The sequence below is a fragment of the Emticicia sp. 17c genome (genome assembly GCF_037153985.1).
GTDB lineage: Bacteria > Bacteroidota > Bacteroidia > Cytophagales > Spirosomataceae > Emticicia.
Genome location: NZ_JBBAYI010000010.1, coordinates 173,015 through 230,685, shown reverse-complemented (window position 1 = coordinate 230,685; position 57,671 = coordinate 173,015). Strand labels below are relative to the sequence as shown.

Annotated in this window: 52 protein-coding genes (2 of these 52 running past the window's edge); 18 read left to right on the top strand and 34 right to left on the bottom strand. The window is 39.1% G+C overall.

All coding sequences use genetic code 11. From position 1 onward, the window contains the following. Positions 1 to 193: the 5' portion of a peptide deformylase gene (locus WAA15_RS18950; protein WP_337044397.1), read on the bottom strand. Its footprint begins 299 nt before the window's first position; only the first 193 of its 492 coding nucleotides appear in the window; it begins with the start codon at positions 191 to 193; its stop codon lies off the left edge, out of view. Between the two features lie 148 nt (positions 194 to 341). Here WAA15_RS18950 and WAA15_RS18945 point away from each other — a divergent pair, with 148 nt between their 5' ends. Further along, positions 342 to 1,574, top strand: a complete 1,233-nt coding sequence (locus WAA15_RS18945; RefSeq protein WP_337044396.1) for an OmpA family protein — start codon at positions 342 to 344, stop codon at positions 1,572 to 1,574. Between the two features lie 25 nt (positions 1,575 to 1,599). On the opposite strand, the gene WAA15_RS18940 is transcribed toward WAA15_RS18945, so the two are convergent. Further along, positions 1,600 to 3,117 carry an NAD(P)H-hydrate dehydratase gene (locus tag WAA15_RS18940; protein ID WP_337044395.1) on the bottom strand — a complete coding sequence of 506 codons (1,518 nt, stop codon included), beginning with the start codon at positions 3,115 to 3,117 and terminating at the stop codon, positions 1,600 to 1,602. Between the two features lie 170 nt (positions 3,118 to 3,287). On the opposite strand from WAA15_RS18940, the gene WAA15_RS18935 reads away from it, so the two are divergent. From WAA15_RS18935 to WAA15_RS18905, 7 genes are all read left to right on the top strand, one after another. Beyond that, positions 3,288 to 4,337, top strand: a complete 1,050-nt coding sequence (locus WAA15_RS18935) for a VOC family protein (RefSeq protein WP_337044394.1) — start codon at positions 3,288 to 3,290, stop codon at positions 4,335 to 4,337. Positions 4,338 to 4,582: 245 nt separating this feature from the next. Next, positions 4,583 to 4,936, top strand: coding sequence for a 50S ribosomal protein L19 (gene rplS / locus WAA15_RS18930; protein WP_337044393.1), 354 nt, complete (start codon positions 4,583 to 4,585; stop codon positions 4,934 to 4,936). Between the two features lie 212 nt (positions 4,937 to 5,148). Next, positions 5,149 to 5,925: a diaminopimelate epimerase gene (gene dapF, locus WAA15_RS18925; protein WP_337044392.1), complete on the top strand. Its 777-nt coding sequence runs from the start codon at positions 5,149 to 5,151 to the stop codon at positions 5,923 to 5,925. Positions 5,926 to 6,018: 93 nt separating this feature from the next. After that, entirely contained in the window at positions 6,019 to 6,930 is a 912-nt protein-coding gene (locus tag WAA15_RS18920) for a DUF2167 domain-containing protein (protein ID WP_337044391.1), read from the top strand. 119 nt (positions 6,931 to 7,049) lie between these two features. Further along, complete coding sequence (locus WAA15_RS18915) at positions 7,050 to 8,597, top strand: putative maltokinase (protein WP_337044390.1); 1,548 nt, start codon at positions 7,050 to 7,052, stop codon at positions 8,595 to 8,597. A 2-nt stretch (positions 8,598 to 8,599) separates the two neighbouring features. Continuing rightward, positions 8,600 to 9,040 carry a DinB family protein gene (locus tag WAA15_RS18910; protein ID WP_337044389.1) on the top strand — a complete coding sequence of 147 codons (441 nt, stop codon included), beginning with the start codon at positions 8,600 to 8,602 and terminating at the stop codon, positions 9,038 to 9,040. Between the two features lie 10 nt (positions 9,041 to 9,050). Next, a complete protein-coding gene (locus tag WAA15_RS18905; protein WP_337044388.1) occupies positions 9,051 to 9,998 on the top strand; it encodes a threonine ammonia-lyase in 948 nt (315 codons plus the stop codon). A 10-nt stretch (positions 9,999 to 10,008) separates the two neighbouring features. Here WAA15_RS18905 and ade read toward each other — a convergent pair whose 3' ends face one another. Continuing rightward, positions 10,009 to 11,652: an adenine deaminase gene (ade, locus tag WAA15_RS18900; protein ID WP_337044387.1), complete on the bottom strand. Its 1,644-nt coding sequence runs from the start codon at positions 11,650 to 11,652 to the stop codon at positions 10,009 to 10,011. A gap of 189 nt (positions 11,653 to 11,841) precedes the next feature. Between ade and WAA15_RS18895 the strand changes: the two genes are divergently transcribed. After that, positions 11,842 to 12,189 carry a hypothetical protein gene (locus tag WAA15_RS18895; RefSeq protein WP_337044386.1) on the top strand — a complete coding sequence of 116 codons (348 nt, stop codon included), beginning with the start codon at positions 11,842 to 11,844 and terminating at the stop codon, positions 12,187 to 12,189. An 89-nt stretch (positions 12,190 to 12,278) separates the two neighbouring features. On the opposite strand, the gene WAA15_RS18890 is transcribed toward WAA15_RS18895, so the two are convergent. The 22 genes from WAA15_RS18890 to WAA15_RS18785 form a co-directional block, all read right to left on the bottom strand. Further along, a complete protein-coding gene (locus WAA15_RS18890; protein WP_337044385.1) occupies positions 12,279 to 12,824 on the bottom strand; it encodes an NADH-quinone oxidoreductase subunit J family protein in 546 nt (181 codons plus the stop codon). Positions 12,825 to 12,859: 35 nt separating this feature from the next. After that, the gene (locus WAA15_RS18885) at positions 12,860 to 13,411 is read right to left on the bottom strand and encodes a NuoI/complex I 23 kDa subunit family protein (RefSeq protein ID WP_337044420.1); all 552 of its coding nucleotides are present in this window, start codon (positions 13,409 to 13,411) and stop codon (positions 12,860 to 12,862) included. Between the two features lie 58 nt (positions 13,412 to 13,469). Continuing rightward, complete coding sequence (gene nuoH, locus WAA15_RS18880) at positions 13,470 to 14,645, bottom strand: NADH-quinone oxidoreductase subunit NuoH (protein WP_337044384.1); 1,176 nt, start codon at positions 14,643 to 14,645, stop codon at positions 13,470 to 13,472. A 10-nt stretch (positions 14,646 to 14,655) separates the two neighbouring features. Further along, positions 14,656 to 15,750: a 2Fe-2S iron-sulfur cluster-binding protein gene (locus WAA15_RS18875; protein WP_337044383.1), complete on the bottom strand. Its 1,095-nt coding sequence runs from the start codon at positions 15,748 to 15,750 to the stop codon at positions 14,656 to 14,658. 53 nt (positions 15,751 to 15,803) lie between these two features. Then, on the bottom strand, positions 15,804 to 17,135 hold the full coding sequence (nuoF, locus tag WAA15_RS18870) for an NADH-quinone oxidoreductase subunit NuoF (RefSeq protein WP_337044382.1): 1,332 nt from the start codon (positions 17,133 to 17,135) through the stop codon (positions 15,804 to 15,806). Between the two features lie 77 nt (positions 17,136 to 17,212). Beyond that, positions 17,213 to 17,710, bottom strand: a complete 498-nt coding sequence (gene nuoE, locus WAA15_RS18865) for an NADH-quinone oxidoreductase subunit NuoE (RefSeq protein WP_337044381.1) — start codon at positions 17,708 to 17,710, stop codon at positions 17,213 to 17,215. Positions 17,711 to 17,726: 16 nt separating this feature from the next. Then, positions 17,727 to 18,965, bottom strand: a complete 1,239-nt coding sequence (gene nuoD / locus WAA15_RS18860; protein WP_337044380.1) for an NADH dehydrogenase (quinone) subunit D — start codon at positions 18,963 to 18,965, stop codon at positions 17,727 to 17,729. Positions 18,966 to 19,019: 54 nt separating this feature from the next. After that, positions 19,020 to 19,520, bottom strand: a complete 501-nt coding sequence (locus WAA15_RS18855; RefSeq protein WP_337044379.1) for an NADH-quinone oxidoreductase subunit C — start codon at positions 19,518 to 19,520, stop codon at positions 19,020 to 19,022. 142 nt (positions 19,521 to 19,662) lie between these two features. Then, positions 19,663 to 20,205 carry an NADH-quinone oxidoreductase subunit B gene (locus tag WAA15_RS18850; protein WP_337044378.1) on the bottom strand — a complete coding sequence of 181 codons (543 nt, stop codon included), beginning with the start codon at positions 20,203 to 20,205 and terminating at the stop codon, positions 19,663 to 19,665. A 69-nt stretch (positions 20,206 to 20,274) separates the two neighbouring features. Then, entirely contained in the window at positions 20,275 to 20,652 is a 378-nt protein-coding gene (locus tag WAA15_RS18845) for an NADH-quinone oxidoreductase subunit A (RefSeq protein WP_337044419.1), read from the bottom strand. A 171-nt stretch (positions 20,653 to 20,823) separates the two neighbouring features. Further along, a complete protein-coding gene (locus WAA15_RS18840; RefSeq protein WP_337044377.1) occupies positions 20,824 to 23,769 on the bottom strand; it encodes a T9SS type A sorting domain-containing protein in 2,946 nt (981 codons plus the stop codon). 116 nt (positions 23,770 to 23,885) lie between these two features. Continuing rightward, positions 23,886 to 26,597 (bottom strand): T9SS type A sorting domain-containing protein, encoded by a 2,712-nt coding sequence (locus WAA15_RS18835; protein ID WP_337044376.1) that lies wholly within the window; start codon positions 26,595 to 26,597, stop codon positions 23,886 to 23,888. A 193-nt stretch (positions 26,598 to 26,790) separates the two neighbouring features. Then, positions 26,791 to 27,774, bottom strand: coding sequence for a GTPase ObgE (gene obgE, locus WAA15_RS18830; protein WP_337044375.1), 984 nt, complete (start codon positions 27,772 to 27,774; stop codon positions 26,791 to 26,793). 93 nt (positions 27,775 to 27,867) lie between these two features. Continuing rightward, positions 27,868 to 28,443 carry an adenylate kinase gene (locus WAA15_RS18825; protein WP_337044374.1) on the bottom strand — a complete coding sequence of 192 codons (576 nt, stop codon included), beginning with the start codon at positions 28,441 to 28,443 and terminating at the stop codon, positions 27,868 to 27,870. Positions 28,444 to 28,615: 172 nt separating this feature from the next. Further along, positions 28,616 to 30,340: a tetratricopeptide repeat protein gene (locus tag WAA15_RS18820; RefSeq protein ID WP_337044373.1), complete on the bottom strand. Its 1,725-nt coding sequence runs from the start codon at positions 30,338 to 30,340 to the stop codon at positions 28,616 to 28,618. Between the two features lie 225 nt (positions 30,341 to 30,565). Continuing rightward, entirely contained in the window at positions 30,566 to 31,465 is a 900-nt protein-coding gene (locus WAA15_RS18815; RefSeq protein WP_337044372.1) for a PstS family phosphate ABC transporter substrate-binding protein, read from the bottom strand. Between the two features lie 151 nt (positions 31,466 to 31,616). Then, the gene (locus WAA15_RS18810; RefSeq protein ID WP_337044371.1) at positions 31,617 to 31,859 is read right to left on the bottom strand and encodes a hypothetical protein; all 243 of its coding nucleotides are present in this window, start codon (positions 31,857 to 31,859) and stop codon (positions 31,617 to 31,619) included. A gap of 2 nt (positions 31,860 to 31,861) precedes the next feature. Then, entirely contained in the window at positions 31,862 to 32,689 is an 828-nt protein-coding gene (locus WAA15_RS18805) for an energy transducer TonB (protein WP_337044370.1), read from the bottom strand. A 29-nt stretch (positions 32,690 to 32,718) separates the two neighbouring features. Next, positions 32,719 to 33,270 (bottom strand): ExbD/TolR family protein, encoded by a 552-nt coding sequence (locus WAA15_RS18800; RefSeq protein ID WP_337044369.1) that lies wholly within the window; start codon positions 33,268 to 33,270, stop codon positions 32,719 to 32,721. Positions 33,271 to 33,305: 35 nt separating this feature from the next. Further along, a complete protein-coding gene (locus tag WAA15_RS18795) occupies positions 33,306 to 33,905 on the bottom strand; it encodes an ExbD/TolR family protein (protein ID WP_337044368.1) in 600 nt (199 codons plus the stop codon). Positions 33,906 to 33,966: 61 nt separating this feature from the next. Beyond that, positions 33,967 to 34,794: a MotA/TolQ/ExbB proton channel family protein gene (locus WAA15_RS18790; protein ID WP_337044367.1), complete on the bottom strand. Its 828-nt coding sequence runs from the start codon at positions 34,792 to 34,794 to the stop codon at positions 33,967 to 33,969. A 371-nt stretch (positions 34,795 to 35,165) separates the two neighbouring features. Then, positions 35,166 to 36,779: a M28 family peptidase gene (locus WAA15_RS18785; RefSeq protein WP_337044366.1), complete on the bottom strand. Its 1,614-nt coding sequence runs from the start codon at positions 36,777 to 36,779 to the stop codon at positions 35,166 to 35,168. A gap of 109 nt (positions 36,780 to 36,888) precedes the next feature. Here WAA15_RS18785 and recQ point away from each other — a divergent pair, with 109 nt between their 5' ends. Continuing rightward, positions 36,889 to 39,027: a DNA helicase RecQ gene (recQ, locus tag WAA15_RS18780; protein WP_337044365.1), complete on the top strand. Its 2,139-nt coding sequence runs from the start codon at positions 36,889 to 36,891 to the stop codon at positions 39,025 to 39,027. 102 nt (positions 39,028 to 39,129) lie between these two features. On the opposite strand, the gene WAA15_RS18775 is transcribed toward recQ, so the two are convergent. Continuing rightward, positions 39,130 to 40,959, bottom strand: coding sequence for an ABC transporter ATP-binding protein (locus WAA15_RS18775; RefSeq protein WP_337044364.1), 1,830 nt, complete (start codon positions 40,957 to 40,959; stop codon positions 39,130 to 39,132). Positions 40,960 to 41,296: 337 nt separating this feature from the next. On the opposite strand from WAA15_RS18775, the gene WAA15_RS18770 reads away from it, so the two are divergent. From WAA15_RS18770 to WAA15_RS18760, 3 genes are all read left to right on the top strand, one after another. Continuing rightward, the gene (locus WAA15_RS18770) at positions 41,297 to 41,788 is read left to right on the top strand and encodes a YybH family protein (RefSeq protein ID WP_337044363.1); all 492 of its coding nucleotides are present in this window, start codon (positions 41,297 to 41,299) and stop codon (positions 41,786 to 41,788) included. A 7-nt stretch (positions 41,789 to 41,795) separates the two neighbouring features. Further along, complete coding sequence (locus WAA15_RS18765; RefSeq protein ID WP_337044362.1) at positions 41,796 to 43,106, top strand: cation:dicarboxylate symporter family transporter; 1,311 nt, start codon at positions 41,796 to 41,798, stop codon at positions 43,104 to 43,106. 111 nt (positions 43,107 to 43,217) lie between these two features. Beyond that, a complete protein-coding gene (locus tag WAA15_RS18760) occupies positions 43,218 to 45,494 on the top strand; it encodes an NADP-dependent malic enzyme (protein WP_337044361.1) in 2,277 nt (758 codons plus the stop codon). A 91-nt stretch (positions 45,495 to 45,585) separates the two neighbouring features. Here the strand turns inward: WAA15_RS18760 and WAA15_RS18755 are convergent, their stop codons facing one another. From WAA15_RS18755 to WAA15_RS18735, 5 genes are all read right to left on the bottom strand, one after another. Further along, positions 45,586 to 46,449 carry a hypothetical protein gene (locus WAA15_RS18755; protein ID WP_337044360.1) on the bottom strand — a complete coding sequence of 288 codons (864 nt, stop codon included), beginning with the start codon at positions 46,447 to 46,449 and terminating at the stop codon, positions 45,586 to 45,588. Between the two features lie 33 nt (positions 46,450 to 46,482). After that, a complete protein-coding gene (gene bshB1, locus WAA15_RS18750; protein WP_337044359.1) occupies positions 46,483 to 47,202 on the bottom strand; it encodes a bacillithiol biosynthesis deacetylase BshB1 in 720 nt (239 codons plus the stop codon). Between the two features lie 96 nt (positions 47,203 to 47,298). Beyond that, the gene (locus WAA15_RS18745; protein WP_337044358.1) at positions 47,299 to 48,411 is read right to left on the bottom strand and encodes a peptidoglycan DD-metalloendopeptidase family protein; all 1,113 of its coding nucleotides are present in this window, start codon (positions 48,409 to 48,411) and stop codon (positions 47,299 to 47,301) included. Positions 48,412 to 48,506: 95 nt separating this feature from the next. Then, the gene (gene trxB, locus WAA15_RS18740; protein WP_337044357.1) at positions 48,507 to 49,448 is read right to left on the bottom strand and encodes a thioredoxin-disulfide reductase; all 942 of its coding nucleotides are present in this window, start codon (positions 49,446 to 49,448) and stop codon (positions 48,507 to 48,509) included. Between the two features lie 134 nt (positions 49,449 to 49,582). Then, positions 49,583 to 51,460, bottom strand: coding sequence for an OmpA family protein (locus WAA15_RS18735; protein ID WP_337044356.1), 1,878 nt, complete (start codon positions 51,458 to 51,460; stop codon positions 49,583 to 49,585). A gap of 94 nt (positions 51,461 to 51,554) precedes the next feature. Here WAA15_RS18735 and hemJ point away from each other — a divergent pair, with 94 nt between their 5' ends. Continuing rightward, positions 51,555 to 52,097, top strand: a complete 543-nt coding sequence (gene hemJ, locus WAA15_RS18730) for a protoporphyrinogen oxidase HemJ (protein WP_337044355.1) — start codon at positions 51,555 to 51,557, stop codon at positions 52,095 to 52,097. 51 nt (positions 52,098 to 52,148) lie between these two features. Here the strand turns inward: hemJ and WAA15_RS18725 are convergent, their stop codons facing one another. Next, positions 52,149 to 52,751 (bottom strand): porin family protein, encoded by a 603-nt coding sequence (locus WAA15_RS18725; RefSeq protein WP_337044354.1) that lies wholly within the window; start codon positions 52,749 to 52,751, stop codon positions 52,149 to 52,151. Positions 52,752 to 53,014: 263 nt separating this feature from the next. On the opposite strand from WAA15_RS18725, the gene WAA15_RS18720 reads away from it, so the two are divergent. From WAA15_RS18720 to WAA15_RS18705, 4 genes are all read left to right on the top strand, one after another. Then, the gene (locus WAA15_RS18720) at positions 53,015 to 53,308 is read left to right on the top strand and encodes a hypothetical protein (RefSeq protein WP_337044353.1); all 294 of its coding nucleotides are present in this window, start codon (positions 53,015 to 53,017) and stop codon (positions 53,306 to 53,308) included. A gap of 51 nt (positions 53,309 to 53,359) precedes the next feature. Beyond that, the gene (locus WAA15_RS18715; RefSeq protein ID WP_337044352.1) at positions 53,360 to 55,237 is read left to right on the top strand and encodes an ABC-F family ATP-binding cassette domain-containing protein; all 1,878 of its coding nucleotides are present in this window, start codon (positions 53,360 to 53,362) and stop codon (positions 55,235 to 55,237) included. A gap of 71 nt (positions 55,238 to 55,308) precedes the next feature. Beyond that, a complete protein-coding gene (locus tag WAA15_RS18710) occupies positions 55,309 to 55,764 on the top strand; it encodes a VOC family protein (RefSeq protein WP_337044351.1) in 456 nt (151 codons plus the stop codon). 53 nt (positions 55,765 to 55,817) lie between these two features. Beyond that, entirely contained in the window at positions 55,818 to 56,471 is a 654-nt protein-coding gene (locus WAA15_RS18705; RefSeq protein WP_337044350.1) for a DedA family protein, read from the top strand. Between the two features lie 30 nt (positions 56,472 to 56,501). On the opposite strand, the gene WAA15_RS18700 is transcribed toward WAA15_RS18705, so the two are convergent. Beyond that, on the bottom strand, positions 56,502 to 56,837 hold the full coding sequence (locus WAA15_RS18700; protein WP_337044349.1) for a LytR/AlgR family response regulator transcription factor: 336 nt from the start codon (positions 56,835 to 56,837) through the stop codon (positions 56,502 to 56,504). Positions 56,838 to 57,092: 255 nt separating this feature from the next. Further along, positions 57,093 to 57,671, bottom strand: partial view of an arylsulfatase gene (locus WAA15_RS18695; protein ID WP_337044348.1) — the final stretch only. Its footprint extends 894 nt past the window's final position; only the last 579 of its 1,473 coding nucleotides appear in the window; its start codon lies off the right edge, out of view; the stop codon is at positions 57,093 to 57,095.

Below are 57,671 nucleotides of genomic sequence, written 5' to 3'. Positions count from 1 at the left end.
GGCGTTTCATGATACCCAGTTGTGGGGCAGCAATGCCTCTGCCAAACTTATATTTCGCCCTGATTTCCTGCATGACGTTATGCAGGTCGGCTACCCACTCTTTCACCAAAGGTAATTCATCCTGAGTCACTGGCGCACAAACTTCATAAAGGCGAGGGTCGCCCAATAAAACTAAATCTTCTAGGTGTTTCATACCGGAAATTAAACAAAAAGTCGCATTTTTGTCTTAATATTTATCTTTAAGAAGCTAATCTGACAATTTTTAACAAATATTAACGAACAAAGTTAAACTAATGCCCAAACATTTTTCGTTTAACCGAATGCAATAAATTTTTATGCTAATGAAAAGAATATATCTGCTAATTTTTCTCTTTTGCTCGACACTAAGCTATGGCCAGATGGTTACTCAAATGCCTGAAATTGATGACCAAAGTAGTTACGAAGTAGATATAACCAAAGTAGTTATTAACGATGAATACACAATAATTTACTTCAGTTATCAGTACAGTAATCGTAACAACCAGAACTTTAATCTTCCATTCCCTTTGCCGCGCCGCCAGCAACAGCAATCTTCGGCAACTATTTCGATTAACCCGAAAAGCTACCTGAATGGGAATGGTAAACGATTTAAATATATCAGAGCCACTGGTATTCCTGAGTTGCCAGACGCTAAACCTGTGGTAGCTGGTGAGGTGTATAAATTTACAGTTTATTATGAAAAACTTGACCCGGGCGTTGAATTATTTAACCTTATTGAAGGTAAAAACACACCCGAACAGACACTGCATTTCTGGAATTTTTATGGCGTACATGTGCGTAATCCGCTCAAACCAATAGTTGCTGACCTTAAATTAACCATCAAGGGAAAAATACTAGATGCCAAAACCCAGAAACCTATTACAGGAAAAGTTGTGTACCAGTTTGACAAAAACACAAAAAAAACAGGTTCAGTGTTAGTTAACCAGTCAGGCGATTATACCTTTACCCTAAGCCCTGATGCTTACACCCTGACGGCCTCGGCACAAGGCTATGAGCCAGCGCAAGCCAGCCTTGATTTGTCTAAAATTAAACGAAGCCAGCAATTTACTCAAAACCTGTACCTGTCTCCTGTTACACCAAAGCCCGAACCTAAACCTGTAACAAAAGTTGACAAAGAGCCAGAAAGCCCTAAAACTGATGCTGAAATAGCTACGCTGCCTAAGGAGGAAGTAGCACCAGTAAAAGTTGAGGAAAATAAATTCAGGTTGGATAAAGTATATTTTAACATTGGTGAGTCGGGACTGTTGCCTGCCTCTTACGTACAGCTTGATGGGCTACTGAATATGCTAAAAGAAAGCCCTAAAATGAATATTATGATTGAAGGGCATACCGATAACATTGGCGACCCTACACAAAATAAACGCCTTTCGCTTGAAAGGGCCTTTAACGTTCGGGAATACCTGATAGGCAAAGGAATAACAGGCAGTAGAATACAGATAAAAGGGTATGGCGATACTAAACCTATTGCCAGCAACGACACCGAAGAAGGCCGAAAACAAAACAGACGTGTAGAATTTATTATCTTGAATCCTTGATAACAGGGGCTATGTGCCCCTGTTACTAAAATCTTATATTTTCAATAATATCGGTAGCTATCATACTTACCATACCTCTGGTTTGGGCTGTTCGGTCGCCAGCTAGGCCATGCTCATAAACTCCCAAAATAGCTGCTTCACTGGCCGGATAACCTTGTGCCAATAAAGCCAGAATAATCCCTGTCAGAACATCGCCACTACCACCTTTTGCCATACCAGCGTTTCCTGTCGAATTAAAATGAATAGTGCCGTCAGGCAAGGCTACGGCAGTAAAAGCCCCTTTCAAACATACAACACATTTATATTTAATGGCAAAAACCGACAAAATTTGTAGCTTCTCATAATCATTATCCCATTTTTTACCAATCAGCCTTTCAAACTCTTTGGGGTGTGGGGTCAGAACAGAATTTTCAGGAATCAAATTTAATAGTTTTTCATTGCTTGCTATTATATTCAACGCATCGGCATCTATTACCAAAGGAGCTTTAGTATGTTTTAACAGTTGTTCTACCAACCGAATCGTTTCGGGTTTATTACCTATACCACACCCTATGCCAATAGCCTGATAGAGTGTAAGGTCTGGTAGTGTTTTCAGGTAAGTTTCATCTTCGGTAGGTAAGCACATCGCCTCAGGGATAGCCGTTTGCAGCACGGCATAGCCACATTTAGGGGCTGCTATGGTTATTTTACCTACCCCCGACCGCAAACAGGCACGTGTAGCCATAACAGCGGCCCCAATCATGCCATAACTACCTGCCATCATAAGCGCATGGCCAAAATTTCCCTTATGAGCAAATCTGTTGCGAGGTTTTATTAATTTTTGTGCCGTAGGGCTATCAGTATACACAAAATCGGTTTCAGTCTGATTAATAAACTCTTCGTTAAGCCCGATGTTTACTACTTTCCATTCACCTACATATTCGGCATTTTGTGGTAAAACAAAAGCCAGTTTTGGTAACTGAAAACTTACTGTATAAGTAGCCTTAACAATGGTATCCTCTTTCTTATTTGGCGAATCAGCAAACAAACCCGTAGGAATATCAACCGCTATTATTTCGGCCTTACTTTTATTGAGTTCTTCAACCGTTGCCTGAATCAACCCATTGATTGGTCTTGAAAGCCCAGCTCCAAGAATAGCATCAATAACTAAAAAATCTTGTTTAAACGCAGGTATTCCCTTTTCATCTGTTACATACTTTACAGGCACGAGGTTTTGAAGCCTGTGTTCATTGATACGAAAATTATCTGAGCTTTTCTGTGCATAATCAATAACAAAAACCTCAACCTCATAGCCCACTTTATCAAGCATTCGAGCAATTGCCAGCCCATCACCTCCATTATCACCCAAGCCACACAAAACTACAACCTTCTTCGACCCTACCGGAAAACGTTGACTAATATCGTTAACAAAAGCACGGGCAGCCCTTTCCATAAGGTCAATTGAAGCAATAGGTTCATGGGCAATAGTATACGCATCTGCTGCTTTTATCTGCGACACAAAATCTCCTTTTTGTGTCTGCTTTCTTGTTAATAAAATTTTCATCAATTTTGTATAATCATTTACATGGCTTTATTTCAAAGCAAAATTAAATTTAGTTTTTTTATTTAATAGTTTTGTCAACTACCTTTACAATTGGTGGTGTATGAAAGCACAACAATTGCCAATAACTAAAACCAGTAGTAACCTTTTTTAATCTAATTCATACAGAATCTATGTCAGAATTTATTAGCGGTATTCAACAAGTCGGGATTGGTGTCAGAGATGCAGGCAAGGCCTGGAGTTGGTATAATCGAATATTAGGACTTAACGTTCCATTATTTGATGATGTAGCCGAAGCAAAATTAATGACCCCTCATACAAATGGTATCATCAGACAAAGACGTGCTATTCTGGCTCTGAATATGGCCGGAGGTGGCGGAGCCGAAATCTGGCAATCAAAAAATCCTGAGCCTATTGCTGCTGATTTCACCCCTGAATTAGGCGACTATGGTATTTTTTCGATCAAGATAAAATGCCTTGATATAGAGAAATTTGCCGCAAAACATCAACTTAAAATAGAAACTTCGCCTGAAAACAAATCACATTGCTGGTTACAAGACCCATACGGGAATCAGATACAGATTATAAAGGATAATTCGTGGTTCAGACCAAGCGATAGCCTCACAGGTGGAATTGCAGGCGTAATAATTGGTGTGAGTGATATTGACAAAGCACTGAAGTTATATAAAAATACACTTGGCATTAGTGAGGTTGTTTATGACAAAACAGGTAATTTTCCTGATTTCGCAACCCTCGGTAAAGAAAACACGTCTTTCAGACGAGTTCTGCTCCGCAAAGCCATGAACAACACAGGGGCATTTAGCCGTTTATTAGGAAATGTTGAGATAGAACTGGTACAGGAAATTAACCCTGCTTCTAAGCCAAGAAAAATATTTGCAGGCCGTAGCTGGGGAGACTTAGGCTATATTCATTTATGTTTTGATACCTTAAACATGGATGGCCTTAAAGAACTTTGTGCAAAAAATGGTTTCCCATTTACTGTTGATAGCAGTGATACCTTTGATATGGGTGAAGCTGGTGGGCGTTTTACCTATCTGGAAGACCCAGACGGCACTCTGATAGAATTTGTTGAAACACACAGAGTACCTATTGTCAAAAAAATTGGCTGGTATCTGAACCTGAAAAAGAGAAAAACCCAAAAACCATTGCCCGACTGGATGGTAGCAACAATGGGTTGGGGTAAAGTAAAAGAGAAAGAATAAACAGCAACGAATAAGATTCATTGAAATTGAAAAAAAATATATTTTTTTTCAATTAAAGTTTTTAAGCAAGCCATTTTTTTTTATATATTAGCACCAACAAAGACAACAAATGAAAAATCTGTTCGTTTTTTGGTTTTTACACTAGAATATGTTAATTTTGCACTCCGATTAGGCGAATGCTGGATTTGTACGGTTCAGCCGCTTCACTAAGCGAGAAAATTTATAATCTAGTAAATAAAAAGACAATGGATTTGATTAAATTGGTTGAGTCAGAGTTTGCTCCCAAGAGAGAAAAACACCCAGATTTTAAAGCTGGTGATACAGTAGATGTTCACGTTAAAATCTCGGAAGGTAATAAAGAACGTATTCAGGTTTATACTGGTACTGTTATTCAGCGTCGTAATGCTGGTACAAATGGCGAGAGTTTTACCGTTCGTAAAATCTCAAATGGTGTAGGTGTAGAAAGAATTTTCCCTATCTTATCACCAAGTATTGAGAAAATTGAAGTAGTTCGCCGCGGAAAAGTACGTCGTGCAAGATTATTCTACTTACGCGGAAAACAAGGTAAAGCTGCTCGTATCAAAGAATTAAAGAAATAATGTACATCTAAAATAAAAATTTTGAATCTTAGATTTAACTTTTTTGTTTTATAGATGTCTAAAGATAAAAGTAATAGCTTTTTCATAATTTTGTATGGGAAAAGGTCGCTTCTTTGAAGCGGCTTTTTTTGTATCTGAACAGTTCAGAATATTACTTCCCAACCGAATTTTGTTATACAGTAAATTGTTACCCAGTAAATTGTTAATAAACCATGAATACAGAAAATTATACAGGCACTTTTTATAAATATCAGGGTACAGGTAATGACTTCGTTATGATTGATAATCGTAACGGTCAGTTTCCTGTAAACCAGCCATTTATTGAACACCTATGCGACCGCCGCTTTGGTATCGGGGCCGACGGCCTTATTCTACTCCAGAATGACCCTGATTACGACTTCCGTATGGTTTATTTCAATGCCGACGGCCGCGAAGGAAGTATGTGTGGCAACGGTGGGCGTTGTACGGTACGTTTTGCAGAAGACCTCGGTATTTTCAGCCATAGCACAACTTTTATTGCCGTAGACGGCGAACATAAAGCTACCGCTAGCACCGAGGTAATTTCACTAAAAATGGGAGAAGTACATAGTATTGAACGTCATGAAACCTACGACTTTATGAATACTGGTTCGCCGCATTATGTACAATACGTTACAGACATCAAAAATTTCGACGTATATAATGAAGGGAAACATATAAGATATGCCGAAGAATGGGTTAAACGTGGTGGCACCAACGTAAACTTCGTTGAAGTAATAGATGCTGAAACTATTTATGTAAGAACCTATGAAAGAGGTGTTGAAGACGAAACCTACTCATGTGGCACAGGGGTAACAGCTTGTGCGCTATCGGCTAGTTTAAGGCTTAATATGCAAAGCCCTATAAAAGTAATTACCAAAGGTGGCAACCTGCAAGTATCTTTTAATGAGGATTTTACAGAAGTTTACCTTGTTGGTCCGGCGAATAAAGTTTTTACTGGCAATCTCTGATTTTTTTGCACTAAATAAGGCTCATATTTTGGTTAATTTTCAGAAATTGATTTACTTACATATTCTTACTAACATTAATAAATCACTTTTTGCATGACCAAATTATTTACCCTTCTTGCTGTACTATTATTAGTACAACCTACTGCTATTTTTGCCCAAAAAGACAAAGAAAGTGAAATCAAGCTCGATTCCAGCTTTATTAAAATCTTAACTATTTTAAAAGACCTCAAATACGAACCCGAAGGAAAAGTTATTCCGCTGGGTGAGATGGGGCAAATTAAAGTTCCGAAAGGTTTTAAGTTTCTTAACGCTAAACAAAGTAAACAAGTGCTTGAAGATATCTGGGGAAACCCACCTTCAAACGAAACACTTGGTATGCTATTTGAAACTAACGGTTCTCCTGTTGATTCTGTCAATAGCTGGGCTTTTGTTATTCAGTATGACGGCATTGGCTATGTAAAAGATGAAGATGCCGATGACGTTGATTACCAAGAACTCATGACTGACATGAAAAAAGAAACCAGCGAAACAAATGCAGAAAGAAGCCGGCTTGGGTATCCTACTGTTGACTTGGTTGGCTGGGCTTCTACCCCATTTTATGACAAAGACCGTAAAACTTTACACTGGGCTAAAAACCTGAAATTTTCAGGCGAAGAAACAAATACGCTTAATTATGATGTTCGGGTATTGGGCCGTAAAGGGTTATTCTCTTTAAATGCTGTTGGCAGCATAGACAACCTGCCACACATTAAATCGAAAATTAATGATGTAATTGCCTCAGTAGAATTTTCACAAGGGAACCGTTATCAGGATTTTGACTCTAACATCGATGAAATCGCCGCCGTGGGTATCGGAGGGCTGGTAGCTGGCAAAGTACTGGCAAAAGTTGGTTTCTTTGCGTTAATAGCTAAGTTCTGGAAACTAATTGTTGGTGGGCTAATTGTTGCAGGTGGGGCAATCAGAAAATTATTTACTGGTAGAAACGAAGACACTGAAACTACGTAAACCCTCGCCGCTTTAACGGTATAAAATAAAAAACGAAGATAACATTGATGTAAACAGTTAACATCTATTATCTTCGTTTTTTATTTCAAAGAACTTGACTATAAAATTTTGTTGATAAAATGACCGAATTTGTATTAACTATCGAGTGGAAAGGATTTGAAAAAGATAAGTATGTACATACTGTTCTGGAAGATAACATTCTGCCACCATATATTGCACAATGCAGGTGGTTTGCCGGCAAAGCCCGTAAAATCAAGCAATTAAAAGTGCGGCATGTAGTACATTTTGAGGCGTTTATTTTCATGGTTTTTGAGGCACGATACGAGGAAGGAGATAGCGAATTTTATCTTCTTCCTCTTTCATTTATTGAAGAAGGCACTCAGGAGATTCCACAAAAAGGGATTTTGAGCAAAGCTACCATGGATGACAAAATGGGGTATCTGGTTGATGCTATCTATGATGTACTCTTTAGAGATGCGCTCTTTGCTGCAATCTATCATCAGAAACAGATTAGCCAGTATAACCAAGATTCCCTCGCTTTCGCTAAAGGAAAGGCATTGGTCGAAGAGTCGGACAGTATTTCCTCTATCTTACCTGCCATAGATTCTTCAAATTCAGCGATGATTTTTGGAGGTAAATATTTTCTGAAACTGTACCGGAAACTTTTTTCAGAGGTAAACCCCGAAGTAGAGATGGTTGAGTTTATTACTCAATATTCTGAGTTTCGGAATATACCGCTTTTCGCCGGAAGTGTCACATGGAATCGTAAAGATGAAGCCGCTACCACCTTCTGTGTCATGATGCAGGTGGTAGAGAATATTAAAGATGACTGGAGTATGACGGGCGACTACCTAAACGATTTTCTGGAAGCATTCGTGGAAGGTAATTTTCAGATTAAAGAATCTGTTTTTGATAAAGTTTCTCTTCTGGCTCATCGCACGGCACAAATGCACTTGGCTTTATTTGCCTTACGGGGTGCCGACAATTTTAATGCTGAACCTTTCGACCGTCAGTATAGAAGGTATCTGCATGAAAAATTTGAAAATCTGCTCGACCGCCGCTATAATCTTTTAACCGATAATTATCTGAAACTTGATGAACAGGCACAGACATTAGCTTGGGTATTTATGGAATCAAAAGATTTGATACTTGATTTCATCGACCAGATATTAACACGCCCTTTGTTTTCTTACCGCACTAGGATTCACGGAGATTATCATTTAGGGCAGATTCTGGCAACAGCCAACGACCTTGTAATTATCGATTTTGAAGGAGAACCCGAAAGCAGTATCGCCGAACGTAAAATCAAGCATTCGCCGCTCAAAGATGTGGCCGGCATGATTCGTTCATATCATTATGCAGTTTCTGCCAAGCTGTTCAATTCGGCTGAAACCAGCAAGAAAGATGCCGCTATTTTACAGCGGGCTGCCGACAGATGGTACAAACTTATTAAAGATACTTATCTGGAAGAATATCTTTCTATGTTCGGGTCGCCGCATCCTCTTTTTAAAGACCTAAACGAAGTAAACTATCTTTTACTATTCCATTTGCTCGAAAAAGCTATCTATGAATTAGGCTATGAAGTTAATTATCGCCCAACATGGGTTAAAATTCCGCTTAAAGGAATTGTGGAAGTAATTAATGAAATAGAAAAATTAAGAAGATAATTATGCAAACATATTTTCAGAAACTTTTTGAACATGAACACTGGGCAAATGTACAGGTAACTGAGGCTTTCCTGAAAGCAACCAACCCACCCATTAGAGCCTACGAAATTCTTTCGCACATGGTGGCTGCACAGCAAACATGGATAAGCAGAATCAATGGGGTTTTGCCTGCTGTAAAAGTATGGGAAACATTTGACAGAGATCTATTGATAAGCTTATTTCATATTAATTTTCATGCTATTGAGCAAATTCTGGCAAACAATGACCTAGAAAGGGCAGTAAGTTATCAGAATTCCAGAGGCGAAACGTTTACCAATACTGTCAACGAAATACTAACTCAATTACTCTTACATGCTTCTTATCATCGTGGGCAAATTGTTTTACTTTTAAAAGGGCATCTGGAAATCCTCCCTACTACCGATTATATTTTTTATATAAGATAACCGCATTATCATGAATCATATTCCTTCATTAACTGATATTTTAGCTACGCACGAAAAAATTAAACCCTACATTATACATACCCCTGTACTTAGTTCTGAAAAAATTAATGAGCTTGCAGGGTGTGAAGTTTTTTTTAAATGCGAAAATCTTCAGAAAATAGGTGCTTTTAAGGCACGTGGTGGCATGAATGCTGTTTTATCGTTAAGCCCAGAAGAGCAGCAAAAGGGAATCACTACACATTCATCAGGAAATCATGCTCAGGCTATTGCATTGGCAGCGAAAGCGGTTCATACAAAAGCCTACATTGTTATGCCTCGCAATGCACCAGAAATAAAGAAAAGTGGGGTAAAGTACCTGAATGGAGAAATCATTGAATGTGAACCTACGCTCGAAGCTCGTGAAACAACTGTTCAGCAGGTAATTGACCGAACAGGGGCAACTTTTATACACCCGTTCAATAATTATGACGTTATTGCAGGGCAGGCAACTGCTGCCGTAGAACTTATTAATGAAGTAAATACCCTTCAGGTAATTATGGCACCTGTTGGTGGTGGTGGCTTATTAAGCGGAACAGCTTTAGCTACACATTATTTACTACCTGATGCCGAAGTAATAGCCGGAGAACCAGAAGGTGCAGCCGATGCCATATTGTCGTTCAAAAGCGGAAAAATAGAAAAAGCTCCTTATATCAAGACTATTGCAGATGGTTTATTGACAAATCTGGGTGATAAAACTTTTGAAATAATAAGAGCTTATGTAAAAGATATTATCACCGTCAGTGAAGAAGAAATTGTTGCAGCCATGAAATTAGTATGGGAACAATTAAAAATTGTTATCGAGCCTTCTTCTGCGGTGCCTTTTGCCGCACTTTTGAAGCAAAAAGAACGCTTTGCAGGTAAGCAGGTTGGCATTATCTTGACAGGTGGCAACGTCGATTTAGGAAGTTTGCCTTTTTAAAGCCCCAAACTTAGTTTTCTTGTAACAAGTTGGTAAAAGTAAAGGTGTTTCCATCGAATAAGCCCAAATCGCTTAGTTTTAACGATGGAATCACCAATAATGCCATAAATGAAAGACTCATGAAGGGTGAGGTAAGGCTACTTTTTAACTGCTGCTTAGCAAAAGTATCAATCATTGTATAACTTTCGGCAATTTTATAACCATCTTCATTACTCATTAAGCCTGCCACAGGTAAAGGCAATACTCCTTTTTTGCTGTTACTAACAGCCGATACCCCTCCTTTCTCACGAATAATTAAGTTGATAGCTTCACAGATTGACTCGTCGTCTACTCCAACGGCAATTATATTATGAGAGTCATGTGCTACCGACGATGCAATTGCCCCTTCTTTCAAGCCAAAACTATGAATAAAAGCCACGGCTGGTCTGGCATTTGAGTAACGGTTTACTACTACCAATTTTAAAATGTCTTTCTCTGTATTGCTTACTATATTGCCATTTACAAGTAAGGGTTCTATAAAAAACTCTTTAGTAATTAGTTGACCATCAATGGCTTCTATGACTTTTAGCTGGCTGCTTGTAGCTGGAGCCTTAATTTCAATCTGATTAGGCTCAATGGGTGAACAGACAAAATTATTTACTACTTTGCTTTGAATGTTCTCAATCAATGATAAACCCTTTTCAGCTACTTTCTCGCCATTGATGTATGTCTCAAGTATAGTAAAATCATCAAGATTATCGACCCTGATAAAATCAGCCCAATCTCCTTCACGCAATAATCCTATATTCATTCTGTAATGCAGCACAGGATTAATTGTTGCCATACGCAATACTTTAAACTTATCAATACCTTTGGCGATGGCTCGTTTGATTAACTGATTTATATGCCCTTCTACCAGATTATCAGGGTGTTTGTCGTCAGAACAAAACATCATATCTGAATAATAAGTATTAGCTAGCGGAATTAGTTCTTCAAAGTTTTTGGCGGCACTACCTTCTCTAATCAGGATTTTCATGCCCATTTTTAGCTTTTCGAGTGCTTCTCCTTTTGTAAAACATTCGTGGTCCGTTTCTATACCTGCATCAATATATTTTTTAGCAGACGCACCTCTTAAACCTGGTGCGTGGCCATCAATAGGCTTATTAAATGCTTTGGCTAAAACCAATTTCTGCATCACTATCGGGTCTTCGTTTAACACCCCCGGGAAATTCATCATTTCAGCCAAATACCCCACTTCTTTATAAGTAAACAAATGTGCAATATCTTCGGCCGTAACAGTTGCGCCAGCAGTTTCAAAAGTTGTAGCAGGTACACACGAGGGAGCCCCGAAACAATATTTAAAAGGCACTTTCTGTCCATCTTCAATCATATACTTTACCCCTTCAACCCCTAATACATTAGCTATTTCATGCGGGTCAGAAACAGTTCCTACTGTGCCATGTACTACTGCCAGCCGTGCAAACTGGGCCGGAGTTAGCATTGAACTTTCGATATGGATGTGTGCATCAACCAAACCCGGAAGTATATAGCTTTCGCCAACACGTTCTTCTCCAATATATTTTATCTGTTGGATTCTATTATTTTCTACCGTTATTTCTCCAAATTCTATAATTCCATCAAAAACATTAACAATATTGGCGGTATGGGTTGTCATTTTTTTAAACACGCATTTTAGGGTAATCAGACATTTAAAAAATGAATATAAAACACTTTTTAATAAAAGGCTAATATTCAGGAAAAATATAATTTAAAGGTAAAAAATAAGTATTGAATCTGATACTTTTCAATAGATTTTACGTTTAAAGAGATAAATAGCACAATTGCTGAAAAAACAAACAAAAATATGGATGAACTAGAACAAAAATTTGATAAAAAACGTCAGTTCGACTTAATAGCTAGCTTAGCTATTGATGCCTTAGGTATGGCAACTTACATTTTGCCCGCATTAGGTGAAACTTTTGACATTGTGCTGGCTCCTGTAATTTCGGCATTAATATATGCTGTACACCGAACCACCTTCGGTGCTGCCTTTGGTTTTCTTGAAGAGATTATTCCTTTTACAGATATTATTCCGACGGCTACCATCTTGTGGGTGTATCGGTATGTTTTCAAAAAGAAAGAAACCTTACAGGCTTTTATGGAGAAATTTAACAAGAAAAATAAGAAAACGATTATAATTCCTGCAAAATAAAGGTTTCAATAATCTGATAGGCACTAATACAAAAAATCCTTTCCTGACTACGGAAAGGATTTTTTTATATAAAATATTCTGTTTCAAAATTAGAAGTGTCTTTCTCCTGACTCACGTTTACCTAACATTACGGCTCCGGCCATTGCCACAAGAAACAAAACTGAAACTAGCTCAAATGGCAACAAGTATTCGCCGTATAAGGATTTACCCAACACCTCAACCATACCACTTTGCGAGTTATAGTTTAAGGTATTTATAGGTTCGCGTTCGGCTCTGCGCAAGAAAATAATCAGGATACCTCCCAGAATTACGGCCGTAACAACTGCTGCAAAAATGGTCTGGTCTTTCTTAGCTTCTTCTGCTTCTTGCCTTAAATTAAGAAACATGATAACAAACAAGAATAAAACCATGATAGCCCCTGCATAAACAATAATATTAACGGCTGCCAAAAACTGCGCATTTAATAAAATATAGTGGGCTGATAACGAAAAGAAAGTCACTATCAGGTAAATAACGCTATGAACAGGGTTACGAGACATAACCGTTCCTAAAGCTCCGAAAAGCGTCAGAACCGAGAGAATCGCAAAGGTGTACCAAATTGGCGGCAGGTGTAATAAATTTTTAAGATTTTCCATATTAAAAATGTCTCAAAAGCGGTAATACTGATGAGTTAAGAATTTTTCCAAAGTTTCATTGCATCTTCTTTCGTCCATGCGTCGCGGTGATAACGTTGATTCGGGTCTTCAACCAGTTTATCTTTACCATAAATTACGTCTTCGCGTTCAGTGAACACAGGCACGAATTTATCATGGCGCAGATAAATAGCTTGTTTCGGGCAGGCTTCTTCACAAAGGCCGCAGAAAATACAACGAAGCATATTTATTTCATAAACTGCCGCATATTTTTCTTCGCGATAAAGATGTTCTTCGCCTTTTTGTCTTTCTTGTGCCACCATCGAGATAGCCTCAGCCGGACAAGCTACTGCACACAATCCACAAGCGGTGCAACGTTCGCGTCCTTCTTCATCTCTTTTTAAAATATGGTGTCCTCGAAAAACAGGCCCTAAATATCTTTTTTGTTCAGGATACTGAATCGTTGGCTTCTTTGAAAAAAAGTGTCGGATAGTAATCCCTAACCCTGCTGCTAAAGAAGGGAGATAGCTTCGCTCGAATAAACTAAGCTCACTTTTATCTGTTTTTTTTGCTCTATTAGTTAATTGCATAATTTTATTTTTCAAAACAGGTTTCGGACTCTGTGAATCTTGATACCTCGCATGAGTGTTAAGCACCCAGAATTGCTGCCTTTTTACGCGGACGCATAGCCCAGAATATAGCAATAATCAGAATCATAACTGCCAACCCAACCCAGATTCCTATTAGTTTATATCCTGAAAGCATGGCAACTGCTGTAACAATCAGGTTTCCTATTGAAAGTGGAATTAGGCCTTTCCAGCCAAGATTCATTAATTGGTCATAACGGAAACGTGGAACTGTCCAACGAACCCACATAAAGAAAAATATTCCAAACAGGATTTTTGTAAACATGGCACCAATACCTACAAAGGTAGCAATATTATGGCCTACTACATTACCAAATGTACCTACTAATTGTGTTTGTACCCAATCCATACCCGGATAGTTATAACCACCAAAGAACAAACAGGCTGTTACGGCCGATGAAGCAAACATATTGATGTACTCGGCGAACAGGTAAAAGCCCAGTTTCATTGAGCTATATTCTGTATGATACCCTCCTACTAGCTCGGTTTCACACTCTGGTAAATCGAAAGGTGTACGGTTACATTCTGCAAATGCACATACGATGAAAATCAAACAACCTAACGGCTGATAGAAAATATTCCAGTTAAAGCCATGCTGTTGCTCAACTATGGTGCGTAACGATAATGAACCCGCCATCATTAAAATAGCAATGATTGACATACCCATGGCTAACTCGTAGCTGATATTTTGTGATGCTGCACGAATAGCTCCTAACAGCGAGAATTTATTGTTAGACGCCCAACCACCTATCATTACACCATATACGCCCAGAGAAACAACTCCGAAAACATATAGAATACCAATATTTATTTCAATAGCTTGTACGTTTACGCTTTTTCCGCCAATCAAGAATGATTCGCCGAATGGAACTACTGCGCTTGACATCAATGCTGTAAACATTGAAAGCGAAGGCCCTAAGATAAACAACCATTTATCGGCTTGTGCCGGTATAAACTCTTCTTTAAAAAACATTTTGCCGGCATCGGCCAATGGTTGTAATAAACCACCCCAACCTGCACGGTTCGGACCACTTCTGTCCTGAATATAACCTGCTACTTTACGCTCTGCCCAAGTTGAATAAGCGGCAATACCGAGCGTAATGGCAAAAATCACTAAAATGATAAGGGCTTTCCATAGAAACATTGTTTCATTTACCCATTGCATGAAGTCATTCATATCTAATCAATTACTTGTGCCCAAAATATTTTTCGTCTTTGGCCATTAAAGCCTTATAATCGTCTGATTGTTTTATTTCGCTCATTTCATGTAGATACGGGCGGTCATCATCAATCTTTTTGTATTGTGACTCAGCCAGTTTCAAGGCAAAATCAGGTTTTTTAACCAGATTAGCTCCATATTTATTCGCTGAAATAACCGACGCACGTGATACCTTCGTTGGTCCTTCTATTGTCCAGTCGCTTGTTTTCTTTCTCTCAAAACGGCAGGTATTACAGATAAATTCTTTTACTTCGCCCCATTCGTTTTTACGGGCAGTTACTCGAATCACTTCATCTCCTCTGTACCAAAGCTGTACTTTGCCACTACATTTTTCGCAGTCACAATGTGCATCTACTGGTTTTGAGAACCAAACTCGGTTTTTGAAACGATATGTTTTATCAGTTAAAGCTCCTACGGGGCAAACATCTATTACGTTTCCTGAGAAATCATTATCAATGGCTTTTCCGATATAAGTAGAAATTTCGGCGTGGTCGCCACGATTCATCACACCATGTACACGTTTATCTGTAATCTGGTCGGCGGTATATACGCAGCGGTAACACAAGATACAGCGTGTCATGTGTAACTGAATATAAGGGCCTAAATCTTCTTTTTCGAAGGTACGGCGGTCTTCTTCATATCGGGTTGTACCTACACCGTGTTCGTAAGAGAAATCCTGTAAATGACACTCTCCTGCTTGGTCGCAGATTGGGCAATCAAGCGGGTGGTTTATTAATAGGAATTCAACTACTGATTTTCTTGCATCAACAACCTGAGCATTGGTATAGTTTTCAACCACCATACCGTCCTGAATAGGTGTGATACACGAAGCCACAAGTTTAGGCATTGGGCGTGGGTCTTTTGCTGAACCTGCCGTTACTTTTACTAAACAGGCACGGCATTTACCTCCCGACCCTTTCAGTGGTTCGTAGTAACACATAGCCGGAGGGGCAACTTCCGGGCCTATTTTACGCGCAGCCTGAAGAATGGTTGTTCCGGGTGGCACTTCCACTTCAACGCCGTCTATTGTTACTTTAAATAATTGAGGGGCTGTATTTTCCATAAAATCAAATTTCTTAATTCAATATCACACAACTTATGCTAAATAAATTGTTTTTATACCAATACGCTGTTCATATAAACGGCACCGGGTTTGGTAGCTTCTGCCGGATGTGTTACATGCCACTCGAACTCATCACGGAAATGGCGGATAGCCGAAGCCACAGGCCATGCTGCTGCATCGCCAAGCGGGCAAATGGTATTTCCTTCGATTTTCTTAGAGATGTCTACCAATAAATCAATATCGTGCATTGAGCCTTTGCCATGTTCCAGACGGTTAAGTACTTTTTGCATCCAGCCAGTTCCTTCACGACAAGGAGAACATTGTCCGCACGATTCATGCTCATAGAAACGGGCAAAATTCCATGTATTACGCACAATACAAGCCGTTTCGTCAAAAACGATGAATCCGCCAGAACCTAACATGGTTCCGGTAGCGAATCCTCCATCTGACAATGACTCGTAGCTCATGAGGCGGTCATCGCCGTTGGCAGTTTTAAGGAATAATTGCCCAGGTACGATAGGTACAGAAGACCCACCCGCTACTACGGCTTTCAGATGATGACCTTTACGAACGCCCCCACAGTACTGGTCTGAGTTCAGGAATTCGTCACAAGTTAAGCCTAATATGATTTCATAGACACCCGGGTTATTAATATGCCCCGAAGCCGAAATCAATTTAGTACCTGTACTTTTACCCACACCAACTGCAGCGTAGGCTTCACCTCCATTATTGATAATCCACGAAGTAGTGGCTATTGATTCTACGTTATTTACTACGGTTGGGCATTGATAAAGACCTTTTACCGCTGGGAAAGGAGGTTTGTTTCTTGGGTTACCTCTTTTACCTTCGAGTGATTCCAACAGGGCTGTTTCTTCTCCACAAATGTAAGCTCCACCACCCGGATGCACCACTAGCTCTAAATCGAAACCACTTCCTAATATGTTTTTGCCTAAAAATCCGGCTGCTTTAGCTTCTTCTATGGCTTTTTCAAGAATACGAATCACGTACATTAATTCGCCTCTTACATAAATAAAAGACTTATTGGCTCCTAAAGCATAGCTTGAAATAATCATCCCTTCTATTAACAGATGAGGGATGCTTTTCATCAGATAATGGTCTTTAAAAGTACCTGGTTCTGATTCGTCGGCATTACAAACCAGATAACGCGGAACACCCTCTGGTTTAGCCAGAAACGACCACTTCATACCCATAGGGAAACCTGCACCTCCACGACCGCGAACACCTGATTTTTTCACTTCTTCTACCACTTCGTCAGGAGTCATTTTTTTCAATGCTTTCTCAACGGCTGTATACCCACCTTTTTTGCGGTAAACCTCAAAAGTGTCGATACCCGGGGTATTAATATGTTCGGTTAATATTTTCATGATTCTATCTTGGCAAATCAAAAACTCTATTATAGAATTTAAACTTACTCTAAATGAAAATTAAAGTAGTAATGTTTTTATTTTGATAATTCTTCAATTATCTCATCAACTTTTTCGTTGGTCAGGTTCATGTAGTATTTCTCACGAATCTGGAAACAAGGTCCCCAACCGCAAGCCGCCAGACACTCAACCTCTTTCAATGTAAATAAGCCATCCGAAGTGGTTTGTCCCTTTTTAACACCTAGCTTCTTGGTCAGGTGTGCATATACCTCTTCACCACCCATAAGTACGCAAGGGCCAGTGCGGCAATATTCAATTACGTGTTTACCAACTGGTTCCAGATGGAACATTGTGTAAAAAGTGGCTACTTCATAAACTTCCACAGGCGTGATGTCAAGCAATGAAGCTACGTAATCCATTACGTCTTGGCTCATCCATGCAAATTGCTCCTGCGCCAAGTGCATGATTGGCATAAGGGCCGATTTTTGTTTACCTGCCGGATAACGGGCTATCATTTCCTGAGCTTTAGCCAAACGTTCAGGAGTAAAAGCTATTTTATTATTGGTTTCGGTCATTTTCTGTAATCAAATTTTATGCATCTAATTCACCTGCAATTACATTCAAACTACTCATAATTGCGATGGCATCTGAAATGGAAGTGCCTTTGCACATTTCAGGATAAGCCTGATAATAAATAAAACAAGGGCGGCGGAAGTGCAAACGGTATGGTGCTCTGCCACCGTCGCTTACCAGATAAAATCCTAGCTCACCATTTCCACCTTCAACAGCATGATATACTTCTCCTACCGGCGCATCAATTTCACCCATCACTATTTTAAAATGATAGATAAGGGCTTCCATACTGCGGTATACTTCTTGTTTTGGAGGCAGATAATAATGTGCTTCGTTGGCGTAATAAGGCCCCTCTGGCAGATTCTCCAATGCTTGTTTGATAATCTTGATACTTTCCCACATTTCCTGATTTCTTACCATGAAACGGTCGTAAGTATCTCCGTTATGCCCTACTGGAATATCAAAGTCAAAATCCTGATAAGATGAATACGGCTCCATTACTCTCACATCGTAGTCAACACCTGCCGCACGAAGGTTTGGTCCTGTAAAGCCATATTCCAAAGCTCTTTCGCCTGTAATTGGCCCTACGTTCACAACCCTGTCAATAAATATTCTATTTCTGTTAAATAGTTTTTCAAATTCGGTCAATGATTTTGGCAAATCATGATAAATCAATTGTTTGATTTTCTTGATAGCCGTTGGCGACAAATCACGTTCCATACCACCCACACGGCCCATATTTGTTGTCAGACGCGCCCCGCACATTTCTTCATAGATTTCATAAATCTTTTCACGCTCCTGAAACAAATACAGGAAGCCCGAATAGGCTCCGGTATCAACACCTAAAATCGAGTTACAAATAAGGTGGTCGGCTATACGTGCCAACTCCATCATAATTACTCTGATATACTGCGCACGCTTGGGTACTTCAACCCCCAACAGTTTTTCTACTGTCATGTGCCAGCCCATATTATTAATAGGCGACGAACAGTAGTTCATACGGTCGGTAAGGGTGGTTATCTGATAGAATGGGCGGCGTTCAGCAATTTTTTCAAAAGCACGATGAATATATCCAACGGTTTGTTCTCCTGAAACAATCTTTTCGCCATCCATTTGCAACACGTTCTGAAAGATACCATGTGTTGCGGGGTGTGTAGGCCCCAGATTCAGTGTAGTATATTCTGTATCTTCAACAATAGGCCTATTAAGTGCCAGTGCATCGGATGTGTTTTTAGGGATAATGAGTTCTTCTGCCATTGCTGTTGAATTATCAATTAATAGCGGTTGCCTATTAATTGTTAAGTATTAATATTATCTTCCGAAGAGCGCGTCAATTTTATCTTGACGGGTAGCATCTTCTAATGGATATTCTTTTCTCATTGGGAAATAATCCATCTCCTCGATATTTAAAATACGTTTTAAATTCGGGTGACCATCAAAGATTATTCCGAAGAAATCATAGGTTTCTCTCTCTAACCAGTTTGCAGTAGCATACAAAGTAGTTGCCGTAGGAATATGTATATCATCGGCCGGGATATAAACTTTGATACGAATACGCACATTGTTTTCAAGGCTATGCAGATGATACACTACACCAAATTCTTCACCTTTGTTATCGGGGAAATGAATACCGCATATATCTGTCAGAAAACGAAAACGGAATGTTTCGTGTTTGTTGAGGTAAACCAGCAGATTGATTATGTTCTGGCGATTGGTAGTAAATGTAAGTAGCCCATAAGGTTCTTCAAAGTTTTTCACATTTTCACCAAAATGAGCCAATAAATCTTCTGCTATTTGTTGATTACTTATCATGTAAATCTATTTAGTAATGGGTTTAAGCCTTGATTCAATCTTGCGTTAATTGGGTATCGACTAACAATGACTTTATAAAAACAGCGTGCTGAATTTAGCAAAAATCATTCTGGCTAAACCAAAGCCTGAAACTCTTGATTCTCTACTGAATATTGTATGATTCTAACAAGGCCTGATATTCACCTGAATTTCTACGGCGAAGCGATTCATTTTTTGCTAACTGCTGAATCTGCATCAAACCGTCCAGAATTTGTTCAGGGCGAGGCGGGCAACCCGGTACATATACATCAACAGGTATTATTCTGTCGATTCCCTGTAATACTGAATAAGTATCAAATATTCCACCACTCGAAGCGCAAGCCCCAACGGCCATCACCCAGCGAGGCTCAGCCATTTGTAAGTAAACTTGTTTTACCACAGGCCCCATTTTTTTGGCAATAGTACCCATTACCATCAGTAGGTCTGCCTGGCGTGGCGAAAAGCTCGGTCTTTCTGAACCGAAACGAGAAATATCGTAGTGAGAACCCATAGTAGCCATAAACTCAATTCCACAACAAGAAGTGGCAAAAGGTAATGGCCAGAGAGAATTACTACGGGCAATTCCAATAACTTTATCAAGTGAAGTAGCGAAGAAACCCGCTCCTTCTAGTCCTTCGGGTGCTTCCACCATTTTTATCGAACTCATAATTGTATCTGTTCTTGTTTAGCAGCTTAATGCTTGTAAAGCCTAAGTGAACAACGGAGTAATCTTAATTTATTCTTTTTCCCAAGTTAATACACCTTTTCTAATGATGTAGTAAAAACCTGCCATTAACAATCCTACAAAGAGTATCATCTCAACGAAGCCAAACCAACCTAATTTCATGAAATTTACGGCCCACGGATACATAAAGATTATCTCTACATCAAAAAGCACAAATAATATGGCTATCAGGAAATATTTGATTGAAATAGGTGTGCGGGCATCTCCTTTTACCTCAATTCCACATTCAAAAGGGTCATCTTTCTTGGCACTTTTTCTTTTAGGACCAATTGAGTGCGTAACAACCATAGTAAAGACAATAAACCCAATGGCGGCGATTAACTGCACCAAGATAGGGAGAAAATCTGAAGGCAAGTATTCTTTCATAATAACTGTAATAGTAATTTTTTGAATCAGCAATATAGGTTTTTGATTTGTTAATTGCCTATATTAATAACCATTAAATTCTTTATTTGGTTGTAAATAAATTACGTTCCAAAATTACTACTGTAAACTTTAGAAACAAAATAAAAAAGGGTTGAAAATATTCAACCCTTGCTACTATTTGATAAAAATTGTTTTCGTTGCTTTAAAATCTCCGCTTATGAGTTGAATAATATAGACTCCGTTCTCTAAAGCCCGCAAATCTAGCTCTCGTTTTTCTTTTAGTTCTGCTATGGTACCTGAAAAAACCTTACTTCCTGATATGTTATATACCGTTATTTGCGCACCCGGATTATCGGCCAGAGTTTCGATAGTGAAAATCCCTGTCGGGTTCGGATTCGGATACACCCTTAACCCATTATCATTATCGGGTATCAGGAAATTAAGCATTGATGAAAACGGTGAGTAGCATATTAATACTCCATTATTGGTCTGCTCATACTTTAATGCAGCTCTTACCTGATAATTACCCGAACGTTGTATCTTCAGAATAGGCGTGGTAGTGGGTAGTTCGGTTCCGTCTAATTGCCAGTTAAAATATTGCCCTTGCAGTGTTTCGGCCGGAATAGCTTGTAACTGATAGGCTCCATCAATATTTAAAGTAGGCTGTGGTGGTGTATCTTTCATGAATACCTGAAATGAAACGGGGTCAGACTTACAGTTTTTTTCATCTCTGATAATGAGCGAATATACTCCGGGTTGGTCTACTGTAATATCTTTTGAACTTGAACCGGTACTCCAAGCATAGTTAACGGCATTGCTACCACTAAGGGTAATATTACTACCCTCACAAATGGTATTGATATTATTAAGTGTACTGATTGATACCGATGGTGGAGGAATATAATTTAAAGTAACTGAGTCGGGCAGAGACTCACAACTGTTAGTGTCTTTTACGCGTAAGGTATACAACCCGGGGGTTCCGGTTCTTATTGCCTTTGTAAGCGCACCTGTATTCCACAAATAAGTGAAGTCTTCGTTTGACGCTGCCTCTAAATCTACAAAGTTACCTTCGCAGAACTGTTCAAGCCCTTTAGCTGTAATTTTTATGGTTGGCAAAGGGTTTACCTTTACTCCTATTGATACAGGTACTGAAAAACATCCGAACCCATCCATTACTCTTAATGAATATTCACCGTTTTCTTTGATATTTATGAATTTACTGGTTGAGCCATTGCTCCATAAATATCCATTAAAATCATTAGCAGATGAAAGATTTACACTTTTGCCTAAACAAAATTCCGTTGGGCCATCAGTAGTAATATTGGTAAATGGTCTATCGCGGAAAGTTACATTTATAAAACTCTGTGATTCGCAGCCGTTCCGGTCGCGTACTTTAAGGCTATAAGTACCCGGCGTTTTCACAATAATATTTTGTAATGTGCTATTATTACTCCAAAGATAACTGACGTTATCGAAATTATCTGTTACCAGATAAACACTATCGTCAGGGCAAATGGGTAATGCTTTCGTTGTAACAATATTGTTTCGTGGCAAAGGATTTACATTTACATTAACTGCCCCAGAAACTGACGGGCATCCGTTCAGGGTGTAGTTGGTAACTACATAACTGCCACTATTTCTTACCACTATGGTTTGGCCCCGCTCACCATTATTCCAGATATTTCCTCCTGCCAGACTCGAAGATAAAACTACATTGCCTCCGTCACAAAAAACAGTTGGGCCACTAATATTAATATTAGGCTGCACAATTGGGTTATTGGGCGAAATAGGAACAGGCTGAGAGAAAAATGTATTCCCTACGTCGTCCTGTGTTTTAACTGTATAACTACCACTATTAACTGTGATAGCAGTTGCTGTGCTTCCGTTACTCCAGTTGTAACGACTATAACCTCCATTTACATTAATTGTAAACCTGTTATTTGTACTAGCCGGATTACACGATAAACTGACATTTACTAAGGCCCTTGCCTGTAAAGGCTGAGAAGCATTGAAAAAACCATCTGTGAGTGCGGCGTTCCAGTATTCGGCTGCACTATTAAGTCCTTCATTATGAAAGTGTACACCATCGGCTCTGAAATTAGAGCCAGCTATTTCGTCGGTATTAGGCCCCGGAAATACATTTGGCACATTACCTATGGTAATATTCTGGCCATCAATTACATTCTGGTGTGTTATTGGATTTCTCGACGACCTTGCCACTACCCATGCCAAATCTCCTTTTTTGGAGTCATTCCTGCTTTTATCAATAACAGTTTTAAGGTTATTGAAGTACTGGTTAGGAGAGGTCTGGTCGTCGCTTTCGCCTTGTTGCCACAATATAGCTCTAACACCCGTACGGGTAACATATTGTTGCAGTGCAGCTTTTAGCCCTCTGTATGGCATTCCTTGCACGGCTATAAATGAAGGTAATTCGGCTCTTAAATCGACCCCTTCGGCCGAACGTTGCCATGCACTTGAGCCGATTCCGCCCAGTGCAGCCCCATAAAACAAAACAGGCACGTTAAATCTCTGCACAAGTTTATCGGCCAGCCTTGACCAAAACCATGGTACATAATTATAGGGAGCCATTCTGGAGAAATTATTCATGTGCGAAAACTGGAATGGCAAAGCGTTTTCGTTCAAAGCTGCTTCATAATAATCAATTGTCGACACTCTGTCGTCACTGGCCCCTATCGCTCCACCCGAATAACTTGGGTCACCTTGCGCATTCGATTGCCCCGCTACAATAAAAACCTCCCCTACTCCTACCCTTTCCAGAATAGTAGAGGTTACTACATTTCCATTAAGAATACCTCTTAATTCGATATTATACCACCCGCCGTTTAGTTGTAGAAATCCGTTGAAAATACCCGTAGTCAAAAAATCCTGAATGGTTGTCCAGCCCACCTCATTGCCCTGTCCGGGGGCAACTGGTACTGCTCTTGCATCAATACGGTCAAGTTGTTGAAAATAACTTCCCGTGATATTTATTGTGGCCTGATTCTGATTATTCCGCTGAAAAACGATTCTTGGGACTGGAAAGGTAATCTGAATTTGTGAATAGCAATCAAAAAAAATAATACTCAATAGAATTACCGACCATTTCTTTACAAACATCATTACTAGGATTAGATTTATTGCATGGAGAGACAAATGTACAAATGCCCTTATTTATTATCAACAGCCCAATATTGATTATGTTATAAAAATTTTATTTAATGGCGAAAATGTTATTTTTATTCAACAAAAACTCGTTTTAGTACACTAAAATCTTTATTTTTAATGCTAACAATGTATAAGCCCATTGCGAGGTTTGAAAGGTTGAGTGTCTTTCTGGCATCAAATTTGTCAACCGTGAAGTTTCTTATTACAAAACCACGTGGGTCATAGAATTTTATTTCTACGTTTTCGAGGTCTTCAAGGGTTTCGATACTCACTTTATCGTCAGAAACCGGATTAGGAAAAATAACAGCACCACCATTTGATGGGTCGATGGTATATTTATAAGGATTGGAAAGACTGGAATAGCATCTGAGTGTGCTGCCATCTTTTAGTGTATATAAAATAGACCCTTTTACGGCATACATACCTGCTTGGCGGCCTTTAATTGATTTTTCTTGGGCAGGCAATAATACGCCATCTTTTACCCACTCAAATTTTGTATCAAAAATACCCGCCGTTAGTGCTTCAAGTGTATAGGTGCCTGATTGCAAAACCTCGATACTTTGCGGATTGTCTTTAACATCGACGCTGACTTCGTCAGAAGGTGGTGAAACACAACCGTTTTCGTCAATGATTTTTACAGAAAAAACCCCAGAGCTTTTTACCGATAATTGCTGTATGGTTTGTGTGTTATTCCAGCGATATCCAACGCTGTTTGTAGCTGTCAGGGCTACGCTATCTCCTCTGCAAAAGGTAGTTAGCCCGCTTGCTGTAATACTAGGTTTAGCAGGAATAGGATTTACTTTTACAGAAATCATATTTGAAACCCGCTCGCAACCAAACTGGTTTTTTGCAGTTACAAAGAAATCTCCACTTTTGTCTATCCTTAATTTAGAAAGATTTTCTCCGGTATTCCATGCAATATCATTTAAAACGCTTGAAGTCAGGTTCACGACCGTATCAGCACAAAAAACAGTTGGGCCATCTGCAACAATTGTAGGCTGCTCGGGCATTGGATTTACCGTTATTGCTATTTTATCTGAGATATTTTCACAACCAAATTCATTTTTAACTTTCAGAAAGTATTCTCCTGACTGGCTTACTGATATACTTGGGCTACTTTGCCCGTTATTCCATAAGTTTCCGGCATTAGCAACCGACCGTAGGGTGACCTGCTTATCGGCACAGAATGTCGTAGGACCTTCGGGTATAATTCTGGCTTCGGGAGTAGGATATACAGTTATATTAACACCGTTAGAGGTATTGGTACACCCAAGAAAATTGAATTTATTGATATAATAGGTACCCGGCTGAGAAACTACAATTGAGGAGGTATATTCACCTGTACTCCAGATGATTTCCTCATCGAGCGATGAGCGTAGCGTTACGCTTCCTCCCTGACAAAAACTTGTTGTGCCTTCGGCTATGAGAAAAGGCTTAGCCGGAATAACATTGTCTCCGTAATTAACACCTGCGGTATAATATACATTTCCGAGATAATCGATTGCTTTACCTCTGAAAAATCCTGATTTAAGGCTTACGCTAGAGCTATTGTTGATATTACCGAAACCGTTTGTCCAAGCATATTCTTTGAAGCCGTCTGGCATAAATAGTGTTAAAGGATTATTTGTATCGTCGGGGTTGCAAGTCATCTGAAAATACAATGGAGACGAGGACGGAATGGGATTCGACCGTAAAAAGAAATCGTTATTGAGTTTATCGTTCCATGCTTCGGCTAACTGAACAAGGCTAAAGCTATCGAAATGCACGCCATCAGACCGATACGTGATACCATCGGTTTCGGGGCCATCAAATACATTCGGATAGCTTTGAATTACTGCTTTTTGAGCTTCAATAATGGTTTGAGAAGTACCTCTCCGTGTTCGTGAAGCCTTACTAACCACCCAGCTTACATCTCGGCCACTATCGTTTCGGCTGCGCTGAATAACATACTGTAAAGCATCTTTATATACTTCAAAACTGGTTCCTTTGTCGTTGTCAGTCTCACCCTGATGCCACAAGATAGCCCTTACTCCAAACATATTGCTATAATAGTGCATCGATTTGCGGATATTCTCAAAAGGATATCCGGGCTTGGCATAGTTACCCGAGTAAAAATCTCTTCCAGGCTCACCGTCAGCACTTTTGCGCCATTCTTCAATGCCTAATGCCTCGAAGGCAGCATTAAAAAACATTATGGGTACATCGAGTTTTGCCGCAAGCAAATCGCCCAATTTACCCCAACACCATGAACCATTACCTAAAGGAGCTATTTTAATATTTTCGTCGAGATGAGATATTACCGGAAACGGAACATCGGTAATTTGCCCGAATGAGTAGAAATTAGTAATGACATTTACTCTGTCGTCGGCAGCAGGTGGGTTTCCTCTACCTTCGTATCCTTGTGCATTTGATTGCCCTGCAATTAAAAAGACCTCGCCTATACCTACTTTTTCTAAAAACACTGATGCAACAACTCCGCCATCTCTGATTGCCCTTACTTCTAGCTTATACCAACCGCCGATAGCATAAATGCTGCCTGAGAAACTTCCGAAGTTAGGATTAAACGAAATAGGTATCCAATCGACCTGAAAACCACCTTTTACAGGCACCAGACGGGCATCTATTCTGTCGACTCTGGTCTGAAAGGTACCAGCAATAGGTATTATTCCGCCTCCAGAGTTATTTCTCTGAAATACAGAACGGTTTACCGGAAAGGTAATCAATAATTGTGCAAAGCTGCTTGTTTGTACCAAGAGCAATAACCCCACAAGTATTTTCCCCATGGTTTTAGATAAAAAGTAAAGGTTCACTCAATTAAATATTATTATCGTTGTGGAATAAAATATTCAAAACCAGCCATTAATTTATTGTTGCAATAAATTAACAGAATAGCACAGCCATGATACTTGTGGTATCATACCCAAGGCACACCAATCTCTTTAGTATTTCTAAATTAAGGGTTATTGCAAGTTTTTTTTACAAATTATTCCAGATTACATCTTTTAGTTCTTCAATGCCTTGGTTTGTCAAGGCTGAAAAAAACACAGCAGGTAATTCTTCTGGAATTTTCTTCTTAATTTTTGTGAGTTGCTTCTCGTCAATCAAATCACATTTCGAAATACCTAAAATTCGTTTTTTGTCCAGTAATTCAGGGTTGTACTGTTTTAATTCTTTGAGTAGGGTTTTGTACTCTTTTAATGGATTTTCACTATCGGCCGAAACCAGAAACAGCAGTATTGAGTTTCGTTCGATATGCCTAAGAAAACGCAGGCCGAGGCCTTTTCCGTGAGCAGCACCTTCAATAATACCGGGGATATCGGCCATTACAAAAGACTTAAAATCACGATAAGCCACGACACCTAAATTAGGCGTAAGAGTTGTAAAAGGGTAGTCGGCTATTTCGGGCTTTGCAGCAGAAACCACCGATAATAAAGTTGATTTACCAGCATTAGGGAAGCCTACAAGGCCCACGTCAGCTAGAATTTTAAGTTCCAGAATAATCCAGGCTTCCTGACCTTCTTCGCCTGGCTGAGCATACTCTGGTGCTTGATTAGTGGAATTTCTGAAATGGAAATTTCCTAAACCTCCTCTTCCACCGGGTAATAAAATTATTTTTTGACCATCTTCTGTTACCTCTCCAATTATTTCACCGGTTTCAGCATCTCTAGCTACTGTTCCGAGAGGTACTTCAATTATCTGGTCTTTTCCTTGCGGTCCTGTTCTTCTGCCTCCTTCACCTGCGGTTCCGTGGTCGGCTTTTATATGCTTTTGGTATTTTAAATGCAGGAGTGTCCAGTGTTGGGCATTTCCTTTTAAAACAATATGCCCACCGCGGCCACCATCGCCACCGTCAGGGCCACCATTAGGAACGTGTTTTTCTCTCCGAAAATGTTTTGACCCAGCCCCACCATTGCCTGAGCGGCAATTTATTTTCACATAGTCTATAAAATTACTTGTCATAACTTACACGGTCAATTTAAATCTCAAAGAGTTTCATAAATATTAATGATTCTATTTTATTATAACCATTATAAAATAGAATCAGTTCTGAAACTATGCTTGTGCTGCATCAATAGCTTCACAAATCGTGCCGAATATTTCTTCTATATTACCAATACCATTAACTTTTACAACTTTTCCTTGTTCTTGGTAAAATGGCAATACATGGATAGTTTTGGTAAAATATTCGTCGATACGTTTCAATAGTTTTTCTTCGTCATCATCGGCTCTGCCGCTTATTTTTTTACGTTCGGCAATACGATTTTTAATTTCTGCCTCTGTAACATCTAGCTGCAAAACCAGATTTATTTTCTCTCCTTTTCCTTCCAGAAATTTATCAAGTGCTTCGGCTTGCGGAACAGTACGAGGGAATCCATCGAAAATAAAACCTTTTGCGTCTGGATTATTCTGTACTTCTTCTTCCAACATATCGATCGTGATAGAATCAGGTACCAGCAAGCCATCGTCAAGTATTTGCTTAACTCTTTGTCCAAGTTCTGTTTTTTGGCTGATGTGCATTCTGAACATATCGCCGGTCGAAATATGAGCAAGCGTATATTTGTCAATAATTTTTGCTGATTGAGTGCCTTTACCGGCACCGGGAGGTCCAAATATTACAAGATTAAACATAAGTAAAGTTAAAGTTCTTTGTTCTTGCCGTTCTGATTAGTATACGTGCAGGACGGCAAAAATAAAATCAAATTTTAAAATTTATATGATTTTTGTGCAAATAATTTATTTTATGGCAAAAAAGGGTCTATTCTGAATCAGAATAGACCCTTTTTATGATTATATTTTAAAATCATCCTTTCGGCCCACCACTACTTCCGCCGTTCGACGGGTTGTTGTTTGGTGGGGTTGCTGTTCCGTTGGCTGGTGCTGCTGTACCTCCGTTGATGCTTTCCAATACTTTCAATGCCTGCTGGTTAGTTGGGTCATAAGTAAGAACAAGGTTCATATACTCTTTAGCCTTTGTTGTGTCTTTATCAAGCAACAAGGCTTTTATTCCTAAATAACCGTATGCCTCAGCAAGATATCTCTTGGTATTATCTTTAGCTTTCTCAGCTTCAGGTACTAACGAAATATATTTCTCATACACAGGAGCAGCTGCAAATGTTGAATCGTTCGGATTTGCATATTGCTTTGCACGTGCTTTGATGATATATGGTACCAACCACGAATCTTTGTAGAGCTCAATTGTTTTTGATAGTGCTGAATCAGCTTTCACGTATTCTTTTGAGCGCATATAAGCGTCGGCCAGATTGTAATAATCAGGAGCTGATGCCTTTTTAGAAGAAGCAATTGATTTCTCATAGGTTGCTGCTAGTTTATCCCATCTTTTTGCAGTTTTGTATACTGCTGCAATATCGTTCAGATAATTAGAAGCTGTATCGCCTAATTGAATTGCTTTTTCCATGCTAGCAATACCTAGTGAATCGTTCAGCGCTTTATTTGCATCATCTTTGATACAGATATAGCCATGACCAATTGTACCGTAGTCAGATGGTAAATGACGGTCTTGTGGTGCTTTTTTCAGGAATTCCTGTATGTTTTTTACACCTTCGGCACACTCGCCTTTTTCAATCTGAATATAACCTTTCAAACGGTATTTAACAGGGTCCTGAATTTTATCGAAAATTCCGTTAAGTACTTCTGTTGCACCGTTGTAGTCTTTCGACGTAAACGCAAGTTTTACGTATCTCAACTTAGCGGCATCAGAGGCTTCGCTTTTCTCAAGATATAATTTCGCGTTTTTAGCAGCTAAATCATATTTGCCAAATACTTGAAACAAGTTACTCAGATACCAGTAAGCAGGTGCATGCTCAGGGTCGGCTTTAATTGCCTCGTTCAATTCTTGCTGAGCTTTAGGATAATTTTTACCCTGGAACCAAACTCTACCCATTAAGGTATGAATGATTGCAGCTTTCTGACCCATGCTTAGTGCATTTTCAAGGGCAGTCATGGCGCCACCACCATCATTTTTCAATAAATATGCTTTTGCCAGAGCGATATAATAATCAGGGTTGTTTTTAACTTTCTGAGCGTCCAAACCAGCCTGTACATTTAATACTGCTTCTGCTGGGTCGTTAAACTTAGCATCTTCCGAAAGCGCGTATGCTTCTCCGATTCTAAATAAAACATCAGCATTTTTATTTTTGGTATCCTTTTTAATCAAGTCAAAATCTGCCTTTGCACCAGCTTTGTCACCCGAAAATAATTTTACTGCGCCTAAGCCAACACGATTCAAAGGATCTGGTTTTTTATCAACTGCTGCGCCTTTTGTAAAAGCCTCTTTAGCTTTTTCAAGATCTGGTTCAGGCAGATTCAGGTAATAATACCCAAGATAAAAATAGTTCTCTGCTGTTGGGGCAGAAGTGGTTAATTGGTTGAAAACTGTCCCAGCAGCGTTGTACCGCTCGGCATCCAAATTTCTCAATCCGTCCTGCACTGTTTGTGCCAAGGTGTTGAATGTCAACGCCAGCACCGCCACCGCTGATACTGACAAAGCTCTCAAAATTTTGTTCATTTCACTCTGAAAGTTAGGTTTACGAATTCTTTGTGTTAAAAAAATTATGCAAAGGTAAAAAATGTATTCCAAACAGAAAAAAATTTGTTCTTATTGGCCTAATCATTTTGAATCTTTTGCATTTGTTGATTAAGACAAAATCTTTTATCTGAGGTTTATTAATAAGTTGTTAATGATACTTACTTTGATTTAAACAAATAAAACAAATCTTTTCAGAATATTGTTCTATTTTGCCGGCTCTCTGTTTACAATTACACCCTTAGGATATACATAATAAGGAATTAAGCCTGATTTTTCTACTACTAACTGGCCTATCTGGGCACAACAAAAACGGATAAATGCTTTTGATAAGCCGTAGTGTTTCATTGTGTGCAATAATACTCTTCTTTCGAGTGGGTATTTTCTTGCTCTCAGCGACTCCGTCGTAGGCTTATAGTACTCATTTTCACCGGCTTTGTCTGATTTTGAAACCCCCAGTACTTTCACACTTTCTATGAAAGACCTGCTGTTTGCGTCATCAAGGTCACTAATCCAGTTTCCGCCTATCAAGCCAATGGCTTTAGGGTTTTTCTTTACATACTCAATTACATCTTTGTTACCGTTAGCAGCAAAGATATTTGCTTTCTTTACATCCTGAACGTTCAGTTTTTGAAGCATATAATACAAATTACTTGAATTACTGTTATCAAAAACCAGTTTATAATCAGTATTCAGTTTCCCCTCAAACATTTCTTTCAACTCTGGTAAAGAAATATGCTCAATCGGGCTTGCCGGATTTGTAATTAATGCTACGCCATCCAGCGCCATTCTTGCAGGCAGGTAGTCTATTTTACGCGAAGTATAATAGCTTCTTTCATTGGCCGTGGCTTCTCTGGTTGCCACTGCAATATCAACCGAATCGCTCATCATTAATGCAATAGCTTTTTGCTCAGGCATATATCTTACATGGATAATTGCCTTCGGGTAATGGGCATTGTAGGCCATTACTTGTGCATCAATAATAGGTTTTAGTGATTCGTCCGCTGCGATTGTTATTTCACCGTCATTAGGTAAATCGGGCTTTTCAGGCTTGGAACATTCAGTTAAAAGCAAAGCACATATTAACAAGAGAACGTACTTTCTCATGGTAGTATTTATGTATAGTTTAAGTTAGAACAATGTAAAAATAAGAATTACTGAACGAAAAATGCAAACAATTTAATATAATATTAAAAAAAAATTAAAAAATATGCCACTCTGCTACGCAAAGTGGCATATTTTTATCAATAAAAATTAATCAGTTATTCATTGTGTCTTTGATTGATATATAGGCCCGATAGCCTCTGAAAATGCCATATACTATAAGTAAAGCACCCATAGCATAAGCCAGATTATCTGAGAGCGGTACCATTAACCATTTCAATTTGATGACATAGTATCCTAGCACAATATAGACAAGGGCAAACATACCCATTGACAATTGCAGGATTCGCTGAAATACCTGACGTTGTTTATCTGATGAATTACGTCGTGCTGCCATTCTTACTCTAATACAAATGAAATTGGCATTGTAAAGAATACCCTTACGTTACGACCATTTTGTTTACCAGGGTTCCATTTTGGCATTGCCTTGATTACACGTTGTGCTTCTTCGTCGCAACCAAAACCAATACCTTTCAAGATTTGAACATCACCAATTCTACCGTCTTTCTCAACAACGAATTTAGCAAATACTCTTCCTGAAACGTTAGCACGTTGTGCTGCAGATGGGTATTTAAGGTTTTTACCAATGAAGGCATACATTTCTTTAATACCACCTGGGAATTCAGGATTTTGCTCAACCGTTGTAAAGATTTCTTCTTCTTTTGGTTGCTCAATCTCGGCTGGTTTAGGAGCTTCAACTGGCGGAGGAGCAGCCGCTACCTCTTCTGTTTCAGCACCTTCTTTGTTCACGTTTGAAATAACTTTATTTTCAACCTCTTCCACTTTTGGTGGTGGTTCTTCGTTCTTTACTTCTTCGTCAGCTTTTGGTTCTGGCGGAATGAACTTAATCTGAGCTACTTCCTGCTTTGGTGGCTCTGGTTCTGGTGGCGGAGGCGGAATATCAGGTTTTTGTTCTTCCTGTTTTTCTTCCTTTAACTTAGAGAGGTCAATTTCAACGACTTGTTGTTCTTCTTCTTTAGAACCACCGAATTTATTGAAACTCCAAGCTGCCAACAATGCTCCACCAAATAACCCAATACCGATAAGAGCTGCTCTTGTCAGGTATCTTGAGTAATTTTTCCTTAGTGAATATGCGCCGTAATCTTTATTACGATTTTCGAATACAATTTCATCTAAGGTGATGTTTTTAGCATTTTTTGCTTCCATTTTTTTGTTTTTTATTTTCCTTAGATTACTTATTTTTTAGGTTCTGCCAGCTTTTGGTCAAGCAGTTCTTTTTCTTTCGGAGCTAAGTCAACAATTGCGTAGCGGTCTGACTTCGTAATTGCCATCTCGTCAAGAATATCAACTGTATTCTTCCAGTTTGCATCATCACTTGGCTTGATAATTACAGTGAATTTGTTCACATCAAGTGCGTTTGCTTTTTTCACTAAAACAGCTTTTCTGATGCCTTCGGCCGAGTAGTCTGTTTCATTGATGTCTGCAATTGTTAGTTCTGGAAGTGGTTTCTGATACCAAAAAACTCTGTCGTCTTTTCCCATCAAGACAGTAATGGTATTGGTTACCTTTACTTCTGGTGGTGGTGGGTCGTCAGGTTTTGGTTTATCAGGCATGTTCAACTTCATCATGTTGGGCTTGCCGAATGTAGTGGTGTACATAAAGAATGTAATAAGCAAGAAGCCCAAGTCCACCATCGGGGTCATGTCAGGTTTACCACCTGATTTCTTCGACCGGACCTTACCATCGCCTTTCTTACCACCACCACCTGATTCCTGTATTTCTGCCATTTTTATCTGGTAATTTAAGGGTTCAAGAAATAATGTTATTCTTTATTTTCTGAATCGGTAATTAACTGAAATTTGTTAATGTCATTTTTACCTAGTTCAGTAAATAATTTTCTAATAGCAGGGTATTGAGTTTTTACGTCTCCACGAACAGCCAATTTAGCTTTTTTGTTGATATCGGTAAGATAAGTCTTTACCCAGTCAACTAATTCACTTTTGGTACTGTCATTCGGGATACCTTCAATTTTCACCTGTGATTTCTGTGCTTCCGACAATGACAAGTATTGTTTTAAGGCATTGATTGAAACACCTGTTTCGGCCAATTTTGTAAAACTTGCTTGTTGTGAGTCTGAAAGCCCAGCATTATACTTCTCATTCATTTTCTGAATAAGCGAGTATCTGTCTGTCGGGTTTGTAACGCCAAAGTAATATTTGCCGTCTTTGTCAATCGTAATTGTAGCCATATCCTTGTCATCAATTTTAATTTCTGAGATGGATGAAGGCGTATCTACTGTTACAGACTCCTGACTTTTAAATTGGGTTGTCATGATGAAGAATGTAAGTAGTAGGAACGCAACGTCACACATCGCAGTCATATCCATTGATGGACTTTTTCTGGCTGGTTTCGGTGCTGCCATAGCTTTTTTTTCGAAAGTTTAAATGTTTAAACTAAACTACTATTCAACTTTACTGCTTCTCTTAGTGATGAGCAGCGAAGTTTTGCTGAAGGCTCATTCCGATTTCGTCAATCTTGTAAGTAAGCGTATCTATTTTTGAGGTAAACAAGTTATACATGATAATAGAGATAGCCGATGTACCGATACCTAAGGCGGTGTTAATCAAGGCCTCAGCAATACCAGTTGCAAGGGCAGATGCATCAGGAGCACCACCACCAGAACCAAGTGCAAAGAATGAACGAATCATACCGATTACGGTTCCTAGTAGGGCAACAAGAGTTGATACTGATGCAAGTGTTGAAAGAATAGTAAGGTTTTTCTCTAACATCGGAAGCTCTAATGTAGTAGCTTCTTCTACTTCTTTTTGTAGGGCAACCAATTTTTGGTCTTTAGCCATTGTATCATCTGCAGCTAACTGGCTGTACTTTTGGAGAGCAGTTTTAGTAACGTTACCTACTGAACCTTTTTGTCTGTCACATTCTTTAATCGCATCAGCAATGTTGTTTGAGTCAACAAGTGAACGTACTTTACGAACAAACGCATCTAGGTCACCTTTTCCAGAAGCATTGTTGATAGTAATGAAACGCTCAATTGAGAATACCAATACTGAGAGCATGAATGTTAACAAGATAGGTACAATAATACCTCCTGAATAAACTATACCCATAGCAGTTGTTGGATGTTTTTTTTCTGCATCAGAGAAGTTCGAAGCATCTCCTAAAAGAAAATACCACAAACAAAAACCGATAACAAGTAGAATTGGAATAACGAAAGCTGGATTTAATCCTCCACCTTTAGACGACTTAGGGGCTGCTGGTTTTGCTGCTGGGGCTGTAGTCTTTTTTTCCATTAGCTTTGAAATTTTTAGGGTTTTAAAAAATGAAACAATGAATTTTTTGGTAAATAAAAGTGAAAATTTTAAAAGAAAGAATATTACTAAAAGAAAATTTTGTTAAAACCTATTACATATTCTTTTCAATCATGGGACAAGTTTAAGCAAAATCGTTGAAACAAAAAATATCAAACATGATAATTTTTTATTAGCAAATCATTCTTTTGTACTTTTTAAAGATTAATTATTTAGATTTAATGTAGGGCCAGAAAACATAACTTTTTCATTATCAGACAGTTAAATATTTAGGATTCTGAGCTATAACTAAAAAATTCGTTCATAAATATTTCCTTAAAAAATACAAGCCCTTTTTATCAAAATCTCACTCGTCAAGGCTTATTACTATCAACCTTAATTCTTTCTTCACGGTTCGCTACCTCCCAGGCTGTATGAAATACTAAACGGGCTATCTGCTGATATTTCGGGAAAAGTATTTTTTCAACGTCGTCTCCCGGACGATGATAATCTTCATGTACGCCTGTAAAATAGAAGATAACAGGTATTTTATGTTTTGCGAAGTTGTAATGATCCGAACGGTAATAAAAACGATTAGGGTCTTTAGGGTCATTGTATGTATAATCTAACTGATAATTGATAAATTTATTGTTTGTTTCTTCGCTTATTTTGTGTAATTCTGAAGATAATTTATCAGAGCCTATCAGATAAACATAATCCTGACGTGGTGCGTGTTCTTTGTCGATACGGCCAATCATGTCGATGTTCAGGTCACAAACCGAATTACTAATAGGTATAATCGGGTTTTTATCTGTGTAATATTGTGAGCCTAACAAGCCTTTTTCTTCGCCTGTTACGGTCATGAACAGGATACTTCTGCGTGGGCCAGCACCTTCCTTCTTGGCTTTGGCAAATGCTTCGGCTATTTCTAATACAGCGCAGGTGCCGCTACCGTCATCATCTGCTCCATTATAAATTTGCCCGTTCTGAACACCTACGTGGTCGTAATGAGCCGTAATCAGCACAACTTCATCTTTTTTGTCGGTTCCTTCCAAAAAGCCCAGCACATTCTGTGTCTCAATAGGTACTTCTCCCCTTTCGGCCTTTACTGATACGGTCGACTCCTTTGCACTAGCTGCCGTACTTACACCGGTGCTTGTAATTTTATCGACAAGCTTGGCCATTTTCTTGGGTTTTATAGCCAGCATTTCTGCTGCCATTTCCTTTGAAATATAGAAAGTCGGGTTTGAGGACGCTTGTTCAGGGGTTGGCGATTCGGTAAAAGACATCCGGTTAAAGCGTGAAAGAACTACTTTTCTTTCGGCTGCCAGACTTTTGAACTCAGAAGCATCTGAGGCAGAAACAACAAAAAACATTTTTGCCCCTTTGTTCAATGCAATATTCATTTTCTTTTGTAAACCTGTTTTATCTTCCCAGTCCGATTTTTCTCCGGCTTTAGTGAGGCGGTATTTACCTTCTTTATCTTTAGGTTCGCCTTCAAGCATAATAATGGCTTTGTCTTTTACATCAATATCTTTGTAATCGTTGTAGGTATCGCTTTCAATACCATAGCCTACAAAAGCTACTTTAACTGATTCTTCCTTCGGAATACTCGTTAAGCCGTTCGGATAATAGTCTTTAAAGAATTCTTTTTTCTTATTTCCTATTTTTATATAGGCATCTTTCCAGCCTTTTCTGTATAAATTAAAAAACTGAAAATATCCTTTTTCGCCATTTGCATTTGGCACAATGGCTTGCAAGCCCAAGTCAGCAAAGTGCTTGGCAATATAATCGGCGGCTTTGCGTTGGCCTTTCGAGCCGGTATCACGTCCTTCAAGGCTGTCTGAGGCAATATAAGTCAGGTGGCGTTTTAAATCATCGGCAGAAATGGTTGCGGCATATTGAACTGATTTTTCCTGCGGGTTGCTTTGCGCGTTAACGAAGGTGTAAGAACTAAAAAAAATAAAGGCTAAGAGGCGTTTTTTCATACGATACTTTAGGTTTGTTGAAATAATAAATTGTAAAAATAAAAGGTTTTATAGACAGATTTCAGATTTATTCATTATTTTGTTAAAAAAAGAAATAGTATAACTACACATGACAAAAGAACAGGTTCTTAAAAAATATTTTGGTTATGACACCTTCCGCCCGCTTCAATCTGAAATTATCGACACAATTTTAGCCAAACAGGATTGTCTGGTTCTTATGCCCACCGGAGGTGGAAAATCTATTTGTTTTCAGGTACCTGCACTAGTTTTTGACGGATTAACACTGGTTATTTCTCCGCTTATTGCCTTAATGAAAGACCAAGTACAGGCTTTACAGGCCAACGGTGTATCGGCAGCTTATATTAACAGCACTTTGTCGGGGGCCGAACAACGCGACATCGAAACCAGATGCCGCTCTGGTGAATTGAGGTTACTTTATATATCACCCGAAAAACTACTATCGCCCAATTATCTTGATTTTATTAAAACGCTTAGGGTTACTCTGATTGCCGTTGACGAATCACATTGTGTTTCAACATGGGGGCATGATTTCAGACCTGAATATACTCAGTTACATATTCTAAAAAAAACGTTTCCTGAAGTTCCGATGGTTGCTTTAACAGCTACTGCCGACCGCGTTACTAGAAAAGATATTCTGAAACAATTGGGGATTTCGGAAGCCAAAACATTTATTGCTTCTTTTGACAGGCCCAATCTTGGTTTATCGGTTCTGCCGGGTAGAAACAGGCTAAAGGTGATTCAGCAGTTTATTGCAAAGCGCAGCAACGAGTCTGGTATTATTTATTGCCTTAGCAGAAAAAATACAGAGGAAGTAGCCGAAGGCTTACGGAAATTAGGTATTAGAGCCATGCACTACCATGCTGGTATTGATGCTCAGACACGCTCAGAGGTACAAGATGCTTTTATCAAAGATGAAATTCAGGTAATGGTTGCCACAATTGCCTTTGGGATGGGTATCGATAAGTCAAATGTGCGTTTTGTGATACATTATAGCTTACCCTCGAATGTTGAGAGCTTTTATCAGGAGATTGGCCGTGCCGGACGTGACGGCCTTCCTTCAGACACGCTACTGTTTTACAGTTTTGCTGACATTATTACCCGAAAGGAAATGATTCAGAACTCGGAGTTGCCCGACAATATGAAAGAAGTGCAACTGGCTAAGCTCGACCGAATGAAACAGTATGCAGAATCAGAAATTTGCCGGAGAAGGGTGCTTCTAAGTTATTTTAACGAAGATGCTCAGAAAGATTGTGGCAATTGTGATGTGTGCCGTAATCCGCCCGTGAAATTTGATGCCACTATTCTGACCCAAAAGGCGTTGTCGGGCATTGCCCGTACTAACGAAAAAGTAGCTATGGGTTTACTGATTGATATTCTGAGAGGAGCCCAGAACCGTAATGTATTTGAGCATAATTTTCAGACACTGAAAACTTTTGGTGTAGGAAAAGAATTAAAATATGAAGAATGGGCCGACTACATTACACAAATGCTTAATTCGGGTATTATTGATATTGCCTATGATGAACGCCACTCTTTGAAACTGAATGCTGTTTCGTGGCAGGTGCTTAAAGGAGAGAAAAAGGTTCCGCTCGTGAGGTTTGAACCTTATGAAGTTAAAAAGGCCCGACAAGAAGAAGAAATGCCTCGCGAGAAATCGAAAAAAGAAGTTATTAAAGATGCACTGTTTGACCGCTTGCGTGTGTTGCGCAAAAAATTGGCTGACGAACAAAACCTGCCTCCGTTTGTAATATTTTCGGATGCTACCTTGTCGGACATGGCACAAAAAAGACCTATCAATAAAATACAAATGTTGGCGGTGTCGGGTGTTGGGGAACAGAAATTCCGACAATTCGGTGAAAAGTTTATTAACGAGATTCTTGATTTTGTTCGTGAAAACTCTGAAGGTGGCAAAACACGTATCGCCAAAGGCTTTACTTATACTGAAACGCTCGATTTGTATCAGAAAGGTCTATCTGTTGAAGATATTGCGATGAGGCGAAATCTGAGTACCGTAACTGTCATAAGCCATTTAGTAAAATTACATGAAGAAGGTAATGATATTAACCTGCGAGATTTAATTCCGAGCTATGAGTATAATCAGATAATAGCCGCAGCTATGCGCCTTAATATGCAAAAAGGCGATGCCTTAAAACCACTTTTTGAAGATTTAGAAGGACTTTATGATTATGGCAAATTAAGAATTGCCATAGCTTTGTGGGATGTGTAAATACTTGATTACGGTAAAATGGCTAGCTAATAAATTCTATAAAAGTAGCCAGTTAATGGCTACTTTACCTAAAAAATATCGATCGAATACAGGATTGGAGATTTACCTGTACCCCTCGGCCTGTAAATAAAATAACTCAGCATAGCGGCCATTATTGGCTAATAGCTCTTCGTGGCTACCCATTTCCAGAATATGTCCTTTATCCAGAACCAGAATGCGGTCAGCCATTCTGACAGTAGAGAATCGATGTGAAATAAGTACTGCTGTTTTACCCATAGTAAGCTCGGCAAAGCGACGGAACACCTCATATTCAGAACGGGCATCGAGCGCGGCGGTTGGTTCATCCAGAATAACCACATTGGCTTCTCTGAGGTATGCTCTTGCCAGTGCGATTTTCTGCCACTCTCCGCCCGATAGCTCAACTCCTTTCGCGAAACGCCTACCCAGAAGTTGATTATATTGTAATGGGAGTTTTTCTATGACGGCATCGGCAAGACTCTGACTCGCCGCTCTTTGCAATACCGGCAAGTCACCTAATGAATTTAGGTCTCCTACGGCAATGTTATCGCCGGCCGTAAACTGGAAACGCAGAAAATCCTGAAAAATCACACCTATTTGTTGCCTTAATTCTACTAAGTCATATTCTTTTAAATCGTATCCATCCAGCAAGATTCTGCCTTCGTCGGGGTCATACAGGCGTGTTAACAACTTAACTATGGTGGTTTTTCCAGAGCCGTTCTCTCCTACCAGAGCCAGTTTTTCTCCAGCTTTTAATGTAAAAGAAAGGTTACGACTTGCCCAATTGTCAGAGTTCGGATATTTAAACCCTACGTTTTCAAAACGAAAACCCTCTCTAATAGGGTTAGGTATAGGTCTTGGCACAGCAGGCGAAACAATAGAAGGCTTTATCTGATAAAAATCAAATAAGTCGTTCAGATACAAAGCTCCCTGAGAAATACTCGTAAAACGAGACAATACGCCTTCGAGTAAAGATTGTAATTGCCTAAACGCCCCTGTAAGGAATGTTAGCCCCCCTATGGTTATTACGCCTTTAACTGTTTCAAAAACAATAATACTGTAAGCAGAAAAATAGCCTATTGTACCAATAGCACCTAATGCACTCCCCCATAAAGCCCGCTTGACGGCCAGTTTTTTGGTTTCATCAAAATAATTTCTTGATAAATCAGTAAAACGCTTAATCAGGAAATCGGACAAATGAAAAAGTTTTATTTCCTTGGCGGTCTCATCACTAGCCCCTGTATAGCGGTAATAGTCTAATTGCCGGCGTTGGGGAGTCCATTTTCTTTGCAGTAAATAATTTTTTGTATTAAAGTTTAATTCTCCTGCAAATGAGGGTACCACTGCAACTAATAGTAATAATATCAGCCACGGATTTAATGTTATTAATCCGATAAGCAGGCCACTCATGGTAATAACATCTTGCAATTGCCCAAATAACTGTGACAACAGGCTGGCTCTAGTCGAAATATATTGTCTTGCTCTTTCGAGTTTATCATAAAAAGCAGCATCCTCGAACTGGGCAAGGTCCAGCGAGGCAGCGTGGTTCATGAGCTTTATTGATGTTTCGTTAGAGAACAGTTCTGCAAGCAAAGTATCTGTCAAACTAATGCCTCGATTAAGTATATCGCTAATAATTATAAAACCAAATTCCAGAATAATCAATAGCCATAAATGCTGAAAATCTGAACTTTTGTTTCCAATAATTATAATTACTTCATCAATAATTAATTTTGCTATATACAGCGTCAGAATTGGAATAGCCGCCCGTAGTACCCTTAATAGTATATTGATAATTGTAAAACGCGGTGATATTCTGTATACTTCTTTTACAAAGGCAGGTAAATTGTTTAAAGCTCTTAATCGTTGGCTAATATTTATTTTTTCTTCGGGTTGTTTGGGGTGTGCAGCCATATTTTTATCGTATCAGATTATCTTTAAATTACTGCTTAATAGCTTCTGGGTATTTACAGTTCAGATTATAAATATTCATTTTGGCTAATGTTTATGTGCTAGTGCATAAAATAATGAGTGTATCAGTTTAAAATTATACATTAGGTAACTAAAACTTTACTAATAAGCGTTTTTTTGGAAGGTTTCGGCTGTAAAGGTAGGCTAAATCAGACACCTATACAAACGTACTGAGGCCACTTGTCTGGAAAGAAAAGAAGTGCATTGCTAGCGTGCAACAGAATTAAATGCTTACATTTGTTTTGAAACCTAATAATGTTGCACTTATCTGACCAAACAAATGAAAACTCTACTCTGCATCATTCTGATGTGTAGTTTTTTTAATATTTATGCTCAAACCGATGCCATTGAAGCCGAAATTAACGAGCAAGTCTGGATTCCATTCATGAAGGCATATAACAATTATGATGCGCTAGGTTTTATGAACCTGCATTCAAGAGATTTAATGCGGGTTCCGGTAGATGCTCAGCGAATCTTTACCTTTGAAGAATACCGCAACAATATTCAGCAAAGCAATGAAATGAATTTCCGTAAACATAAAAAACAAAGTATTGAGTTACGTTTTGAAAACCGTATACACAATACAGAGTCGGCCTTTGAGATTGGTTATTATAAAGTAACAAGCACAGATGCTAACGAAAAGACTACGGCTTTTTACGGAAAATTCACGGTTGTACTTCATAAAATTAATAACCGTTGGAAAATAACACTTGATAGCGATACAAGTAAAAATATTGATGAAGCCACGTTTCTAAGCGGGAAAAAACTCTAACCTAAACATGAAAAAACTTTCTACAAACTTAACCTTCTGGGTATTAACAGCCATTATTTTAGGTATCTTATTAGGCCATTATTACCCTGATGTTGCATTGGCAACTGTACTTGACAAAGGCGTTAAATTCAATCTTTTTATAGCCGAATTTGAAATTAAAACTACGCTGAGCGAGTTTTTGAGTAGCCTTTTCATCAGTATCGTGAAGTTATTTATTAATCCGATTATTTTTCTGACCATCACATTGGGAATTATATCGATGGGGGATTTGAAAAAAGTTGGTAAAGTTGGCGCCAAAGCATTGTTATATTTTGAAATAGTTACAACCATTGCCTTAATTATTGGTATTTTGGTTGCCAATATATTACGCCCGGGTAATGGCGTTATTACTGACGAAATTAAAAAAGGCGATATATCGAAATATACTAAAGGAGCGCAAGATTTTAGCTGGTCTCAGTTCTTCTGGGACAACGTAACGCTTCAAGTGCTGGTTATAGCTATTGTACTGGGCATGATACTTAGCAATTATTCGGGGCGGCAGGCAGTAGTAAATTTTTTAACTCCTATTTCAAAAAAGGTTTTCTGGGCTTTACACAAAGTAATGTTACTGGCTCCTATCGGAGCTTTTGGGGGTATGGCATTCACAATTGCCAAATATGGTATAAAAACATTGGTGCCTTTAGGCAAACTGATGATTACCGTTTACACAACTATGGCCATTTTTGTATTTGTGGTGCTTTATTTTATTCTCAAATACTATAAAATAAACCTGTGGCGTTTTCTAAAATATATTAGAGAGGAACTACTGATTGTATTAGGCACTTCTTCTTCTGAAGCGGCCTTACCCTCGCTTATGGAAAAACTCGAAAAAATGGGTTGTTCCAAATCAGTGGTTGGCTTAGTGGTTCCTGCGGGGTATTCGTTTAATCTGGACGGCACCACTATTTACCTTTCAATGGCGGTGATATTTCTGGCGCAGGTTTTTCATGTACATCTGGATATCCAACAGATTCTTACCATTATTGGTATTCTGATGGTTACTTCTAAAGGGGCAGCGGGTGTAACTGGCAGTGGTTTTATTGTACTGGCTTCAACCCTGACGGCTATCAAGGTAATTCCGCTTGAGGGGCTTGGCTTGCTATTAGCTGTTGACCGATTCATGTCAGAAGCCCGTGCCATTACCAATTTTATTGGCAATGGAGTAGCCACCGTATGGTTATCGAACAACGAACATGAGTTTGACCGTACCAAAATGAACCATGCCTTCAGTAATGTAGGCAAATTTGAAGACATTATCAGCGATAATATTAAGCAATAAGCCCATATTTAAGCCAAATAATGCTTGTTTCAGCGTAAAAAATAACATTTTCTATCTATCGAAATATATTCTCTGCGTACCTTCGCGGCTAGAATCAAAATTTATTCGAAAATGAGTACTAAGAAAACATTGAAAGAAGAAGCCTTATATTACCATGCGAAAGGTCGACCAGGTAAAATTGAGGTGATTCCCTCGAAAGAAACAGCCACGCAAAGAGATTTAACTCTGGCTTATTCTCCTGGTGTTGCTGACCCATGTATGGCTATTTATGAAAACCCTGAAGACGTTTACAAGTATACCGCCAAAGGTAATCTGGTAGCTGTTATCTCTAACGGAACAGCCGTATTAGGCTTGGGAGATATTGGCCCGGAAGCTGGTAAACCCGTTATGGAAGGGAAAGGGCTTCTATTCAAGATATATGCCGACATTGACGTATTTGACATTGAGCTAAATACTAAAGATGTTGACGAGTTTGTAAGAACAGTAAAGATTCTGGAACCTACTTTCGGAGGTGTTAATCTGGAAGATATTTCAGCACCTGAATGCTTTGAAATAGAAGAACGCTTAAAGGCTGAAATGAATATTCCGGTCATGCACGACGACCAGCACGGAACAGCCATCATTTCGGCAGCAGCCTTGTTAAATGCCCTCGAATTGGTAAACAAAAAATTTGAGGATGTGAAGATTGTTATCAATGGTGCCGGAGCTTCGGCTATTTCGTGTACTCGCTTGTATAATTCGCTTGGAGCCCAAAAGAAAAACATTTTTATGTTCGATAGCAAAGGGCTTATTCACCCAAGCCGTACCAACCTTGACGGCAAGAAAATTGAATTTGCTAACGATACCATTGCTGCCGAAACTACGCTTTCAGAAGCACTTGTGGGGGCAGATGTTTTTATTGGGCTGTCGAAAGGAAATATTCTGAATCAGGAAATGGTGAAGTCGATGGCTAAGGACTGTATTGTGTTTGCAATGGCAAATCCTACTCCTGAAATTTCTTATGACGACGCTATGGCTGCCCGCGAAGATATTATTTTTGCCACGGGGCGTTCTGACTACCCTAATCAGGTAAACAACGTGTTAGGGTTTCCTTATATATTCAGAGGCGCATTAGATGTACGCTCGAAAGTAATTAACGAAGAAATGAAACTGGCTGCCGTAAGGGCATTAGCTGAACTTGCTAAAAAGCCAGTGCCTGATATTGTAAATTTGGCTTATGGCGAAAACAACCTGATTTTTGGCAAAAAATATATTATTCCGAAACCAGTTGACCCTCGCCTACTTACGACGGTAGCTCCGGCAGTAGCAAAAGCTGCTATGGATACGGGTGTAGCTAAATTTCCTATTGTAGACTGGGAGGCTTATGATACTCAATTATCCAAACGTTTGGGTCAAGATAATACGCTTTCTAAAGTAATTATTACCAAAGCCAAGCAAAAATTAAAACGTGTTGTTTTTGCTGATGCCGAGAATCTGACTGTTTTAAAAGCTGCTCAACAAGTAATTGATGATGCAATAGCGATTCCGATTTTGTTAGGAAACGAAAACCGTATTAATCAGTTGGTACTCGAAAACCACATCGATATAGCTGGTATCGAAATTATTGACCCTCGTTCAATGCAGGAAGAAGAACGCATTCAACGCTTCGGAAATCTTTTCTACGAAAAACGTAAACGCAAAGGTTATAATAAGTTTGAGGCCACTATTTTAATGCAAAACCGGAATTATTTCGGCGCAATGATGGTTGAAACCGGCGAGGCCGATGCCATGATTGGTGGCATGACCCGTAATTACCCTGAAACCATTCGTCCGGCACTTCAAATTATAGGACCGCAGGAAGGGGTAAAGAAGGTTTCGGGTATGTATATTTTAATGAGCCGTTTTGGCCCATTATTCCTTGCCGATACCACAGTAAATTTTAACCCTACAACGCAGGAAATTGTTGAAATAACCGAACTTGCGGCCAAAGAAGTAGAGAAATTTAATATTAAACCAAGAATTGCTCTGTTAACTTACTCGAACTTCGGAAGTGCCAATGGAGATGACGCTATAAAAATGCAGAAAGCCGTGGAAATTCTGAAAGAGAAACATCCTACGATGATTGTAGACGGCGAAATGCAGGCCCACTTACCATTTGACCTAGATTTACTAAGAGAGAATCATCCATTCTGTGACTTGGTAGAAGGTGGTGCCAATACGCTTATTTTCCCGAACCTTTCGGCTTCAAATATTGCTTATAACCTTGTAAAAGAAATAGCGAATATTGAAAAAATAGGACCAATTCTGTTAGGAATGAAAAAGCCAGTACACGTATTGCAGCTAGGTAGTTCGGTACGTGAAATTGTAAACATGGTAGCCATTGCCGTGGTTGATGCACATAGCAAGTAAACAACGAAGTTGTTTTATATACAAAAGGCATATCTGAAAATCAGGTATGCCTTTTACATAATCTGCCACTTCTGGTATGTTATTTTACTTTTTACTCGTTACTGCTCAGGTCACTGACTTTTACCTTCTGAAATACATCTACATAGCTTTTTACGCTGGCATTGTATACTTTTACCCCAAGATAACGTGCATAACCCGCCAGTACTTCATAGCCATAAAAGGCTTTGTGCAAAGAGAATAATTGCTGACTCATATAGGAAGTTTCTCGAACGGCAATATCATAATCTTTCTGTCCGTAAAAATGGGTATCACTCACGACCAGATTATTATTTTCATCGAGTTTTATCATTTCATGCCATGAATGGTCTGCGCCAAAAAGGTATATTTCCTTAAAACCCATATTCAAGGCATAAAATAAGGTAGCTACCAGCACATTCTGGCATTGGGGCATACCTATATTTCTTTTAAAGAGCCAGTAAATAAAAGGTTTGTATCCGGTTACAATCGTATAATTGAACGCAATGGGTTTAATATGAGGATTTTGAGCCAGCTCACTGCTAAAATATGTCGATTTAAGCATTTTATCAGGCACAAAAAGATTTAAATCCCAAGTAGTATTTTCGATAATACCACGAAGCCCTCTCCTGCCAAACGAGTGGTCGGGGTTCATAAACGACCAATCGAGCAATAAGTAATTTTTAGGTTTTAATTCCTTATATTCTTCAGTAGTTGAAAAAAGATTTACAGCTATGAGTTCGAGTTGTTGCAGAAAATCTCGGTCTTTTTCGAGTGTTGTTTTCAACGAAGGCCCATTACCCAGAATACCACAACGGGATTGAGTGGCTTTGGCAGCTTTTAGAGAAAAGTCAGATAAAAATAGCACCTTTATCAACGATAAGATGCTATTAATAAAAAGACTGAATTTTTGCTGTATCGACAATAAAAAATTAATCATAAACACAAATTTTAGGTAAAAGTAAGGCTCTTATCAGGCCAAATCAAATATATCCTTCACGCCTAACATTCTGGTTTTTGTGAACCCTTCACCAAATTTAGCACCTATCGGATGCCCCATTTCCTGCGAACGAGCTTTCAGAAAATCTAAAAATTCGGGGCTTGTTAAATATGACTCCGGCTCTTTGCTGTTTGGGTCATAGAACTGGCTTTTATAAGCACGGATGGACGTCTCTTTCAAATCCCAGTATTTCGAAATATCTACTACGAAATCAGGCTTGATGTAGCGGTCCTGAATATAATGATACAAAAATTTAGGGCGCCATGCAGGCTGTGCATTGCCCGCTTCATCAAAGGTCTGAATCATACGCAAGCCCGACAAAAAACAAGCATCAACGGCTAGCGCAGCCCCTTTTCCGTGGTCGGGATGACGGTCTTCAACAGCATTTGCCAGAACAATTTCGGGTTGGTATTTACGAATAACCGAAATAAGTTTCATCTGATGCTCTTCGTCATTTTTGAAAAACCCATCTCTGAATCCCATATTTTCACGAACCGACACACTTAGTATCTGAGAAGCGGCGGCTGCTTCTGCTGCACGAATTTCGGGTGTACCGCGTGTTCCTAATTCGCCTCTGGTAAAATCAACGATACCTACTTTTTTGCCTTTAGCAACAGCTATTGCCATTGTTCCTGCACACGACATCTCAGCGTCATCAGGGTGAGCCGCCATTACAAGTATATCTAATTTCATTTTTTAACTTTTAATATCTTTTGGTTGCTATTAGTTATAAAAAAAAAGCGACGTAAATAGTTTCACGTCGCTTGTAAATTCTATGCTGTTATTTTCTTATTTGATTCTGAGACGATACCCGGGGCGTAATCTTGTGGTTGTTTTTATCCGGTTCATACGTGCCAGATTTGCAACCGTAGTGTGGTTACGCTCAGCAATTTCAGAAAGTGTATCGCCCGACCGCACTCTTATCCACGCTTTTCTGGTAATGGCTTGTGGTTCGTCAAATTCAAAATCTCCTTTACTTGTGCCACCTCTCAGATAATCATACACGCGTGAGGTCATGGTAAACTCCTGCGAAATAATATCTATTTTTTCGGGGGCGAAAGTAAAAATATTTTTAGGGTCGAAAGGGTTACCCTCGTAACGTGTTTCGAAATGCAGGTGAGGCCCTGAACTTCTGCCCGTACTACCGCCTTTCCCGATTTCGTCTCCGGCTTTTACTAAGGTACCTGACTCAAAATTAATTTTCGACAAGTGACCATAAAGTGTTTCAAGTCCGTTATAGTGCCTTACTACTACGCATCTTCCATACCCTCCGTGTACGCCTGATACACGCACGATACCATCAAATGCTGAATAAATTGGCTCGCCAGTATCAAGGTCAAGGTCAATACCTGTGTGCCAGCGACGCCATCTCCACCCAAATTGTGAGTTTGTAACGCCTTTAGCCATAGGGCCTGCCCAGTATCTGTTCTGAGAAATATCATATAACTGAATCGGAATAACCTCTTCGTAATCTTTTGCATCAATTCCGTAGGGGTCAATTATATCTGTATTCCATACTGAAAAATAACTGGCTACTTTTACCATATCTTCACTACCAGCAAACTGCGCATCTTCTTCAATCTCCACAATCTGGATTTCTCCTTCATCAATAGTAGAAGTATCTTCATGTACGGCCGCGTTCAGTTCCTTGATAGGCTCTATTTTCACATTTGTGCCTTTATTTGCTTTTGAGGCTTCAAATTCGTTAATAAAGCGTAATTTAGGTTCTTCCTCAAAACTGAACTCATCGTCCTGCTTAGAATTTTTATTCTGGCTTTTATCCTTGCTTTTAGTTTCCTTCTGCGGGATATTCGGTTTATTCAGTTTTTTTCCTCTTTCCTGTGCCTTAGCATAGCCCAGAATACAGGTTGAAAGAATGATGGTAAATAAAGCCTTTTTCATTTTTGTAATTGATATATTTTTAGGTTTCCCTGTAAAAACACCTACTAACTTGCATTTTAAGGTATTTTTATAACAATATTAAGCATTTTTATGCCTTAATGCAAACTTTTCTCGGCCAGATATCTTTCAGCATCTAAAGCAGCCATACAGCCCGAACCGGCCGCTGTAATGGCCTGACGGTAAATTTTATCCTGTGCATCGCCACAAGCAAATACACCTTCAACATTTGTTTTGGCACTTCCTTTAATAGTTTCGATGTATCCGGCTTCATCCATTTTCAAGAAACCATCGAAAATCTGGGTATTGGGTTGATGACCAATAGCTACAAAGAAACCTGTTACATCGAGGATTGATTCTTCCTGAGTAAGATTATTTTTTATTTTTACCCCTGTTACTCCTTCTTCTCCTAATACTTCTAGGGTATCAGTGTGGTAAAGGATTTCAATATTTGGAGTATTTTCAACACGTTGTTGCATAATCTGAGAAGCTCTGAACTCGCCTTTACGCACCAGCATATATACTTTTTTGCAAAGTTTTGACAAATAATGCGCTTCTTCACAAGCGGTATCACCACCACCTACAATAGCTACATTCTGCCCTCTGAAAAAGAATCCATCACATACCGCACAAGCAGATACTCCATAACCATTCAGGCGTTGCTCTGACTCCAGACCCAGCCATTTGGCCGAAGCACCCGTAGCTATAATAACGGTTTTCGCAATAATTTCGTGTGTTTCGTCGATAATTACTTTATGTGCCAATGGCGTTGAAAAATCAACTTTTGTAGCCATGCCCCAACGGTTGTCGGTTCCGAAGCGTTCAGCCTGTTTCTTAAAATCCTCCATCATTTCAGGCCCCATAATTCCATTCGGATACCCGGGGAAATTCTCAACGTCAGTTGTTATAGTTAATTGCCCGCCGGGTTGCCCACCCTGATACATTACTGGTTTCAAACCTGCCCTTGCCGCATAAATAGCAGCAGTATATCCTGCCGGGCCTGAGCCTAAAATTAACACTTCTACTTGTTCTTGTGCCATTATATTGATAATCGTGAATGAATGATTGTAAATTTTCTCGGCAAGCATTAAGCAGTATTGCTTTAAATGCCTGCTGATAAATGAACATAGTTTTCAAGGCACAAAGTTCATGAAAAATACCTTGATAGGCAAGCCTATAAAATTTTCATTTCAATTCTACGGTTCAACTGGCGGTTTTCTTCGGTATCATTTGGTAAGATTGGCTTGGTTTCGCCACATCCTATGGCCTTGATGTTAGCAGCATTTACTCCTCTGCTAATGAGGTACTCGGCCACAGCGGCGGCTCTTTTCTGTGATAAAGCCAGATTATCGGTATCTTTACCTACATTATCTGTATGGCCTGATATTTCAACCTGAAGAGTTTTATTATTTACCAGCAGTTTTTGTAATTTATCGAGTTCAGGGAAAGACTCAGGGCGAAGCTCGGCCTTACCTGAATCAAAGAAAATATTGCTAAGTACCTCTTTAGCATCTTTTCTGATAGGTTCAAGGAGAATATTAATGATTTTCCCATTCGCATCTGACTTCTCAGAAAAATCAAAAGAAAGGCTCTTGAAAAAGTAGTCTTTTCTGTTTACAAATAATCCGTAATGGCTTCCGTTTGGCAACACAGCGGTGTATTCGCCCGTTAAGGCATCTGACTGGATACGTTCCAGTATTTGATTACTTTTTAAATCAACCAGTTCTATCTCTGCCTCTAAGGTTTTCTGGGTCTGGGCATCTTTTACAACGCCCTTTACAAAATTAGCTCTTCTGAATTTATCGTTCAGTTCTTTAGGAATATCAAATTCATATAAACGAGTGGTATTTCTGGAATCAGAAGAGTAATACCCCTTTTTGCCATCTGAGGTTACAAATAATGCAACTTGGTCTTCGTGGGTATTAATCGGATACCCCAGATTTTCGGGTGCAGAGAATCCGCCTGACTTATTTTCTGTCATGAATAAATCAAAACCTCCCATACCTGTATGCCCATCGGAAGCAAAGAAAAGTGTTCGGCCATTGGCATGCACAAATGGCGATATTTCGTCTCTTACTGTATTAACGGTATTACCTAAGTTTACGGCCTTTGCCCATGTCTTATCGGGTCTGAGTTCTGTCATCCAGATGTCTTTTTGGCCTAGACTACCGGGGCGGTCTGACGAAAAATAGAGTATATGTCCATCATTCGACAAGCTCGGCTGCGCCTCCCAGAAACGGGTATTGACACTTTCGCCGAGGTTTTCGGGTGTACTCCATTCACTACCTATTTTTCTGCTTATGTACAAATCACAGCTTCCAAAGCTATCTTTTCCGTCACAACTGGTAAAAACCAGTGTGCGCCCATCGGCCGAAATGCTGCAAGTACCTTCGTTAGCGGCTGTATTAATTTTAGGCGAAATACCCTGTGGTTTACTCCACTTACCGTCTGTCATCTGCGACACATACAGGTTTTCGTCTCCATCTTCCGAGCGTGCTGTAAAAATCAGGGTTTCGTTATCGGCTGTCAGTACAGGAAAATACTGGTTATGCTTAAAATTAATAACCTCGCCCATATCGCTTGCCTGAAAGTTCAATTTCCTATTTTGAGCTTCAATACCAAATTTACAAACTTCCAACTGTTGTGTTAACTGCTTCACAATCATGCTATTAGGTGGCGAATTCTTCAAGGCAAACTCAAGTAAAGGTTTGGCTTCATTATAATTACCAGCACGCAATGCGCGTGTACCAATATAGGTATAGGCCTGCTTGTAAGTTGGGTTATCAGGTTTGAAATGTAAGGCCTTTCGATAATATTTTAGGGCATTTCCTTCGTTTCTGGCCGTTTCATTCATCTGACCCAATTTAAAATAGGCATCGGCATAGGTAGAATCCTTTTCAATAGCTCTCAGTAAACTTTCGGTAGCATCGGAGGGTTTCCGTTCCATAAAGCTCTTTATACCTTTATCATAAAATTCTTTTGCTTTAGGGTTTTGTGCGAAAACAGGGGCCGATATGAAAATAAATAGAAGAAACGAAAACAGTTTATTCATTTTTAAAATCAGTTTTATAGTTTAACGTAAGGTTTTGTTGCTTATTTTTGAGGCGTTAAAAATAGATACAGTTATAAACGATAATTTTACATAAATGCTTCATCTATATCTTAAATCTTTACATATAATTGGTTTTGTTTCATGGTTTGCGGGTTTGTTTTATCTGGTCAGGATGTTTGTTTACCATGCCGAGGCCGACCAGAAACCCGAACACCTGCGCGAGGCATTTAAAAAAGAATATATTTTGCTTCAGAAAAGGGCCTACAAGATTATCTGTAATCCGGCTATGATGATAACCTGGACCTGCGGCATACTAATGCTTATTAACTCGCCGTTTTTTTTACAACAGGGTTGGCTGCACGTAAAATTGGTTTTGTTGGTATTATTAACAGGATACCACATTTTTTGCAAAAAGACTATCGAACGGCTCGAAAGAGGCGAATCGCGTTTTGTTTTTAATTCTTTTCAATACCGCCTTCTGAACGAACTCCCTACTTTGTTTCTGGTAGCCATTGTTCTTCTGGCCGTTGTTAAAAACCTGCTAAACTTTGTATATCTGTTTTTAGGAGTAATTGCTTTTGGAATGTTATTATTTGTAGCCGCCAGAGCCTACCGAAAACATAGAGAAAGCAAATAGCGGGCCTAACATTAGGTCCGCTATTTGCCATTATTGCATTATTGAAAATAATTATTTCTTGATAGGGAAACTTATGCCCAGATTAATACCTACCCCTACGTTCTGAAAACTGGTACTAGGCTCACGGGTGATATCTCCAAAACCTCGGATATAACGTACGTCGGCATTGAGCCATGTTTCGTTTTTGATACGATAATTAAACCCTAACCCAACTTGTGCGCCTACATCGGCATTCGTATAAACCGGTTGCCCGTTGGCTACTTTGCTGCCGGTTCTGTCGGTAGCAGCTAGTAAGATACCTAAATAGGGGCCAGCAAATATTTTCGGACGGAACGCCTGCCCACGTTGACCAAAATAATAAACAGCAGCTACGGGTATCTGTAAATAATGGATGCGCTCCATGTTTCCGCCATTTTGTACTTTTGTACCCATCTGCGAGTAAGTTCCTTCAACCATTATTCCGAAATTGCTATTAATACTATGATTCAGGAATAACCCAGCATTAAGGCCTGATAACAAATCGAAGCTTTCGGCTTTAGGTCTGAATGTAGTTACATTTACACCTATTTTGGGTCCTAATGAAGTGGTTGGTTGAGCAAATCCAAAGAATGATAATGTAAGTAAAGCACTAATTAAAAACAGTCTCGTTTTCATGTTCTATGTCAGTTTATGGTAAATAATCTACGGTTTTACGTATTAAAATACCATTCCAAAGTATTCATATCCCTATAAGAAGCACATAAGGCCAAGTTTTTTTAAAATTTATGGGTAATTATTTCCCCAATATTGGAATAAGGTCGTCAGTTTTACCTGAGCTTTATAGGGCCTGAATTAAATATAAAAAATTCAAAGGGGTTTTGTAACTTTGAGCAAGTTAATGAGGTAATACCTCACTTTTTGTCAAATACCGTATTATCATGAATCTTCAGGCATTTAAAAGCACGCTCTCATCCACCAATATTCCGCAAGATATGCCCCCTTTATTACAGGCACTGTGGTATGATTACAACGGTAACTGGGAGGCATCGCATAATATAGCACAATCAAGAGAAGGTACGCAGGAATACGACCGGCTGCATGCTTATTTACACCGGAAAGAGGGCGACCAATGGAATGCGTCTTATTGGTACCGTCGGGCAGGAGAAAACATGCCTAAAATCTCTCTGGAAGATGAATGGGAAGAACTAGCCAAACGATTAACCAAAAATTAAATGTATTTTTGCCACGCACATTTTATTAAACAGCAAATGCTGTAAACAATTATGAATTATTTATCAGCCGAAAATATTGGAAGGAATTTAGGAGAACGCTGGCTTTTCAAGAACCTTACCTTTGGCATTTTACAAGGAGAAAAAGTTGCCCTTATTGGCTCGAATGGGTCAGGGAAATCATCGTTACTGGATATGATTATCGGAAAAACCGATATTGATGCCGGAGAAATCAGCATTCGTAAAGATATAAGAACGGGGTATCTTGACCAAAACCCTGACTTACCTGCTGGGAAAACTGTACTGGAAACTATTTTTTCATCAGAAAATACGCTTACCGCAGCTATAAAAGAATATGAATTGGCTCTTCAGGCACATAACGATAAAAGACTTGCTGATGCTATCGAAAGAGTAGATACCCTTAAAGCATGGGATTATGAAGTAAAAGTGAAGCAAATTCTTAGTAAACTAGGTATTACTGATTTTGATAAATTAATCAATAATCTTTCAGGTGGGCAACAAAAACGCGTTGCTTTAGCTAGGGTGCTGATAGAAGAACCAGACTTTCTGATTCTGGATGAGCCTACCAACCACCTCGACCTTGATACTATTGAATGGCTGGAGGGTTATTTGTCTTCGTCAAATATTACGCTGCTATTAGTAACGCATGACCGTTATTTTCTTGACAAGGTTTGTAACCGTATTCTTGAGCTTGCCGATAACCAGATATATAAATATACAGGTAATTATAATTATTACCTTGAGAAAAAAGAAGCACAAGAAGCCGTTAATGCTGCTACACAGAAAAATTACAGAAATCTACTGAGAAAAGAACTGGAATGGATGCGTCGCCAACCTAAAGCCAGAGGTACAAAATCTCAAAGCAGGATTGATGCTTTTTATGACCTGAAAGACAAAACCCAGAAAAAACGCCCCGATGAGAAACTCGAATTGAGTATGAAAATGGAGCGGATGGGTAGTAAAATTATTGAGATTCAGCACGTAAGCAAAAGTTTTCAGGAGCAAAAGGTTATATCGGAGTTTAGTTATACCTTTAAAAAAGGCGACAGAATAGGTATTGTAGGTAAAAACGGAATGGGCAAAACCACTTTGCTTGAAATCATAACCGAACAGCTTAAACCTGATATGGGTAGGGTTGTAAAAGGGGAAACCATCAGAATAGGATATTACTCGCAGGAAGGGCTTGACTTTGATGAAGGCCAACGCGTGATAGATGTGGTAAGAGAAATAGCCGAATATGTTAAAATGGCCGATGGCTCCGAACTCTCTATTTCCAATTTCCTTACGCTTTTTTTGTTCCCGCCTGCTATGCAATACAGCTTTGTGTATAAGCTGAGTGGTGGAGAAAAACGAAGACTTCAATTACTGAAAATACTTGTACAGAACCCGAATTTCCTGATTCTGGATGAGCCTACTAATGACTTGGATATTTCGACTCTTAATGTACTGGAAGATTTTCTGATAAGTTTTGGTGGATGTTTGCTAGTGGTGTCACACGACCGCTATTTTATGGATAAAATGGTAGAACATCTGTTTGTTTTTGAAGGTAATGGGTACATACGAGATTTCCCGGGGAATTATACAGATTACCGCAACTGGAAAGATGAACAACCAAACCAGTCTACCACTACCAACATAAATACGCCTGCCCCTAGCAAGGCAGAGGCAGTAAGTAATGTTCCGAAGGCAGAAACCAAAAAGAAACTCTCGTTTAAAGAACAAAAAGAATATGAAAGTCTGGAAAAAGAAATTGCAGCCTTAGAACAGCAAAAAAACTCAGTTCTGGAACAAATGAATTCGGGGAATGGCAGCCATGAAGAACTGGCAAATTGGGCCAAAGAATTTGAAAAAATTACCGACGACATAGCCAATAAAGAAATGCGCTGGCTAGAGTTGTCAGAATTTGCATAAGCTTATTTTTTAGCCGATATTTCAACAAAATAGCGTTTAATATTTTTTCAACCTATATATATACCTATCCTATGAATTTTTCTAAATACATTGTTGTTCTTTTACTAGGCATTTCAGTGAATGCGCTTGCCCAAAACTCGAAAGGGATTCCGGTACAGTCTTATAACCACGTGGGCTTGTATGTAAAAGACTTGCAGGTAAGTGCCCGATTTTATCGTGATATTATTGGCTTACAGCCTTTGGGTGTGCCAGATAATCTGGTGGCTATCAGACGTTGGTTTCAGATTGCACCCGGTCAGGAATTACACCTGCTGCTAGGCAGAAGCGAGCCTGTAACAAATAACGATAAAAACGGCGGACATTTTTCATGGACTATTCCGGCCAAATCGGCTGACTCAATTGAGGCTTATTTAAAAGAAAAAGGAGTACCTTACCATCGTCAGCAAAGATTCGACGGTGCTTTTCAGATTTATGTTACAGACCCTGACGGCTATGTAATAGAATTAAACGAACCGAAAGTACAATAAACATTTTATAAGAAAAGGCTTTCTGTCAGGAAAGCCTTAAACACAACATTTCAATGGAACAGGTAAGTAATTGGTTTCAGTATTTGATGAATTCAAAGGAAATCATCCAGACCGGAGGATTAGTAGCAATCACTTTAATTATTTTTATTGAAAATGGCTTTTTCTTCGGCTTTTTTCTTCCTGGCGATTATTTGTTATTCCTTTCTGGTGTTTTTTGTGGAACCAAAACACTTAATGCTCCACTCCCACTCCTACTGACGTGCATTTTTCTGGCTGCCGTGTTGGGGTCTTTAGTGGGTTATTTATCAGGGTTATACTTTGGAGACAAAATTCAGGCCCGACCGGACTCTTTGTTTTTCAAGAAAAAGCATATCGAAAGCACGCGGAAATATTTTGCCAAGTATGGTAGCCAAACACTCATTATTGCCCGTTTTTTACCTGTTGTTCGCACCTTCTCCCCGATTCTGGCTGGCATTGTTAAAATGCAGTTTTATAAGTTCATGACCTTTAATATTTTAGGCGGGGCTATCTGGGTAATTACTTTAGTGGGTGGCGGATTTTATTTCGGAGAAAAATATCCATGGATTACCGACTACGTTGAGTATATCATTATTTTCTTTCTGGCTGTAACTACCTTTACTGTTGTAAAAGGGTACCTCAATGCCAGAAAAGAAATGAAAGAACCTGAACAAAACGAAATTAACTAACAGTTAGTTTTAAAGATACAGGTAATAGTGTTAGCTAAAATTTGCTCGGGGAATATATTCCAGACTCTTCATGATGGCTATACGTCGGCGACGGGCTACTTTAATTTCATAGCCATCAGTCAGGTAGATTCTTACATCCTTATAACGCGCCCTGTACTGGCCGATGTATTTTTTATTGACCAGATATGACTTATTTACCCTAAGAAAATCTTTCAGACGTTCGTCAGCTTCATGATGCTTCAGGGTACTCGAAGAAACTATCTTTCTTCCGTTTTTCATATAAAACTCAGTATAGTTAACATCTGCTTTCAGATACACTATTTCATCCGAATAAATGTTGTAATCGCGTAAGATGGGTAGGTTCATTTTTAGTCATTTTAATACGTTGTCACAAAAAGTTACTTCAAAAACCTGAATGACTTGCCCTATTTGTAAGTGCTTGTCGTTTCTGATTTTCAAGTCAAAGTTCTTGCTATCAGGCAATATTCTCAATACCTGTTCAACAGTATATTTTAGCTTATGCCTACCATCTGGATAGTAGATTTAGCGGTTTCTGAGGCTCAATAGGCGTAATTTTTGCAGATTTTTTACTGCCGACTTTAATAGAAGATGAAGCTGGTATCAGAATTTGGGATTAATAAATTCCCATTCGCGAATATGAGCAGGCTGGTGTTCTTTTGTTACAATTTCGTCAAATTGTCGAATCAGTTCAGGATACTGTGCGCTTATGTCTGTGGTTTCTTTTTCGTCGGTTTTCAGATTATATATTTCCCATTTGGCTTGTCTATTTTTCTTCATGTCGCTTTTTATCCCTTTAAAATCACCCATTATTATTGCAACTTGCCCGCCCTTCTCAGGGAACTCAAAATATAGGTAAGAATGCTTTTTCTGGCTTGTTGTTTTCCCTAAGAGCGTCGGTAAAAATGAAATACCATCATTGGGTGATGCTTTAACACCTGTTAGTTCGGCCAATGTTTCCATTAAATCATATTGGGTTGAGACTAAATCAGATGTTTGTCCAGACTTTATTTTTTCTGGCCATCGGGCTATAAATGGTTCTCTTATACCTCCCTCATATAAATCCTGTTTACGGCCACGCAACCCTGCAACACTATTGAAGAATCTAGTATCAGCACCACCAGTATCAAAAGTGGCCCCGTTATCACTGCTGAACATAATAAGCGTGTTTTTGTCGAGATT

Bases quoted from the DNA above. Each gene is read 5' to 3' on its own strand.
- WAA15_RS18945 (WP_337044396.1), top strand. From the start codon at position 342: ATGAAAAGAATATATCTGCTAATTTTTCTCTTTTGCTCGACACTAAGC.
- WAA15_RS18940 (WP_337044395.1), bottom strand. From the start codon at position 3,117: ATGAAAATTTTATTAACAAGAAAGCAGACACAAAAAGGAGATTTTGTG.
- WAA15_RS18935 (WP_337044394.1), top strand. From the start codon at position 3,288: ATGTCAGAATTTATTAGCGGTATTCAACAAGTCGGGATTGGTGTCAGA.
- rplS (WP_337044393.1), top strand. From the start codon at position 4,583: ATGGATTTGATTAAATTGGTTGAGTCAGAGTTTGCTCCCAAGAGAGAA.
- dapF (WP_337044392.1), top strand. From the start codon at position 5,149: ATGAATACAGAAAATTATACAGGCACTTTTTATAAATATCAGGGTACA.
- WAA15_RS18920 (WP_337044391.1), top strand. From the start codon at position 6,019: ATGACCAAATTATTTACCCTTCTTGCTGTACTATTATTAGTACAACCT.
- WAA15_RS18915 (WP_337044390.1), top strand. From the start codon at position 7,050: ATGACCGAATTTGTATTAACTATCGAGTGGAAAGGATTTGAAAAAGAT.
- WAA15_RS18910 (WP_337044389.1), top strand. From the start codon at position 8,600: ATGCAAACATATTTTCAGAAACTTTTTGAACATGAACACTGGGCAAAT.
- WAA15_RS18905 (WP_337044388.1), top strand. From the start codon at position 9,051: ATGAATCATATTCCTTCATTAACTGATATTTTAGCTACGCACGAAAAA.
- ade (WP_337044387.1), bottom strand. From the start codon at position 11,652: ATGACAACCCATACCGCCAATATTGTTAATGTTTTTGATGGAATTATA.
- WAA15_RS18895 (WP_337044386.1), top strand. From the start codon at position 11,842: ATGGATGAACTAGAACAAAAATTTGATAAAAAACGTCAGTTCGACTTA.
- WAA15_RS18890 (WP_337044385.1), bottom strand. From the start codon at position 12,824: ATGGAAAATCTTAAAAATTTATTACACCTGCCGCCAATTTGGTACACC.
- WAA15_RS18885 (WP_337044420.1), bottom strand. From the start codon at position 13,411: ATGCAATTAACTAATAGAGCAAAAAAAACAGATAAAAGTGAGCTTAGT.
- nuoH (WP_337044384.1), bottom strand. From the start codon at position 14,645: ATGAATGACTTCATGCAATGGGTAAATGAAACAATGTTTCTATGGAAA.
- WAA15_RS18875 (WP_337044383.1), bottom strand. From the start codon at position 15,750: ATGGAAAATACAGCCCCTCAATTATTTAAAGTAACAATAGACGGCGTT.
- nuoF (WP_337044382.1), bottom strand. From the start codon at position 17,135: ATGAAAATATTAACCGAACATATTAATACCCCGGGTATCGACACTTTT.
- nuoE (WP_337044381.1), bottom strand. From the start codon at position 17,710: ATGACCGAAACCAATAATAAAATAGCTTTTACTCCTGAACGTTTGGCT.
- nuoD (WP_337044380.1), bottom strand. From the start codon at position 18,965: ATGGCAGAAGAACTCATTATCCCTAAAAACACATCCGATGCACTGGCA.
- WAA15_RS18855 (WP_337044379.1), bottom strand. From the start codon at position 19,520: ATGATAAGTAATCAACAAATAGCAGAAGATTTATTGGCTCATTTTGGT.
- WAA15_RS18850 (WP_337044378.1), bottom strand. From the start codon at position 20,205: ATGAGTTCGATAAAAATGGTGGAAGCACCCGAAGGACTAGAAGGAGCG.
- WAA15_RS18840 (WP_337044377.1), bottom strand. From the start codon at position 23,769: ATGATGTTTGTAAAGAAATGGTCGGTAATTCTATTGAGTATTATTTTT.
- WAA15_RS18835 (WP_337044376.1), bottom strand. From the start codon at position 26,597: ATGGGGAAAATACTTGTGGGGTTATTGCTCTTGGTACAAACAAGCAGC.
- obgE (WP_337044375.1), bottom strand. From the start codon at position 27,774: ATGACAAGTAATTTTATAGACTATGTGAAAATAAATTGCCGCTCAGGC.
- WAA15_RS18825 (WP_337044374.1), bottom strand. From the start codon at position 28,443: ATGTTTAATCTTGTAATATTTGGACCTCCCGGTGCCGGTAAAGGCACT.
- WAA15_RS18820 (WP_337044373.1), bottom strand. From the start codon at position 30,340: ATGAACAAAATTTTGAGAGCTTTGTCAGTATCAGCGGTGGCGGTGCTG.
- WAA15_RS18815 (WP_337044372.1), bottom strand. From the start codon at position 31,465: ATGAGAAAGTACGTTCTCTTGTTAATATGTGCTTTGCTTTTAACTGAA.
- WAA15_RS18810 (WP_337044371.1), bottom strand. From the start codon at position 31,859: ATGGCAGCACGACGTAATTCATCAGATAAACAACGTCAGGTATTTCAG.
- WAA15_RS18805 (WP_337044370.1), bottom strand. From the start codon at position 32,689: ATGGAAGCAAAAAATGCTAAAAACATCACCTTAGATGAAATTGTATTC.
- WAA15_RS18800 (WP_337044369.1), bottom strand. From the start codon at position 33,270: ATGGCAGAAATACAGGAATCAGGTGGTGGTGGTAAGAAAGGCGATGGT.
- WAA15_RS18795 (WP_337044368.1), bottom strand. From the start codon at position 33,905: ATGGCAGCACCGAAACCAGCCAGAAAAAGTCCATCAATGGATATGACT.
- WAA15_RS18790 (WP_337044367.1), bottom strand. From the start codon at position 34,794: ATGGAAAAAAAGACTACAGCCCCAGCAGCAAAACCAGCAGCCCCTAAG.
- WAA15_RS18785 (WP_337044366.1), bottom strand. From the start codon at position 36,779: ATGAAAAAACGCCTCTTAGCCTTTATTTTTTTTAGTTCTTACACCTTC.
- recQ (WP_337044365.1), top strand. From the start codon at position 36,889: ATGACAAAAGAACAGGTTCTTAAAAAATATTTTGGTTATGACACCTTC.
- WAA15_RS18775 (WP_337044364.1), bottom strand. From the start codon at position 40,959: ATGGCTGCACACCCCAAACAACCCGAAGAAAAAATAAATATTAGCCAA.
- WAA15_RS18770 (WP_337044363.1), top strand. From the start codon at position 41,297: ATGAAAACTCTACTCTGCATCATTCTGATGTGTAGTTTTTTTAATATT.
- WAA15_RS18765 (WP_337044362.1), top strand. From the start codon at position 41,796: ATGAAAAAACTTTCTACAAACTTAACCTTCTGGGTATTAACAGCCATT.
- WAA15_RS18760 (WP_337044361.1), top strand. From the start codon at position 43,218: ATGAGTACTAAGAAAACATTGAAAGAAGAAGCCTTATATTACCATGCG.
- WAA15_RS18755 (WP_337044360.1), bottom strand. From the start codon at position 46,449: ATGATTAATTTTTTATTGTCGATACAGCAAAAATTCAGTCTTTTTATT.
- bshB1 (WP_337044359.1), bottom strand. From the start codon at position 47,202: ATGAAATTAGATATACTTGTAATGGCGGCTCACCCTGATGACGCTGAG.
- WAA15_RS18745 (WP_337044358.1), bottom strand. From the start codon at position 48,411: ATGAAAAAGGCTTTATTTACCATCATTCTTTCAACCTGTATTCTGGGC.
- trxB (WP_337044357.1), bottom strand. From the start codon at position 49,448: ATGGCACAAGAACAAGTAGAAGTGTTAATTTTAGGCTCAGGCCCGGCA.
- WAA15_RS18735 (WP_337044356.1), bottom strand. From the start codon at position 51,460: ATGAATAAACTGTTTTCGTTTCTTCTATTTATTTTCATATCGGCCCCT.
- hemJ (WP_337044355.1), top strand. From the start codon at position 51,555: ATGCTTCATCTATATCTTAAATCTTTACATATAATTGGTTTTGTTTCA.
- WAA15_RS18725 (WP_337044354.1), bottom strand. From the start codon at position 52,751: ATGAAAACGAGACTGTTTTTAATTAGTGCTTTACTTACATTATCATTC.
- WAA15_RS18720 (WP_337044353.1), top strand. From the start codon at position 53,015: ATGAATCTTCAGGCATTTAAAAGCACGCTCTCATCCACCAATATTCCG.
- WAA15_RS18715 (WP_337044352.1), top strand. From the start codon at position 53,360: ATGAATTATTTATCAGCCGAAAATATTGGAAGGAATTTAGGAGAACGC.
- WAA15_RS18710 (WP_337044351.1), top strand. From the start codon at position 55,309: ATGAATTTTTCTAAATACATTGTTGTTCTTTTACTAGGCATTTCAGTG.
- WAA15_RS18705 (WP_337044350.1), top strand. From the start codon at position 55,818: ATGGAACAGGTAAGTAATTGGTTTCAGTATTTGATGAATTCAAAGGAA.
- WAA15_RS18700 (WP_337044349.1), bottom strand. From the start codon at position 56,837: ATGAACCTACCCATCTTACGCGATTACAACATTTATTCGGATGAAATA.